Genomic DNA, 56340 nt, shown 5'->3' with positions numbered 1-56340 from the left:
CGCCGATAACCGCGCCAAGCATCGGGGCGAGCCAGAACAGCCACAACTGCGACAGCGCGGCCGTCTCGGCAAAGAACGCGACGCCCGTCGAGCGGGCCGGGTTCAGCGAGGTGTTGGTGATCGGGATCGAGACGAGGATGATCACCGTCAGGCTGAGGCCGATGACGACAGGCGCAATGTCCGTCGGCGCGCAGCGATGGGTGGAGCCGAGGATGATGAAGAGGAAAAGCGCCATCAGCACCACTTCGGCGACGAAACCCGCCGCCAGCGAGTAGCCGCCGGGCGAGAGATCGCCATAGCCGTTCGAGGCGAAACCGCCCGGCTGGAAACTCGCCTTGCCGGACGCGACGAGATAGAGCACGGCCGCCGCCGCAGTCGCCCCCGCGACCTGCGCCAGGATATAGGGCAGGATGTGGCGGGCCGGAAACTTGCCGGCGACCGCCAGGCCGACGGAAACGGCCGGGTTCATGTGCCCGCCGGAAACGCCGCCGATCGCATAGATCATCGCCATCAGCGCAAGGCCCGCGGCAAGCGAAACGCCGAGCAGGCCGATGCCGACCTCCGGAACGGCGGCGGCCAGCACGCCGCTGCCGCAGCCGCAAAAGATCAGCCAGAACGTGCCGATGAACTCGGCGGAAAGTTTTTTGAACAAGAAATGCCCCCATCCACCCCGCACATGCAGGGCGCGTCGCGCACTGGATGCGCGATCTCACACAGTTTTTGAGACACTCGCCTGATGGGGGAGAGGGAGTGGCGGGACGTTCGAAAAACGCCCGCGAACTCCCCAGCAAGTGTACGACGTATCAGGCCGTTGCGCGGCCGAGGAATTCCTTTACCTCATAGCCCGGCATGAACCTGCCGAGGCGCTTGATTTCCCATTGCAGCAGGATACCGGAATGCTCCTGCACGCGGCTGCGAACGGTCTCGCCGAGATATTCCAGCTCGTAGCCCGTCGCCTGCCCGGTGTTGATCATGAAGTTGCAATGCATTGGCGACATTTGCGCGCCGCCGATGATCATGCCGCGGCAGCCGGCCTCGTCGATCAGCTTCCAGGCGGAATGGCCTTCCGGGTTCTTGAAGGTCGAGCCGCCGGTCTTTTCGCGGATCGGCTGCACCGTCTCGCGGTGCTGGCGCACGGCATCCATCTTGGCGCGGATCTCGGTCTTGTCGCCCACCTCGCCCTGGAAGACGGCGTGCGTGAAGATCAGGTCGGGGGAGGCTGCGGAATGGCGGTAGGTATAGCCCATGTCCGCATTGCTCAGCACATGCTGGTTGCCCTTGCGGTCGACGGCGTGCACCTCGACGACGACATCCTTCGTCTCGCCGCCATTGGCGCCCGCGTTCATGCGCAGCGCGCCGCCGATGGCACCGGGAATGCCGTAGTAGAACTCGAAGCCGGCAAGGCCGTGGTCGAGCGCCATGGCGGCCAGGTTCTTGTCCGGGCAGATGCAGCCCGCCTTGATGCGGTTCTCGCCGGCAAGCTCGACATCGCCGAAACCCTTGGCCGAAAGCCGGATGACGATGCCCGGAATGCCGCCGTCGCGCACGAGCAGGTTCGAGCCGACGCCGATGACGGTGAGCGGAACCTCTTCCGGCACGATCTTCAGGAAGGTGACGAGATCATCGACATCATGCGGATGGAACATCAGCTCGGCGAGCCCGCCGGCGCGGAACCAGGTCACGCGGTCCATCGGTGCATCCGGCGTCAGGCGGCCGCGGACTTGCCCGATCCCCTCGCCCAGCGACGCCAGTAGTTTTGCACCATCCACCTGCTTCATGCCACCTGTCCCGAAATGTCTGCCAGTTCCTTCGGCAGCGCCTGCGCCCAATATGTAATGCTGCCAGCCCCCAAGAGAACCACAAAGTCGCCCGGCTTTGCAATGGTGGCGACGATCGGCGCCAATGCTTCCGGTGATTGCAGGAAGCGCGCATCGCGGTGGCCGCCGGATTTGATGCGCGAAACCAGCTCTTCAGCCGTCACGCCCTCGATCGGATCCTCGCCCGCCGCATAGACCGGCGCGATCATCACGGTGTCCGCATCGTTGAAGCAGCCGGCGAATTCCTCGAACAGGCTCGCCACGCGGCTGTAGCGATGCGGCTGGTGGATCGCGATGATGCGGCCGGCACAGGCCTCGCGCGCGGCGCGCAGCACGGCCTTGATCTCGACCGGATGGTGGCCGTAATCGTCATAGACGCTGACGCCGTTCCAGTTGCCGGTCAGCGTGAAGCGACGCTTGACGCCGCCGAAACTTGCCAGGCCCTTGGCGATCGCCTCCGGCGACATGCCGAGGCGCTGCGCCACGGCAATCGCGGCCGTGGCGTTGGAAACGTTGTGGCGGCCCGGCATCGGCAGACGCAGGTCCTTCAGCGAAATCACCTGGCCGGTGCGGCGGCGGCGGATCTCCACGTCGAAGACCGAGGTCGCTCCGTCCATGCGGATATTGCCGAAGCGCACGTCGGCCTGCGGGTTTTCGCCATAGGTGATGACCTTGCGATCCTCGATGCGGCTGACCATCGCCTGCACTTCCGGATGATCGAGGCACATGACGCCGAAACCGTAGAACGGCACGTTTTCCACGAACTGGCGGAAGGCCGCGCGCACGGCATCGAAATTGCCGTAATGGTCGAGATGTTCCGGGTCGATATTGGTGACGACGGCGATATCGGCGGGCAGCTTCAGGAAGGTGCCGTCCGATTCGTCGGCCTCCACCACCATCCACTCGCCCTCGCCCATGCGGGCGTTGGTGCCATAGGCATTGATGATGCCGCCATTGATGACCGTCGGGTCGAGGCCACCGGCTTCGAGCAGCGTCGCGACCATCGAGGTCGTCGTCGTCTTGCCATGCGTGCCGCCGATGGCAATGGCATTGCGGAAGCGCATCAGTTCGGCGAGCATTTCGGCGCGGCGCACGACCGGCAGCAGCTTTTCGCGCGCCGCGACGAGTTCCGGATTGTTCTTGCGGATGGCGGTCGAGACAACGACCACTTCGGCCTCACCGAGGTTTTCCGGCTTGTGGCCGACGAAGACCTCGATGCCCTTTTCGCGTAGGCGCTGCACGTTGGCGCTCTCCGCCTGGTCGGAGCCCTGGACCTTGTGGCCGAGATTGTGCAGCACCTCAGCAATGCCGCTCATGCCGATGCCGCCAATGCCGATGAAATGAACGAGCCCTATGCTCTGCGGCATCTTCATGGCCGTTCTCCCTTGAATTGTGCGATCGTCCTGCCGCCCGCAATAGCCTCAACCATCGATGCGAGCAAGCGCGCGGCGTCCGGTTTTCCGGCCTTTCTGGCGCTCTCGGCCATGGCCGTCATACGGGCCGGGTCATGCATCGCCTTGGTAACGATGCTGGCAAGCCGCTCCGTCGAAAGCTCCGCCTGGGCAATGACCTTCGCCCCACCACCCGCGGCCAGAGCCGCCGCATTCGCCGCCTGGTCATGATCCAATGCATAGGGATAGGGCACGAGCACGGCCGGACGGCCGATGACCGAGACTTCCGAAACCGTCGAGGCGCCCGAGCGGCTGATGATCAGATGCGCCCGCCCGATGCGCGCCGCCATGTCGTTGAAGAAGGGCGAGACATCCGCCGGAATGCCGAGCTCGGCATAGGTGCGCACCACCTCGTCGCGGTCTTCCGTCCGCGCCTGCTGGGTGATTCTCAGCCGTGCACGGTCGGCCGGTTCCATCGCGGCAATCGCCGAGGGGATGGCCTTGGAGAAGAACTGCGCACCCTGACTGCCGCCGAAAACGACGAGGCGGAATTCGCCGTCCGTCGAGGCTTCATAGGGAATGGCCGCAGCCTCAAGCACGGCGGGACGAACCGGGTTGCCCGTCGTCACCGTCTTGTCGGCATATTGACCGCCGGTCTCCGGCAGGAATCCGCCGGCAATCGCCTTCACGCGGTTGGCGAGCGCCTTGTTGGCGCGGCCCATCACGGCGTTCTGCTCATGGATCATCGAGGGGATGCCCATGCCCGTCGCGGCGAGAAGCGGCGGCACGGTCGGGTAGCCGCCGAAACCGACGACCACCTTCGGCCTCAGCCGCGCCATCAGTTTTCGCGCGGCGCGCATGCCCTTCCACAGCGTGAAGAGCGAGCGGGCAACGCTGATCGGGTTCTTCGAGCCGATTGTGGCGGAGGGCACGACATGGATCGCATCTGCCGGGAACTTCCCCGCAAAACGCTCCGCGCGGCTATCGGTCACGAGATGCACCGACCAGCCACCGGACTTCAGCTCATGCGCCAGCGCCTCTGCGGGAAAGAGATGACCGCCGGTGCCACCCGCGGCGAGAAGAACGATGCCTTTGTCCATGCAAAACCCTTATTCGGCCGGCGCCACGATGCCACCGCGGAAGAGGCTGCGCTCGGAGGCGCGCTTTTCCGGGCGGTGGCGGGTTAGCGCCAGGATGAAGCCGGCCGTCACGCAGATCGCGATCATCGACGAGCCGCCATAGGAAATCAGCGGCAGCGTCATGCCCTTGGCCGGCAGCAGTTCGAGGTTCACGCCGATATTGATCATCGACTGCGTGCCCATCTGCAAGACGAGGCCGGCGACGGCAAACCGCGTGAAATCATTGCGCTCCTTGAAGGCATGGTTGAGGCCGCGCATCACCACGAAGGCGAAGATCAGCACGATGACCATGCAGAAGAGGATGCCGAACTCTTCGGCCGCAACGGAGAAGATGAAGTCGGTGTGGCTGTCCGGGATGATGCGCTTGACGGTGCCCTCGCCCGGCCCCTGGCCGAACCAGTCGCCGCGGATGATGGCTTCGCGCGCCGTATCCATCTGGAACGTGTCGCCCTCGCCGGTCATGAACTTGTCGATACGGCCCGCGACGTGCGGCAGGAACGTATAGGCCGTCAGAAGGCCGCCGACGGCCGCACCGCCGAGCACGATGATCCACAGCCACGGCATGCCGGCCATGAAGAACATGCCGCCCCAGACGGCGGCGGTCAGGATGGTCTGGCCAAGGTCGGGCTGCGCGACGAGCAGGGCCGCGACGATGCCGAAGAGGATGATCGCGAAGAGGTTGCCGGGGATTTCCGGCTGGCGGGCATGTTCGGCGAACAGCCAGGCGCAGATGACGACGAAGGCCGGCTTCATGAACTCCGACGGCTGGATGGAGAAGCTGCCGATGGAAATCCAGCGCCGCGAGCCCTTGACCTCGACGCCGAAGAACAGCGCGAGCACCATGGCCGCGAGCGAAATGACGAGGAGGATCATCGCCGCACGGCGCACCTGGCGCGGCGACATGAAGGAGATGCCGAACATCACGGCGATGGCCGGCAGCAGGAACACCGCATGGCGCTTGACGAAGTGGAAGCTGTCGAGCCCGAGACGCTCGGCGACCGGCGGGCTTGCCGCAAAGGACAGCATGAAGCCGAGGCCCATCAAAAGGATGAAGGCCGCGAGGAAGAACCGGTCTATCGTCCAGAACCAGTCCGCCAATGCACCACGTTCGGCACGACTAACCATGTCTCTTTCCTCTGTTGCAAAACAATTCCAAACGCCGCCGCCGCACACGTTTACGGGAATTGCTTCCGTTCAAACTTCAATAAGCATGGACACGCCGGGCAGCGCCGCGACATGTTTCACGAAGGCATCGCCTCTGACTTCAAAGTTCTTGTACTGGTCGAAGCTTGCGCAAGCCGGGGATAGAAGAACCGCAACCGGCCCGCTCCCATCCCGCCCGGCATCCGCCGCCGCGTCCTGCACGGCCCGCTCCAGCGTGCCGGATATTTCGAAAGGCACCGCCTCGCCGAGCGTCGCCGCAAAGGCAGGCGCCGCCTCGCCGATCAGATAGGCTTTGGCGATCTTCGGGAAGAAGTCGCCGAGCGTGGAAATGCCGCCTTCTTTCGCAACGCCACCGGCAATCCAGTAGATGCGCTCGAAGCTCGACAGTGCCGGGGCCGCGGCATCGGCGTTGGTGGCCTTGGAATCGTTGACGAACAGCGTGTCGCCCTTGCGACCGACCGGCTGCATGCGGTGCTTCAGCCCCGGGAACGAGGCAAGGCCGGCGCGAATCTCATCCTCGCTGACACCGACGGCAAGGCAGGCGCCGACGGCGGCCGCAGCATTCTGGGCATTGTGCGCGCCGCGCAACGTCTGGATCGGTGAGAGGTCGGCGACTTCATGCGTCGCGCCACCCCGGGCAAGGACCAGACGAGCGCCCTCGGCATAGATGCCATCAGCAAGCACGCTGCGCTTGGAGATGCGCACGACCTTGGTGCCGGCCCGCTCGATGCGGTCGGCGATGCGTTCACAATAGCTGTCGTCGACGCCGACGATCGCGGTCCCGCTGCCGGCGACCAGGCGCTCCTTGACGTCGGCATAGTGCTCGATCGAGCCGTGGCGATCGAGATGGTCGGGCGTCACGTTGAGCAGGATGCCGGCCGACGGGTTCAGCGTCGGCGCGAGGTCGATCTGGTAGGACGAGCACTCGAGCACGTAGAAGCGGACGGCCTTCGGCGGATCGAGCGTCAGCACGGCCGTGCCGATATTGCCGCCGAGCTGCGTATCGCGGCCGCTCGATTTCAGGATATGGGCGATCAGGGCCGTGGTCGTCGACTTGCCGTTCGTCCCGGTGATGGCGATGAAGGGGCAATCCGGCGCATGCGCCCGGCGTTCGCGCGCGAAAAGCTCGATGTCGCCGATCACTTCCACGCCGGCGGTGCGCGCGAGATCGGCGCTCCAGTGGGGCTTCGGATGGGTCAGCGGCACGCCGGGTGACAGCACCAGCGCGGCGATGGTCGTCCAGTCGAGGCTGCGCAGGTCCCCGGTCTTCACGCCAGCGGCGGCAGCGTTCTCGACGCTCGCCGCGCTGTCGTCCCAGGCGGTCACATCCGCGCCGCCGGCGGCGAGCGCCAGCGCCGTCGCAAGGCCGGAGCCGCCGAGCCCGAAGAGCGCGACCGCCTTGCCCTTGAAGGTGGTGACGGGGATCATCGAAGCCTCACCGCAGCTTGAGCGTGGAGAGGCCGACCAGGCCGAGCACCACGGCAATGATCCAGAAGCGCACGACGACCTGGCTTTCCGTCCAGCCCTTCTTTTCGAAATGGTGGTGGATCGGCGCCATGAGGAAAACGCGTTTTCCCGTGAGCTTGAACGAGGCGACCTGGATGATGACCGACAACGTTTCCATGACGAAGAGGCCGCCGATGATCGCCATGACGATCTCGTGCTTGGTGGCGACCGCCACCGTGCCGATGAGGCCCCCGAGCGCCAGCGACCCTGTATCGCCCATGAAGATGGCGGCGGGCGGCGCGTTGAACCACAGGAAGCCGAGGCCCGCGCCGATGACAGCGCCGAGCACGACGGCAAGTTCACCCGTGCCGGGCACGAAATGGATCTGCAGGTAGTTCGCGAACACCGCGTTGCCGGCGAGATAGGCGATGACGCCGAAGGAGGCGGCCGAGATCATTACTGGAACCGTTGCGAGGCCATCGAGGCCGTCCGTCAGGTTCACCGCATTGCCGGCCGCGACGATGACGAAGCCGCCGAACAGCACGAAGAAGATGCCAAGATTGACCATGAAGTCCTTGGCGAAGGGGAAGGCAATCGAGGAGCCGAAGGTCGAGCCAGCGGGGCCCGTCGCAAGCGAGGCGCGCATCATGAAATAGGTTGCCGCGCCCGCAATGATGAATTCCAGCGCAAGGCGCGCCTTGCCGGAAAAGCCCTTGTCGGTCTGCTTGGTGACCTTCAGGTAGTCGTCGTAAAAGCCGATGGCGCCGAAGCCAAGCGTCACGAGCAGCGTGGCGACCACATAGACGTTGGAGAGATCCGCCCAGAGCAGCGCGCTGCCGACGATACCCGCGAGGATCATCAGGCCGCCCATGGTGGGGGTGCCGGCCTTCTTGAAGTGGGTCTGCGGCCCGTCGGCGCGGATCGGCTGGCCCTTGCCCTGGCGAATGCGCAGGGAGGCGATGATCATCGGTCCGAACAGGAAGACGATGGTGGCCGAGGTGAACAGCGCAGCGCCCGTCCGGAAGGTAATGTAGCGGAACAGGTTGAACACCTGAACGGTGTCAGCCAGCTCGACGAGCCAAAGCAGCATTGTCACCCTTTCCCCAAAAGGTTCCCCGAAACGCCCGCGGCGTGACGGGCCGACAGACAGAGAAGTAAATTACATAAAGAACGAGGTTCGACGGACGTTTGCCCGGCCGAACCTCCTCAACTCTCGCGTCCCCTCTCGGAGAACGCCGGATATTTGTCAAGCAGGGCCGCCACGATGCGGCTGAATCCCGTGCCCTTCGACGATTTGACGACCAGCACGTCGCCCGCCCGCACTGCGCCAAGCGCGAAGGAGGCGAGGTCGTCGGCGGTGTCGCGATATTCCCTCTGCACGCCCTCCGGCAGCGCATCCCTCAGCGCCGCCATGTCGGGGCCGGCAAGCCAGACATCGCCGATGCCGGCTTCGACCAGCGGTTCGGCAAGGCCGGCATGGACGGAGGGCGAGTGCTCGCCCATCTCCAGCATGTCGCCGAGCACGGCGATGCGCCGGCCACCCTCATGCGGCTCCGCGTCACGCAAGAGCGCGATTGCGGCACGCATCGAGGCCGGGTTCGCATTGTAGCTTTCGTCGATCAGCGTGAACCAGCCGCCATCCCTGGCAAGCTGGTAACGGCGCCCGCGGCCCTTTTCGGCCTGCATGGTGGCAAGGCCCGCCATCGCCTTCTCGATATCGCCGCCGGTCAGGTGCACCGCGCCGAGCACGGCCACGGCATTTTCCGCGATGTGCCGGCCGGGTGCGCCCATCGGCACTTCCAGCGTCTGCCCGCCGATCGCCGCGCGAAGCAGGCCGCCCTCGGCGCTCGGCATGAAATCGAGCAGGCGGAACTCCGCCTTCGGATCGGCGCCGAAACTGTGGATATGCGAGACGCCGGCTGCCTTCGCCGCCTTTTCGAGGAAAGCAAACTGCTCGTTGTCGCGGTTGAGGATGGCATGGCCGCCCGGCACGACGCCTTCGAAGATCTCGGCCTTGGCGGCAGCGATCTCTTCGAGGTCGCGGAAATTGCCGAGATGGGCCGGCGCGATCGTCGTGATCATCGCCACATGCGGGCGTACCATGGCGACCAGAGGGCGGATCTCATTGGCATGGTTCATGCCGATTTCGAAAATGCCGAAATCCGTGGTTTCCGGCATGCGGGCGAGCGTCAGCGGCACGCCCCAGTGATTGTTGAAGGAGGCGACGGAGGCATGCACGCTGCCGGACGGCGACAGCGCCTGGCGCAGCATCTCCTTGCTGGTCGTCTTGCCGACGGAGCCGGTGACCGCGATGATGCGGGCCGCCGTGCGGTCCCGCGCGGCACAACCCAGATCGACCAGCGCCTGGAGCACGTCCGGCACCACGATCATCGGCGTCACGAGCCGGCCGAGCGCCGGCAACTTGCCCTCGCTGACGACGAGCAATGCCGCGCCATTGGCGACGGCGAAACTTGCAAAATCATGGCCATCGACGCGGTCGCCCTTGATGGCGAAGAAGGCTTCGCCGGCGCCGATCGCGCGGCTGTCGATGGAAATGCCGGTCACGCCCTGCGGCAGGTTGCCGATGGGACGGCCATGCATGGCCGCGACGAGATCAGCGCTGGTCCAGAGCCATTTCACCGGTCGAGCTCCTCCAAGGCCTTGCGCAATTCGGCATGGTCGGAGAACGGCAGCGTCACAGTGCCGACGGTCTGCCCCTCCTCATGCCCCTTGCCCGCGACAATCAGCGTATCGCCCGACTGCAACATCCGCACGGCACTGCGGATCGCCTCAGCCCGGTCGCCGATCTCGGTGGCGCCCTTGGCGGCGTCCATGATCTCGGCGCGGATGGTGGCCGGCACTTCGGAGCGCGGATTGTCGTCGGTGACGATGACCACGTCGGCAAGCCGCGTGGCGATCTCGCCCATGATCGGCCGCTTGCCCTTGTCCCGGTCGCCGCCGCAGCCGAAGACCACGATGACGCGGCCGGTCGTGAAGGGGCGAACGGAGGTCAGCACATTTTCCAGCGCATCCGGCTTGTGGGCGTAGTCGACATAGGCGAGCGCGCCATTCTTCGCATGGCCGACCAGTTCGAGGCGGCCGGAGGCGCCGATGAGCTTTTCGAGTGCGGCCATCGCGACGGGCGCGGGTACGCCGGTCGACATGGCGAGGCCCGCCGCGACCAGCGCATTCGCCACCTGGAAATCGCCGGCGAGCGGAATGTGCACTTCATAGATAGCGTCGCCGACATGCACTTCGGCGGTCTGCTTGTGGCGGAAATGCTCGACGCGCTTCAGCGCCAGATAGTCGCCCTTGCGGCCGACGGTGCGCACGTCGAGCCCGGCCTTGCGCGCCGCATCGGTCGCGACACCCGACCACTCGTCGTCGGCATAGATGATAGCGGGAAAACCCTTCGGCAGCAGCGTATCGAACAGCCGCATCTTGGAGGCCATATAGTGCTCGACCGTCGGGTGGTAATCCATGTGGTCGCGGCCAAGATTGGTGAAGGCGGCGGCGGCGAGCTTCACGCCGTCGAGCCGCGCCTGGTCGAGGCCGTGGCTGGAGGCTTCCATGGCGGCATGGGTGACGCCTGTATCGGCAAGTTCGGCGAGCAGTTCATGCAGCGACACCGGATCGGGCGTCGTCAGCGAACCGTAATCGTTGCGGCCGGGCGCGACGACGCCGGTCGTGCCGATCATTGCGGCCGCGTGGCCAGCATGCGCCCAGATCTGGCGGGTGAACGAGGCGACGGAGGTCTTTCCCGCCGTGCCGGTGACGGCGACCATGGTCTCCGGCTGGCGGCCATGGAAACGGGCGGCGGCGAGCGCCAGGAAACGGCGCGGCTCGGCAACGGAAATGACCGGAACGGCGGCTTCGACGGCGGCACCAGTGGACACCACGACGGCTGCGGCACCCCGGGAAACCGCATCGGCAACGAAGGCGCTGCCATCGGCCTTGGTGCCCGAAAGAGCGACGAAGAGGTCGCCCGGCTTCACCTTCCGGCTGTCGCTGGTTATGCCGCTGATGTCTATCGCGGCGGCGGCGCCCAGGTCGTTGGTTTCGGGTCCGGCGAGGTCACTGATCTTCATTGTCTGCTCTGTTGCTTTCCATGGGCCGCCGTTTCGCTTCCGAATCGGCGTCCCGTCTTCTCCATTCAATAAGACACAAGCAAGGCAGACCCGTCCTCACCAAATTTCGGCTTTACACCGAGAAGGGCTGCCGAGCGGCGGATGATCTCGCCGACCATCGGGGCGGCGTTGAGGCCGGCGGTGCGGCCCCCGCCCTCGCCCGTCTGCGGCGCGTCGATGAAGGTCAGGACCACGTATTTCGGGTCGTCGATCGGGAAGGCAGAAAGGAAGGCGTTGAAGTTCTGCGTGTTGGAATACCGCCCGCCGACGACCTTGTTGGCTGTGCCCGTCTTGCCGCCGACATTGAAGCCCGGAACCAGCGCGCGGCGGCCGGAACCGTCGTTTGCGTTGAGCTTGAAGAGGTAGCGCATCTGCTCGCCGGTTTCCGGCTTGACGACCACCTTGGCCACCTCGTTCGCCTCTTCCGCCGTGCGCGGCAGGAAGGTCGGGTTGATGAGCAGGCCGCCGTTCATCAGCGCCGCCGCCGCCACCGCCGTCTGCAGCGGCGTCGTCGAGACGCCGTGGCCGAAGGAGATGGTAATCGAGTTGATCTTCTTCCATTCGCGCGGCTGCGACGGCGTCTTCACCTCCGGCAGTTCCGTGTCGAGCTTGGTGAGCAGGCCCATGCGGGTCAAAAATTCCTTGTGACCGGCGATACCGACGACGTCGGCCATCTTGGCCGTGCCGATGTTCGAGGAATACTGGAAGATTTCCGGCACGGTCAAAACACGGTGCTTGCCGTGGAAGTCCTTGATGGTGAAGCCGCCGATGCGGATTGGCGCGCGCGCGTCAAAACTGTCGGTGAGCTTCACCTTGCCCGAATCGAGCGCCATCGCGGTCGTAAAGCTCTTGAAGGTCGAGCCCATCTCGAACGTGCCGTTCGACATGCGGTTCATCCAACCGTCCTTGGCGCCGGCGGCCGGGTTGTTCGGGTCGTAATCCGGCACGGAGGCCATGGCGAGGATCTCGCCGGTATGCACGTCCATCACGACGGCGCCGGCGGCCAGCGCCTTGTACTTCTCCATGCCCGTCGCGACGACCTCGCGCACGATGGCCTGGACGCGCAGGTCGATCGAAAGGCGCACCGGCTCCAGCTTGGCATCGCTCGTCATGCCGATGGCGGCAAGGTCGGCGAGGCCCTGGCTGTCGATATAGCGCTCCATGCCGGCAATGCCGCGGTTGTCGATATTGACGTGGCCGACGATGTGCGAGGCGGTGACGCCGCCCGGATAGAAGCGGCGCTTTTCCGGCCGGAAACCGACGCCGGGAATGCCGAGCGCGAGAATGCGGCTCTGCTGCTTGGGGGTCAGCTGGCGCTTCAGCCACTGGAAGCGGGATTTCGAGGTGAGCTTGCGGTAGATGCCGCGTCGGTCGAGTTCCGGCAGCACGGTGGCGAGCATTTCGACCGCCTCGTCCGCATCGACGATCTTGTGCGGTTCGGCATAGAGCGAGACGGTGCGGATGTCGGTGGCGAGGATTTCGCCGTTGCGGTCGACGATGTCGGGGCGCGAGGCCATCAGGTGGTCGGCCGGGCCGATCGAGGACACGGTCTCCGGCGAGGCCATGCCATATTGCACCAGGCGCCCGCCGATCACGGCATAGACCATGCCGAAGCAGCAGATGATGACGGCGACGCGGCTGCGGGCCTGCGAGCCCGTGCGCTTGCGCGTGCCCTCGAAGGCCTGGCCGCCATTGCCGCCGGTCCTGTTGTTGTTGTTGCCGCCGGCGTTGAAGTGCGCCTTGCTCTTGACGTCCATGATGCGGGAGAGAAACGACATCAGTTGGCCACCGATCCGGTTTGGATTGCGTCCGTGGTCTTCTTCTTGGTCTTCTTGCTGTCCTGGGCGACCTTTTCGTCCTTCTCCGGCTCCAGCGCCGGCAACTCGGCCGTCGCCATGGGCAGTTCGCTCGGCTGCGCAAGCTGGGTCGATTCGGTCGGCACGAGCTTCAGGTCGGTCTCGTAGGCTTTCACCAGACGGTTGAGGCGGTTCGGCTGGGTCAGCAGCGCCCAGTCGGCCTTCAGCAGGTCGATCGTGTCTTCTTCCAGCTTGATCTCGGCATCGAGCTTGCGCACCTGCTCGAGCTTGTTCTCGGCCTGGTGCTTGATCGAGTAGGTGACGGTGGCTGCTGCGGTCATGACGGCGATCATCACGACATCAAGGGTACGGAACATCACTCAGCTTCCCATCTTCTCAAGGCTGGCAAGGTTGGGCAGGTTGAAAATGGACAGATCATCCGTCCCGGCAGGAGCGCTGGTGCGCTCGCCTGCCCTAAGCTTCGCGGATCTTGCGCGCGGATTGACCGCACTCTCCTCGTCGCTGGCCGCCACCATAGGGCGCCCGACTGGTGCGAAGGTTGCGGCTTTGTCGTGAACTTCGGGCAAATGCCGGGATCCGGCAGCCTTTCCGACGCGATCCTGGAAGAATTTCTTGACGATCCGGTCTTCCAGCGAGTGGAAGCTGACGACGACGAGCCGTCCGCCCGGCTTCAGGGCACGCTCGGCGGCAAACAGCGCCTCGGCGAGTTCGCCGAGCTCGTCGTTGACGAAGACGCGCAGCGCCTGGAAGACGCGCGTCGCCGGATGGATCTTGTCCTTGGCCTTGCGCGGCGTCGTCAGCTCGATGAGGTTCGCAAGCTGGCGCGTCGTGGTGAAGGGTTCCTTCTCGCGCGCCTTCTCGATGGCACGCGCGATGCGGCCGGACTGCTTTTCCTCGCCGAGGAAACCGAAGATGCGGATGAGGTCGGAGACTTTTGCACGGTTGACGACATCGGCCGCCGAAACGCCCGAGGCGGACATGCGCATGTCGAGCGGGCCATTCTTCTGGAAGGAGAAGCCGCGCTCGGCCTCGTCGATCTGCATGGAGGAGACGCCGATATCGAGCACGACGCCGTCGAGACCGCCCGCGGGCGCATGATCGGCAAGTTCGGAAAAGCGGGAATGGATGAGGGAAAGCCTGCCACCCGAAGCTTCGACCAGCGGCTGGCCGCCGGCAATCGCATTCGGATCACGGTCGAGGCCGATGACATTCGCCCCTTCGGCCAGGATGGCGGAAGTGTAGCCGCCCGCCCCGAAGGTGCCGTCGAGAATGACCTGGCCGGGTTTGGGCGCGAGCGCCGCGATGACCTCGGAGAGAAGAACCGGAATGTGACGGACCGGTCCGTCATCGGCTTCAGTAAAACCTCCGCCAAGATCCGCCGTCATTCCGATTCTCCGTCTTACCCCGAGCCCAGACCTCGCAACCTGAACTCTTCCCGGGCGGCCGCCTGCGTCTCTTCGAATGCTTGCGGTGCCCAGAGCTGAAAATGATCCGCCCGACCGACAAAGGTCACGTCCGTGGTGATGCCCGTATAGTCCCGGATGAAATCCGTGACCGGCAGGCGCCCCTCCGAATCGAGCTTCATGAAGACGCCGCCCCCGTGAATGAGGAGCGACATCCGATTGGCTTTCGGCGAAAAAACATCCTCGCTGGCGATCTGGCGCTCCAAACGATCGAGCAAATCCAGCCCACCGACGCTGATGGCCGGAAAGGTGAAATCCTGAAAGCAGTACAGCTCCCGGATGTCGCGCTGCGACAGAACGGAACGGAATGCCGAGGGGACGGAAACCCTCCCCTTTGCATCGATCCTGTTTGTCGCATTCGACAGGAATCGGTTCATGACACGCTACAGCCGCTTCCCCTACCGGAACGCTGTGCATCCGCCCCGGCATAACCAACACAACACCACGCGCATGGACCAGCCCAGATGCAACGCATTCGCGTCGCACCGTCCCCAGCCGGTTAGCCTCAAAGCTTTGCGATGGTCGGACGCTCATGCGTCCTCGTGCAGTGTGATTTTGGGATACCATGGGACCATATGGGCGTCAATGGGAAGGAACCTCTTTCCCGGTCATCGGACCGTCAAACGTTTATAAGGCGTTAAGTTTAACAAATGGTTAGAAAACGCCGCCCAAGGCCTTGTATTTACACATTCTGAAACACCGGTCGCGTGCGTTTCAACGCGCAGCAAGGCATGCGCGAACCCCAAGGATTTCAGCGCATTAGCACGTCATAAAAAATCATCGTCCGGAGGAGGTTTTTTGCCAGTTGGCCTGTAAGCCGGGTTCTGTATGGCTCCGGTCGAAACCGGAACGTGGCAGCCATTCATCTGGGACCGGACTTGCGCCCGGCCTCTTGCAACCCACCCGGATGACCGGCCCGGAAACGGGCTGAAACGCTTGCGCGTTTCGCGTCATCCCTATTCGGTTTTGCTCCCGGTGGGGTTTGCCTTGCCAGCCCTGTCGCCAGGACCGCGGTGGGCTCTTACCCCACCCTTTCACCCTTACCTTCCGAGGAAGGCGGTTTGCTTTCTGTGGCACTTTCCCTGGGGTCGCCCCCGCCGGACGTTATCCGGCACCGTGTTTCCGTGGAGCCCGGACTTTCCTCACCCTGCGGCCTTTCGGCACTTGCAAGGCGCGGCTGCCCGGCCAACTGGCAGGCGCTGACTAGCCCATGCGGAACGGAAAGACCAGAGAGAAACGGAGCTTAGCGGAAATGAACGGCGAAATCCGTCTTGTAGTCCGGCTCGTCCATCCGGCCGCGAATCACCAGGTCCGCGCCGATGCGGCCGATCTCGTCGGAACTTTTCGCCGCCGCCCCGTTGCCGCCCGTCAGAAGCGCCACGCGCTCGCCCCCGACGAAGCCGGCATAGGGATAGCCGTGCACGGTGTAGGTCGTGACGCAGGGAACGGAAATCAGCCGCACCGGATCGAGATCCGGAATGGAACGGGCCAGCAGCCGCTTGAGATGGGCGGCCGATTCGGGGCCACCCTCGCCGCGGAACCAGTCGCGGATCGCCTGCTCCTCCTCGATCTCTATGTCCGTCGGATCGCCACCGATCTTCAGGTAGGACTGGCCGTCCGGATAGACGATCGGCGGCAGGAAGTAGAAATGCTCCGAGGGGATGGTGCTCTCGTCGATCCAGGACGGCATGTCCTTGTAAGCCGCCGCCTGCTCCGGCGAAAGCTGCGCCAGCACGACCGTGCGCGCCTTGATCGTCAGCGCCGGCACCTTCGGCAACAGCCCCGGCGCCCGCGAAAAACCGCCGGTCGCCACAAGCACGCGCCCGCCCGTCACGACCTCGCCCGACTTCAGCGTGACCGTCGCCCAGTCACCGGCATCGGTCACCGAGACCACATCGTCGAGGATGGAAAAGCCGCCCGCCTTCTCGAAGCAGACGATCTGCGCGGCGACGAGCTTGCGCGGATCGATGTAACCGGCCCCCTTCGCCTCGAAGACGCCCGCCGAGGTTTCCGGCAGGTCGAACCAGGGAAAACGCGACCGCAACTCCGCGCGGTCGAGCACGGGTGCGTCGAGCCCATGCCGCTTTGCCACCACCTCGACCGAATTGACGAAATCGCCGCCAGCCGGACCGCTGATCAGACAGCCGGTCTCGCCGTAGAAGGCGATGCCGCTCTCGGCCTCGATCTCGCGGTAGCGCGCGATGGAGCGGTTGGCGAGCAGCGCCCAGTCGGGGTCCTGGTCAATGGTGCGGGTGATGCGGCCGCTGTCGTAATGGCTGGAGAAGACGCCGTCATGGTTTTGCCAGTCGGTGGGTTCGCCCCGGCCGACGAGCGCCACGGAAGCGCCCGTTCCCGACAGGTGCCGCGCTGCGGCAGCCCCCATCATGCCCCTGCCGACGACGACGAAATCGAAATGCCGATCCATGCTGCACCCTCACCTGAATGCTGACGGCATAGCATGCTCGCGGGCCGATTCCAGCCCGCGAAACCTTGCTTGTCGACATTAGTCGATGATGCTCTGGACCTTGCCGCAATAGCGCTTGGAGACCGGGTTCATGCGCTTGGCGCCATGGCCGGCATTGTATTTCAGGATCGTGCCGCAGGTCGTGCCGCCGCCAAGCTCATGGGCCATGGCGAGGTACTTCATGCCGAACTTGATGTTGGTTTCCGGATCGTAGAGACCCTTGGCGCCGCCGCTGTAGCCCATGGCGCGTGCTGTTGCCGGCTTGATCTGCATGAGGCCGATTTCGCCGGCACTGCCGCGCGCCCGCGGGTTGAAATTGCTCTCGACGCGAACGACGGCATGGGCGAGATCCACCGGCACGCCATAGGTCTTCGCATAGGTCTGGATCAGGCTGGAATAGCTTGCCGACTTGAGGTCCGCCGTCAGCGGGTTTTCCGCCTTGGGGTAACCGGTCGTGCTGTTGAAGGTCTTCAGCTTGCCGACGACCACGCCGTCCTTGTCGATGACCGTCGTGCGATTGGAACGCTTGCTCGCCACTTTGCGGGATTTCGTCTTGCTGGCTACCTTTTGCGATTTCGACTTGCTGGAAACCTTCTGGGGCTTCGCCTTGCTGCCCGCATCTTCCTTGGCGGAGGGCTGGAAGAGATATTGTTTTTTCGTCGGCCCGTGGGTGGCCTCGGCATGCGCCATTCCAGCGGAAAAAACGGACACACAAAAGCAGGCCGCGCTAAGGGCAGCAAGAAGTCTTCTCATCTAGTTTTCGTCTCCAAAAGGCGCAAAGGCAGAGCCCTGGCCGGCGGCATCTCAAGCCGCACAGACCGCGCAAACGTCTCGATCCTCGTTGATAGCGATCAGGCCCTGACCGCATGTTGCGCTGCACTGAACGCAGCCGGAAAAGACATGGCCAATCGGGTCAGGATGTGGCGAAGCGGTAAACTTCTGTTACAGTCTGTAATATTCGAATATTCGGAAAGGCTGTCAGGCGGCCAGCCGCGGCAGCGCGGAAAGCAGCCTGTGCAGCGTGTCGATGGTCGAAAAATCAGCGATGCCATCGACCCGTTCCGGCCGGAAATGGCGCTGGAAAGCGGCCACGTCCCCTTCGGTTTTTTCCGAGTAAAAACCATTGATTTCAGTGCCATAGCCGTAGAGCGACAGCATCGTCTGCAAGGCTTCGACGGGTTGACCCGAATCGCCGCGCTGGAAGAAGCGCCCGCCGGCGATCGGCGATGGCGTCACCCAGTGCCCGACACCCGCGGCATGGAGGCGCATCCAGGGGAATTTTTCACCCGGATCGACCTTGCGAATGGGGGCCACATCGCTGTGCGCCAGCACCCGCTCGGGGGCGATTTCCCACCTTCTGCCACAATCGAGACACAGTTCGACGACCGCGTTCAGCTGTTTTTCGGGGAAATCCGGCAGCCCGCCGGGATGGCCGGCATTGGCGATCTCGATGCCGATGGAGGCCGAATTGATGTCGGCCTCGCCCTTCCAGATGCTCTTTCCCGCATGCCAGGCGCGGTCCGCCTCGCGCACGAGCTGCTCGACGCGTCCGTCCTCATGCACGAAGTAATGACAGGAGACCTGGCTTTCCGGCGCACGAAGCCATTTCAGCGCGCCGTCTGCCGTTGCCATGCCGGTATAATGCAGGAGGATGATGTCCGGGGAGCGCCCGCCCGCCCGTTCGCCAAAGTTCGGCGACGGCGCGGCGGTCGCACCGGAATAGTCACATGTGAATGCGCTCATGCAGCGCAGCGTTCCTTCTCGATCGCCTCATAGGCAGCGTTGAGCGCGGCCATGCGGTCGTTCGCGATCTGATGGAACTCGGCCGGCACGCCACGCGCCACCAGCCTATCAGGATGGTTCTCCGAGGCAAGCACCCGGTAGCGCTTGCGGATCTCGGCAAAATCGTCGCTCGGCTTGACGCCCAGCACTTTATAAGGGTCGCGCCCGCTGACATGGACGTGGCGCGCGGTGATCTGCTCGAAGCGCTCGTCCGCCATGCCGAAGATTTCGGCGACGCGGCCGAGGAAGGCCATCTCGTTCTCGTGGATCAGACCGTCAGCCTTGGCGATATGGAACAGGCCGTCGACGATGTCTTCCAGGATCGGGCAATTCTTCTCGCAGGAGACGCAGAGCGCCTTCATCTTCTCCGCATAGGCCTCGTAGCCGGCGACATCCTGGCGTGCGAGATTATAGAGCCGGGCGACATTTGCCGCCTGGTTGTCCGGATATTTGAAGATGTCCTTGAAGGCATCCACCTCGGCCGTCGTGACGATGCCGTCGGCCTTCGCCATCTTGGCGGAAAGCGCGATCATCGCGATGGAGAAGGCAACCTGCTTGCGCGTTTCCGGATCCCCCTCGAAGAGGGTACGCACGGCTTCCACCACGCCGGACAGCACGTTGCTGGCGGCATCCGAGACCATGCCGACGAGGCGATCCCATACGGCACTGATGAAGCAACTGGGCGAATTCTGGAACATAAGGTGATCTTGATCAGACAATTGCAGGGAAAGCAAGGCACGGAACCCGCATTTCTTGTCCGGATGACGAAATTTTGATGGCCCTCATGAAGTGGAGGCATCGGAAATCCGGCGCTGCGGGATTTTCGCCTGTGGAGCACGAAAGACAATCCGTCATGGAGTGCGGATAAGTTCACCGCGCCGTTTCCCTTGAGGGGGATTCTGCGCTAGACAACGCCCACCCATCCAGACGTGCTGAAGCCGAGGAGGAATTATGGCCAAGCAGAAAGTCGCAATGCTGACCGCCGGCGGGCTCGCGCCCTGCCTGTCGTCCGCCGTCGGAGGCCTCATCGAGCGTTACAGCGACGTCGCACCGGAGATCGAGCTGGTCGCCTATCGCTCGGGCTACCAGGGCGTGCTGCTTGGCGACCGCATCGAAATCACCAAGGACATGCGCGAAAAGGCGCCGCTCCTGCACCGCTACGGCGGCTCGCCGATCGGCAACAGCCGCGTCAAGCTGACCAACGCCGCCGACTGCGTGAAGCGCGGCCTCGTCAAGGAAGGCGAGAATCCGTTGCGCGTGGCCGCCGAGCGCCTCGCCAAGGACGGCATCACCATACTGCACACGATCGGCGGCGACGACACCAACACGACGGCCGCCGACCTTGCCGCCTATCTCGGCGCCAACGGCTACAACCTCACCGTCGTCGGCCTGCCGAAGACGGTCGACAACGACGTCGTGCCGATCCGGCAGTCGCTCGGCGCCTGGACGGCGGCCGAAGTCGGTGCCGGCTTCTTCGACCATGTCAGCAACGAACAAAGTGCGGCCCCGAAGACGCTCGTCGTGCATGAAGTGATGGGCCGTCATTGCGGCTGGCTCACCGCCGCCACAGCCCGCGCCTATATCCAGAAGACCGGCGCCAACGAATATGTCGACGGCTTCATGATGAACAAGCAGCTGAAGAACATCGACGGCCTCTACCTGCCGGAGCTGGACTTCAACCTGGAGGCTGAGGCCGAACGCCTGAAGGCCACCATGGACCGCGCCGGCTTCGTCACGCTCTTCGTCTCGGAAGGCGCCTGCCTCGACGCCATCGTCGCCGAGCGGGAAGCCGCCGGCGAAACCGTCAAGCGCGACGCCTTCGGCCATGTGAAGATCGACACGATCAATGTCGGCAACTGGTTCTCCAAGCAGTTCGCGGCCCTTCTCGGCGCCGAACGCTCGATGGTGCAGAAGTCCGGCTACTACGCGCGCTCGGCACCGGCCAACCGCGACGACCTGCGCCTGATCCAAAGCATGACCGACCTCGCCGTCGAAAGCGCGCTGAACAAGGTCTCCGGCGTCACCGGCCATGACGAAGGCCAGGGCGGCAAGCTGCGCACCATCGAATTCCCGCGCATCAAGGGCGGCAAGCACTTCGACACCTCGGCCAAGTGGTTCGGCGAGGTGATGGATGTCGTCGGCCAGAAGTGGAAGCCGGCGGACTGATGATTGTTCTTGACGCCAAAATAGCGTGATGGCTTGCTCCCCGGATCGATACCGATCCGGGGAGTTTTTTATGTCCTTCGAACATTGGCTGGCCTTCGCCGCAGCCTCCGCCGTCATGCTGGCCATTCCAGGCCCGACGATCCTCCTCGTGATCTCCTATGCGCTCGGCCATGGCCGCCGCACCGCAGGCGCCACCGTCGCGGGCGTGGCACTCGGCGATTTCACCGCCATGACCGCCTCCATGCTCGGCCTCGGCGCGCTGCTTGCGACCTCCGCCGCCGTCTTCACCGTGTTGAAATGGGTGGGCGCCGCCTATCTCATCTGGCTCGGCATCAAGCTGTGGCGGGCACCCGTCTCCAGCGGTGCCGAAGGCGAGGCGCCGGCAGAGGAAAAGCCGTTCCGCATCTTCGCCCATGCCTATGTGGTGACGGCGCTGAACCCCAAGAGCATCATCTTCTTCGTCGCCTTCCTGCCGCAGTTCCTCGACCTTACCCAGCCGGTGCTGCCGCAGATGGTGATCTTCGAAATCACCTTCCTCGTGCTCGCCACGCTGAACGCCTTTTCCTACGCCCTGCTCGCCGCCGCTGCGCGCAAGACCATCCGCAAACCTTCGGTCCAGAAGGTCGTCAACCGCACCGGCGGCACGCTCTTGATCGGCGCCGGATTGCTCACCGCCGGCCTCAAGCGGGCGACCACCTGAGACGTCGGTAAGCCTACGGGTTGCCGCTTCGCGCCTGATCGGCTATGGACGGGGACGGCCACGGCCGATTGATTTGCAAAACGTGCGGGCGTTCCAGCGCCCGTGCATCCCGGCAAACCGAGAGCGACGACCATGGCTGATACTTCCGTTTCCCGTCCGGCACGCATTGCCACGCTTGCCTGCGCAGGCCTTCTTGTTACGCTTGCCGGCTGCGCCAGCGTCGCCGACGACGCGACTTCGGCGAAAACCGTGTCGCCCACGTCGACCACGGAAATTGCCGCTGCGGACGGTTCGACGACCGAAGTCGCCTATGCCGCCCTGCCCGCCGCCAAGCCCGGCACGGAGAACACAGCGGAAGCCCTGCCGACGCCGATCATGGTTGCCGTTGCGACCGATGCCGAAGGCGGCGCCGTTCCGGTCTCGGCCCTTACGGAATCGAAATCCATGACGGGTGCAGCCGCCGCGACGGCCGCTCTTGCCGGCAACACGGCGACCGATGTTCAGCCCATGGACACGGTCATCGGCGTTTCAGTGATGGAGCCGGGCTTCGACAGCGGCGAGCCGGAAGGCCTCGAACAGCTTGTCGCGAGCCGCAAGATCGTGCCGATGGCCAAGCCGGCGCTCATCAGCAACGCGGTGCTGACCACTGAGACACGCCTCGTCGTGCCGCAGGGCGACCAGCCGTTCAAGAAGTCCGGCACGCCGATCGACGCGATCATCAGCAAATATGCGGCACTCTATGGCATACCGGAATCGCTGTTGCATCGCGTCGTCAAGCGCGAGAGCACCTACAATCCCAAGGCCTATAATCGCGGCCATTACGGCCTGATGCAGATCAAATATGCGACGGCCAAGAGCATGGGCTTCGACGGCCCGGCCGAAGGCCTGTTCGACGCCGAGACGAACATCAAATATGCCGGCAAGTACCTGCGCGGCGCCTGGATGGTCGCGGACGACAAGAACGACGGCGCGGTGCGCCTCTACGCGGCCGGTTATTATTACCACGCCAAGCGCAAGGGCCTGCTCGACGAGACCGGCCTGAGATAAGCCGCTACCGCGCGGCCTTCAGCCAGAACGACATCGGCTTTTCCGTCTCGTTCTCCTCACCGATATCCTGCCAGGCAAGCATCGTGCGCAAGTCGGCGCGGTGCTCGTAACCACGCTTGGCCCAGAATGCATCGAGCGGCACATAGTCCGTCGGGCGCAGCGGATGGTCCTGCGGCCGTTCGACGGCGCAGAAGGTGCACCAGTCGAAGCGGCCGAGGCGGCGCGCATAGGCTTCGCGCTCCTCGAAGAAGCGCACGCCGAGCCCCCTGCCCCGATAGGTCGAGAGCAGCACCGATTCGCCGAAATAGAAGACCTTTTGCGGAGCGATGCCGGCGGCGATGAACGGCGCTTGAAAAACGTCGGACGCATCCGGCATCGGCACGCCGGTCGAGGCGCCGACGATGCGCTCGCCGTCAAGCGCCAGCACGAAGAGGCTTTCGGGCGACCTCGCATAGGTCGCGAGATAGGAGGCCTCGTAGTCCTCGCTGCCTTCGTAGAGGTAAGGAAAAGCGCGGAAGACTTGTGTGCGCAGCCGCGCGAGGTCCGCGATATGCGGCGTCACGGCTTCTCCCTGGACGATCTTGATCTGCATGATCCGTGAATGTTCCCAAAGGCTTGAACAATGCTATAAGGCGATCTGGTTCCGCCTGACGCCATTGATATGAGGGATGACATGCCAGCAAAAGAGACGATCCGCGCCTATTACGATGCTTTCAACAGGCAGGATATGGAGGCCTTCCTCGATCTCTTGCACGACGACGTCGTCCACGACATCAACCAGGGCGGCCGGCAGGTCGGCAAGCAGGCATTTCGCGACTTCATGGCGCATATGAACCGCAGCTACCGCGAGACGCTGACCGACATCGTCATCATGTCGAGCGAGGACGGCAAACGCGGTGCGGCGGAATTCGTCGTCAACGGCCAGTATCTCGCCACCGACGAGGGCCTGCCGGAGGCGAACGGCCAGACCTATGTGCTGCCCGCCGGCGCCTTCTTCGAGATCCGCGACGGCAAGGTCGCGCGCATCTCCAACACCTACAACCTCAACGACTGGATCGCTCAGGTCGGCGCCTGAGCGGTTTTCGCATCCAGCACATCGAGGATGCGCTTGATCAGGACCTGGGGCCGGTAGCCGCGCTTTGACGGCGTCAGCCCCAGCCGGATCACCGCGAGCTTGCGCGACGGGATGATCGCGGCCGACTGCCCGTCATGGCCGAGTATCCAGAACGTCTCGTCCGGCAGGCCGTAATCCGTGTCGCTCTCCCGGCCCGGCCCCATGGTCCAGGTCTGCATCTGGCTATAGGCGCCGCCCGAGGCCTTGGTCGGCGTCGCCATGGCGCCGACGAACCCTGCGGGCAGCAGCCGGCTCCCCTTCCAGACGCCGTCGTTCAACAGAAACAGCGAGAACCGCGCCCAGTCGCGCGCCGTCGCGTACATATAGGATGAGCCGACGAAGATGCCGGTCTCGTCCGGCTCCATCACCGCGCTTGCCATGCCGAGCGGCGCAAACAGCGCCTTTGCCGGGAAGGACAGCGCCTGACTGCGCCCGCCAAGCGCGCCCATCCACAGCCGTGAGAGCAGCATCGCGGTGCCGCTCGAATAGTTGAACGTGTCGCCCGGATTGGCCTCCAGCGGCAGCGAGAGCACGAAGCGCGTCATGTCCGGCTCGAGGAAGAGCATACGCGTGACATCGGCGACATCGCCGTAGCTTTCGTTGAAGGCGAGCCCGCTTTCCATGGCGAGAAGCTGGGCGAGCGTGATCTGCGAGCGCGCATCCTCCCGCCATTCCGGAAACAGGCCCTTCATCTCCGGCGAAAGCGCCCCGGCCTGCATCAGCCGCCCGACAAGCGCCGCATTAACCGACTTGGTCATCGACCAGCCAAGCAGCGGCGTCTTGGCGTCAAAACCGTCACCATAGGCCTCCGCGACGATGCGCCCGTCATGCACCACCACGGTCGCGCGCATGCCCGGCCCGGTGAGGCCGGCATCGGCAAGCAGCGCCGACAGGTCTGAGTCCAGCGTCACCGCCTCGCCGTCGGGCCAGGCCACGGCCAGGTCCGCCGCCGGCAGTTTCGGCAGCGCGATATCGGAAACGGCCTGGTGTGCGGCACGGAAATCGCCATCCGGCACGCTGGAGCAGCCGAAGCCCTCATGCCAGGCGGCATAACCCGGCGCGAAGAGGCCGAGCAGATGGGTCGTCACGGTCTTGCCGGCGAGATCGACGTCCTGCCGCATCAGCTTCAACAGCGGATGACCGGGCGCCTGCACGTCCTCGGCAAGCACTTGCGCCGGGTCGCGGCCGGAAACGAAGACGCTGGAGCAGACGATTTTTGCGGCATAACCGGAGCCGACGCTGAGCAGCGCGGGCGGCGATACGATGAGCCAGCTCGCCCCCACCAGGACGACGAGGGCAAGGAGGGAAAGCACCCAAGCGGCCAGCCTGTAGAATCGTCTCATAACGGCCTCTCCTTCCAGTCGCGAGACAAGCAGGATTCCACTGTCATGAAAAGGCTTTTCGCGCTTGTGACAACGTCAGGCCGAACGACGATTTTCCGTGTGTAGAAGGAAGCGCATCACATCTTGTGCGGCCACCGGCCCGGAAATCAGGAAACCCTGGGCCTCGGAAGCGCCGCGCTGGCGGATGAAATCGAGCTGGCCTTCCGATTCGATGCCCTCCACCGTGGTCGTCACCTGGAAGGTCTGGCCGAGCTTCAGGATGATATCGACCAGGTCGGCGTCCCGCTTGCTCTCCATCATCGCGCGCGCAAAGGAGCGGTCGATCTTCAACTGGTCGATCGGGAAGGCGCGCAGGTTGTTGATCGAGGAAAAGCCGATGCCGAAATCGTCGAGCGCGACGCGAACGCCATGGTCGCGCAGCTCACAGAGGCTCTCGCGGATCACCGTCTCGTCGACCGAGAAGACCGATTCCGTCACCTCGATCGTCAGCCGCCCCGGCGCAAGCCCGGCCTCGGCCAGGCACGTCTTCACATAATCGACGAAGGCGCGGTCCTTGAACTGGTCGCCGACGACATTGACGGCGACGCCGGCCGGTGCGGGCCATTTCGCCGCCTCCCGGCAGGCCTCGCGCACCACCCAGTTGCCGAGCGGCAGGATGAGGCCGGTCTTTTCCGCCGCCGGAATGAACAGGTCCGGCATGATCCGCCCCTTTTCGGGATGCCGCCAGCGCAGCAACGCCTCGAAGGAGCGCACGACGCGGCTCTCGACACCGACGATCGGCTGGTATTCGAGAAAGAATTCGTCCGCACCCATGGCGCGGGCGAGATCATGCTCGATGGCCGCGCGTGCCAGGACGGCGGCGGCGAGTGCCGCATCGAAGAAGCGGAAGCCACTGCCCGGCATGTCCTTCGCCTCGTAGAGCGCGACATCGGCACGCTTCAGAAGCTCCGACATCGAGGCGTCACCCGCCTCCATATAGGTCACGCCGATGCTGCAGCCGCTGGAAACCCGGTGGCGCTTCAGCTCGAACGGGTCCTGGAACAGATCGCAGATCGTGCGGCAGACATTCTCGATCTTGCCCTCGGAGGGCCGCCCGGCAATCGTCACGACGAATTCGTCGCCGCCAAGCCGGTAGACGCGCGCCGTTGCCGAAAGCGCGCGCTGGAGGCGCACGGCAATGGCCGCGAGCAGTGCATCGCCCACATCATGGCCGAGGCTGTCATTGACGAACTTGAAACGGTCGAGGTCGAGCAGCAGCAGCGCCGGGCGGTCGTCCTCGTCGCTGCCCTCCACGACCGCCTGGATATCGCGCTCCAGGCAAAAGCGGTTGGCAAGCCCGGTCAGCCGGTCGTGATAGGCATCGTGCGTCAGCCGCTGCTCCGTCTTGCGGCGCTGGCAGAGTTCGGCGATGAGCGCAGCCTTCGACCGGCCGATCTGGTAGAAGCCGACGCCGAAGAAGACGGGCATCAGCGCCAGCGCGGTGGCGGTCGGGGCGGAAAAGCCGAAGAGGCTCGCCTGCGCCTGGTCGCGCAGGACCTGGTCGGCGGCAATGCAGAGGGTTGGCAGAAAGGCTCCGAAAACCGACCCCGTCAGCGCATAGCGCTGCTCGATTCTCGGCAACAAGGTTTTCAACATCATGTAACCCTAAACCGTTGTTATCATGACAACAGGGGTGCGTCCGGCCGGGCATCGGCCTGTCGATGTTTCTAGAGGACAAAGAATGACAGAGTGTTAAGGGAGCGTTGGCATTCGCCCCCAAGATTCAACGGGATTCCGTCTCCAGGGAACCATGGCCGGTTTCAGACGTTCGGGCCTTGTTGTCATTCGTGCGTGGGGCTTCGCGCGACTATCGAGTGGGAAGGACCATCAGATGAAATCCATGATCTTCGGTGCCGCCGGCATCCTCGTTTCCGCCGGAGCGCTTCCGGTCTTCGCGGCCGACATGGCCGTTGCCGAACCGCCGATCGAAACACCGATCGTCGAGACGGCCGGCATCTACGATTGGGGCGGCTTCTATGTCGGTGTGAACGGCGGCTACGGCTGGACGAATGCCGATTCGGGCGGCCCGGCGCCTGCCATCGACCAGGACCTCGGCGGCTTTGCGCTCGGCGCCTTTGCCGGTTACAACTTCTTCAACAATGGTTGGGTCTACGGTGTCGAAGCCGACGTCAAACACGACTTCAACAACGAGCGCTTCTCCTCCGGCGGCACGCGCTACGAGGCGGAGACGAACTGGGGCGGATCGGTCCGCGCCCGTCTCGGCTACGCCTTCGACCGCACGCTGATCTACGGCACCGGCGGCTGGGCCTTTACCCGCGCCGAGCTCCGGGACCGCGATGCCGGCGTGACGGAGAAGGACACGGCGCATGGCTGGACCGTCGGCGCCGGCGTCGAGCAGGCCTTCACCGACACGGTGGCGGGCCGCGTGGAGTATCGCTACACCGACTACGGCAATTCCGACATCTTCGATGCGGCAGGCCGCCGGGGCGACCTCGATTCGCACTCGATCATGCTCGGCGTCAGCATGAAGTTCTGACATTGATCCGGGCGGCGGTATCAGCCGCCGCCCCGGTTTAACGTCCCGCTAACCGTAATTTTACGAAAATACGCGATAGGTCATGGGACCTGCTCGCGCGCTCCCCTTTACGGCCCGCCCCATTCGAGGCAGGATTGGTAAACGCGCGAAACACGGGACCTCCATGCGTCGGCTCATTCTGGCTCTCCTGCCCCTCGCCTTCCTCGCCACGTCCTGTTCCACCACCGACTACGATCTCGTGGCGACCGCCTCCGTGCCGCCGCGCTTCGAGGACAAGGACCCGCAGGATTTTGGCGCGCGCACGCCGCATCGCCACCAAGTGCACGGCATCGACGTTTCGAAGTGGAACGGCGATATCGACTGGCACGCCGTCAAGAAAGGCGGCGTTTCTTTCGCCTTCCTGAAGGCGACCGAAGGCACGGACCGTCTGGACAGCCGGTTTAACGAATATTGGAGCGGTGCCCGCGCCGCAGGCGTCGCGCATGCGCCCTATCACTTCTATTATTTCTGCTCGACGGCGGATGCGCAGGCCGACTGGTTCATCGCCAATGTGCCCAAGCAGGCCGTGCAGCTGCCGCCGGTGCTGGATGCCGAATGGAACCCCGCCTCGCCGACCTGCAAGACCCGCCCGCCGGCCGACGAGGTGCGCGTGGCGCTCAAGCGCTTCATGGACCGCCTCGAAGCGCATTACGGCAAGCGGCCGATCATCTATACGACCGTCGACTTCCACCGCGAAAATCTCGTCGGCCATTTCGAGAATTATCCCTTCTGGCTGCGCGCGGTGGCCGAGCATCCGGAAAACATCTATTCGTCGCGCAAGTGGGCGTTCTGGCAATACACCTCGACGGGCGTGGTTCCGGGCATTTCCGGCGACACGGACATCAACGTCTTCGCGGGTTCCGCCAAGAACTGGAACACCTGGGTGGCGACGGTTTCCCGCTGATTCCAGCACAATTGCGTGACAAAAAGCGGCAGCACGCCGAGGTTGCCTTTTTCTTCTTGCTTCCGTCACATTCATCTGAGACAGCCGGGCCAATCTGAGATAGCAGGGCAACGGACCCAAGGAGCATTCAAGATGCGGCAAAACCTGAAGACGATACTCGCGGCAAGCCTCACAGCCCTTCTTCTCGCCGGCGGCGCTCATGCCCAGACGGCCGCAGGCACGGCAGCAGAGCCCGCCGCGGCCTGTGGCGGCGATATCAGCGCCTTCCTTCAGGGCGTGAAGGCCGAGGCGCTGACGCGCGGCGTTTCCGCCGAGATCGCCGACCGCGCGCTTGCCGGTGCCGCGATCGACCCGAAAGTGCTGTCGCGTGACCGCGCCCAGGGCGTTTTCCGCCAGACCTTCCTCGAATTTTCCAAGCGCACGGTCAGCCAGTCGCGCCTCGATATCGGCCGCAAGAAGCTGACGGACCTCTCCTCCATCTTCGCCCGCTCCGAGCAGGAATTCGGCGTGCCCGGCGCCGTCATCGCCGCCTTCTGGGCGATGGAAACCGACTTCGGCGCCGTGCAGGGCGATTTCAACACCCGCAATGCCCTGGTGACGCTGTCGCATGACTGCCGCCGTCCGGAACTCTTCCGTCCGCAGCTTCTCGCAGCCGTCGAGATGGTCGGCCATGGCGACCTCGACCCGAACGGCACGACGGGCGCCTGGGCCGGCGAAATCGGCCAAGTGCAGATGCTGCCGAAGGACATCATCGAATTCGGCGTGGACGGCGACGGCGACGGCCATATCGACGTCAAGAAGAGCTCGCCGGACGCCATCCTGACGGCCGCGAAATTCATCCAGCATCTCGGCTTCGTGAAGGGCCAGCCCTGGATCCAGGAAGTCTCCGTGCCGGACGTGCTGCCCTTCGAAAAGACCGGCCTGCAGCCCGGCATGAAGGCCGCCGACTGGTTCGCGCTCGGCGTGACGCCGCGCGACGGTGATACGTCCTTCGGCAATCTCGAAGCCTCGCTGGTGATCCCGCAGGGCCGCAAAGGCCCGGCCTTCATCACCTATCCGAACTTCAACATCTATCTCGAATGGAACCAGTCCTTCATCTACACGACGTCGGCTGCCTATTTCGCGACCCGTCTTGCCGGCGCCCCGCCCTATGAGCGCGGCACGCCGGAAGAAGGCCTTTCCGAAGACGGCATGAAGCAGCTCCAGACCAAGCTCCAAGGCCTTGGCCACGACGTCGGCAAGGTCGACGGCATCCTCGGCTCCGGCACGCGCGCCGCGATCCAGAAGGAACAGCTCCGCCTCGGCCTGCCGGCCGACGGCTGGGCGACGCAGGCCCTGCTCTCCGCCCTCTGACGAAATCGGGTGGCCGCGCGCCATCCGGTATTATACGACAGGACGAGACCAAGAACGCAGCCCGGTCATGCCGGGCTGTTTCTGTTTTGACGACATGCCCTGGGAGGGGATGATGGAACAGCGCGCCGCCCCGGCAGCAACGGGCATGAGCATCCAGACCTGGGGCCTGCTGGCCCTCCTCGGCATGATCTGGGGCGGCTCCTTCTTCTTCGCCCGCGTGGCCGTCGCCTATATACCGCCGGCGACCCTGGTGCTGCTGCGCGTCGGCATCGCCGCCCTCGCCCTCCATATCTATATTGCCGGCCGTTTCGGCATCTACCCGACGCTGCGCGCCCGCTGGCGCGAATTCCTCCTGCTCGGCCTCATCAACAACGCCGTGCCGCATATGCTGATCTTCCTCGGCCAGACGCAGATCGGCGCCGGCCTTGCCGCCATCCTGAACGCCACGACGCCGATCTTCACCGTGCTCATCGCCAACAAGATGACGGAGGACGAAAAGCTCTCCTCCCAGAAGATCGCCGGCTGCCTCATCGGCCTCGTCGGCACCGCGGTGCTGATCGGCCCGCGCGCGCTCGCCCCCTTCACGGGGGACAGCGGCCCGCCGCTCTGGGCCGTTCTCCTGCCCGTGCTCGCCGCCGTCTCCTACGGGCTGGCTGCGACCTATGGCAAACGCTTCCGCGGCGTCGCCCCGCCGGTCACGGCCGCCGGCCAGCTCACCGCCTCGACGCTGCTGATGCTGCCGGTCTCCTTCGCGCTGGACACGCCCTGGCAGCTTTCCCTGCCGCCGCTGACCGCCATCCTCGCCGTGCTGGCGCTGGCGCTCATCTCGACCGCCTACGGCTACATCCTGTTCTTCCGAATCATGGCGGCGGCCGGCGCGACCAATACGTCGCTCGTCACCCTGCTCGTGCCGCCGAGCGCCATCCTCGCCGGCATGCTCTTCCTCGGTGAGGAACTGACGCCGCTCGGCATGCTCGGAATGGCCCTGGTGCTGTTCGGTTTGGTCGTGCTCGACGGGCGCGTTTTCGCCCGTTTCCGGCGCGCCTGAAAAAGCCGGGAACAAAGCGCGCTGCCGGCCGTTTCATGGCAATCCGCCGGATCGTCGGCCCGACTTGCGCCACAATGGTAAATGCACAATGTCGGCATTCGTCATCTGGTAGGGATTGTGAATTTTTTGTGGCACCCACATTAAGGGAGGAAATTCAGCAGGTTAGCGCTGTGAATAACCGACCGCCATTGGCCGTATGTTGCAGCGCAGCAACAAAACACCTTTCCAACACGCTTTTTTCGGTCGTAATATCAAGCCGCAAACGCAAGGAGGTAAGCCATGGGACTCACACATTCCTTGAATGTTCTGATGATCAGTGCAGCGTTCCTCTTCATCGCAACGATGATCTTCATCTGAAGCGAACCAAGCGCAGTCCGGGAGGTCAGGGACGAAAAATAACAAAAGACCCTGCCGAAACGAATTCATGAAAGATGCATGGCCCCGGAGACGGCGCCATGCATTTTCATTTCAGGCAGCGTTTTGAAGGCTCAGGCCGCGGCGCCGGCGGCGGGTCGGCGGTCGATCTTGGCGAAACCGACGCGGTCGCAGACGGCCGAGACCAGCGTGGCGCGGTTCATCGTGTAGAAGTGGAACTCGCCGATGCCGCGGGCGATGAGATCCTCGATCTGCCTGGCCGCAAGGTCGATCGCCACGGGAGCACGCTCCTGCGGCCGGTCGTCGACCGGCGCCAGCCGATCGGCAAGCCAGCCCGGCACCGAGGCGCCGCACATGCCGGCAAATTTCTGGACCTGGGACAGGTTGTGCACCGGCAGGATGCCCGGCACGACGGGGATCGTGATTCCCGCCTTGCGCACGCGCTCCAGGTAACGCTCGAAATCGTCGTTTTCGAAGAAGAACTGGGTGAGCGCGCGCGTCGCACCGCCATCCACCTTGCGCTTCAGCATGTCGATGTCGGCGGCGACATCCGGGCTCTGCGGGTGTTTTTCCGGATAGGCGGACACCGAAATATCGAAATCGGCAAGGCCTCGCAGGCCGGCGGCGAGTTCCGCCGCATTGGCGTAGCCGCCCGGATGCGGGTGATAGGCCGTGCCCACGCCGCCCGGCGGATCGCCGCGCAGGGCCACGAAGTGCCGGACCCCGACCGCCTGGAAATCGGCGACCACGGCATGCACCTCCTCCTTCGTCGCGCCGACGCAGGTGAGATGCGAGGCGGCCGGCAGGCCCATCTTCAGGAGCTGGCGCACGGTCGACAGCGTCGGCACCTTGGTGGAGCCGCCGGCGCCGTATGTCACCGACATGAAACCCGGATCATAGGCCGAAAGCTCGGCGGCCGTTTCCCAGAGCTGGCCTTCGGCCTCCGCCGATTTCGGCGGGAAGAACTCGAAAGACAGGCGGATGTCCTTGCGGGCTGGGCTTAGGGTCGCCGGTTTCATGTCAACTTCTCCTGCGGATCGCGATAGGGTCGGCCGCCCGCACGCGCTGGTCGCGGGCAAGCCAGATGGTAACGGTCAGCGCATCGTTAGCCGAATGCGCGGGGTTGAGGTCGACGACCTGCTCGACGGCAAGCCCCGCCTTCTCCAGCCATTCGGACATCGTCTGGTGCGAAAAGCCGAGGCGGATATGGGCGTGTTCGTCGCGCAGGTGTTCCAGCGCGTGGGGCGCGAGGTCGATGATGGCGAGGCGCCCGCCGGGAGCCAGCATGCGCGCCGCCTCGCCGATCGCCGCTTCCGGCTCTTCGAGGAAGTGCAGCACCTGGTGGATCGTCACGACGTCGAACTCGTCACGCTCCAAGGGCAGGTTGAAAATGTCGCCGTGGCGGATCGACGCCTTGGTGATGCCGGCGCGGTCGAGATTGGCGCGCGCGACCGCCAGCATGTCGCGGCTGGCATCGACTCCGACGCCACGCCGGTAAAGCCCCTCGAAGAGCTGGAGGATGCGCCCCGTGCCGGTGCCGAGGTCGAGGAAGGCATCGACGGGCTCGGTGCCGATCAGCTCGGCGAGCTTCGCCTCGACTTCCGCCTCGCTGACATGCAGGCGGCGCACCGCGTCCCACTCCGCCGCGTTGCGGCTGAAATAGGCCTGCGCCTTGTCGGAGCGGATCTTCTTGAGCGCCCGAAGCCGCTCGTCGTCGCGGGCGAAAACCGCATCCGACGGATCGCTGGCTTCGAGGAGCTGGCGGGCGAGCGCCACGGCGGGGCCACCCTGGCTCAGCCGGAAGAACGCCCAGGCGCCCTCCTGGTAGCGATCGATGAGGGCCGCTTCCGCAAGCAGCTTCAGGTGGCGCGAGATGCGCGGCTGGGACTGGCCGAGGATGTCGGTGAGATCCGTCACGGTGAGATCGCCATGCGCGAGCAGCGCGATGAGGCGAAGGCGCGTCGGTTCGCCCGCCGCCTTCAGGATCTCCACGATGTCGTCCAGTCCGAGTTTCTGCATGTCGCCCATGACCAATCCAATCAAGACATAAAGATATGTTTATGTGATTAACCCGCGTCGCGCAAGGGCAAATCCGTGTCGCCGATCTTCCCACCAACGGCCCCAAAGAAAAACCCCGGCAAGCCGGGGTTTCTCAAAGCCTGTGATGGCGCGTCGGCTCAGCGCGTCAAGCGCTTGTAGGCCTGGCTGCCGGGGTTGAGGGCATCGGGGCCGAGACGGCGGACCTTGTCCTCTTCGTAGTCCTCGAAGTTGCCTTCGAACCATTCGACATGGCCGTCGCCTTCGAACGCCAGGATGTGCGTCGCGAGGCGGTCGAGGAACATGCGATCGTGGCTGATGATGATCGCGCAACCGGCAAAGCTCTCAAGCGCGCTTTCGAGCGCACCGAGCGTTTCCGTGTCGAGGTCGTTGGTTGGTTCGTCGAGCAGCAGCACGTTGCCGCCGGCCTTCAGCATCTTGGCAAGGTGCACGCGGTTGCGCTGGCCGCCCGAAAGATTGCCGACCTTCTGTTGCTGGTCGCCGCCTTTGAAGTTGAAGGCACCGCAATAGGCGCGCGAATTCATCTCGAACTTGCCGAGCTTGACGACTTCGGCGCCGCCCGAGATTTCCTCCCAGACCGTCTTGTTGCCGTCGAGCGCGTCGCGGCTCTGGTCGACATAGCCGAGGTGCACGGTATCGCCGATACGAATCGAGCCGCTATCGGGCGTTTCCTGGCCGGTGATCATCTTGAACAGCGTCGACTTGCCGGCGCCGTTCGGGCCGATAATGCCGACGATGCCGCCCGGCGGCAGCTTGATCGACAGGTCGTTGATCAGCGTGCGGTCGTCGAAGCCCTTGGTGATGCCTTCCAACTCGATGACCACGTTGCCGAGACGCTCGGAGACCGGGATGATGATCTGGGCGTCGCCGGGCCGGATGTTTTCCGCCGCATCGACCAGCTGTTCGTAGGCCTTGATACGGGCCTTGGACTTCGCCTGACGCGCCTTCGGGCTGGAGGCGATCCACTCCTGTTCGCGCGACAGCGCCTTCTGGCGGCCGGCTTCTTCGCGGCTTTCCTGCTTCATGCGCTTGGCCTTGGCCTGGAGATAGGCGGAATAATTGCCTTCGTAGGGAATGCCGCGGCCGCGGTCGAGTTCGAGGATCCAGCCCGTCACATTGTCGAGGAAGTAACGATCGTGGGTGATCATCATCACGGCGCCCGGATAGTCGCGCAGGTGCTTTTCCAGCCAAGCGATGGTTTCGGCGTCGAGATGGTTGGTCGGTTCGTCGAGCAGCAGCAGGTCCGGCTGCGACAGCAGCAGGCGGCAGAGCGCGATACGGCGGCGCTCACCACCCGACAGCAGCGTGACGTCGGAATCCTTCGGCGGGCAGCGCAGCGCTTCCATCGCCATCTCGACCTGCTGTTCCAGGTCCCAGAGGTTCTGGCTGTCGATGATGTCCTGGAGCTTGGCGCCCTCGTCCGCCGTCTCGTCGGAATAGTTCATCATCAGCTCGTTGTAGCGGTCGATGATGGCGGTCTTGTCGGCGACGCCGACCATGACGTTCTCGAAGGCGGTCTTGGTCGGGTCGAGATGCGGTTCCTGCTCCAGGTAGCCGACGGTCGCGCCATCGGCGAGCCAGGCTTCACCGGTATATTCCTTGTCCTGGCCGGCGATGATGCGCAGCACCGTCGATTTACCGGCGCCGTTCGGGCCGAGGATACCGATCTTGGCATCCGGGTAGAAGGACAGGTTGACGTTTTCGAGGATCTTCTTGGCGCCGTAGGACTTGTTGAGCCCCGACATGTGGTAAATGAATTGACGTGCCATGCAAACGTGCTCCGGGTCGGACGAATTTGCCCGCTATGTAGGCGAATTCTCTGCCCGCGGCAATGTAAGAAAGCCGCGTTATCGGTACTTGCGCGCATGGACCGCCCGTTCGCTCCCAGCGATCAGCCCGCCTGCGCAACCCCCGTGATACCCTCGATGCAGCGCGACTTGGTCGGCGACGCGCCGCCGATCAGCGCCGCCAGCTTGCCGTCGTCCCCGGCAATGCCGATGGTGAGGCCGATCACCACGGTCTTGTCGCCCGACTTCCGGCAGCTGAGGCGCACCCGCTCGCCGGCACCGGCGCCAAAAGCCTTGTCGAAGGCCGCGCGGACGTCGGCGAGCTTGATGATCCCGCCCGTCTTTTCCGTGAAGAGCGTGCGCACCGGCGAGGCATTGAGCTGGTCGAGCAGGTCCAGCGACCGGCTGTAATAGGCCTCTGCGGAGCCTGCGACGCAACTGCCGCTTCTCAGCCATTGCTGGCGGTCGAGACCGAGGCGCGCGGCGGGCATGGCGGCGAGCAGGCGCTGCTTGGTGCCGGAAGCGAGCACGATATCCGGCAGCTCCGTCCACTTGCCCTTGCGCGCGCGCTGCTTCAGATCGGCCTCGATGCCGCAATAGCTCTTGCGCACCTGGAAGAGGCTCACCAGCGAGAATTGCCGGGCGGCGGGCGACGTGGCGGAGAAATCCGCGCAGCCGCGGCTTTTCGGCCGCGCCGCGCAATAGCCGGGCTGCCAGCTGATCGAAAGAACCTCGCGCACCGGCTCCCCGGCCGGCACCGATTGGGCGATCGCGAGACCGGGGCCTGCGAAGAACGATAGACATAGGACGAGAAAGGACAATGCGGCTTTGAAAGTCAGTGCAGCTTGCGTCTTCATGACCGGCCCCTGATGAGAACAAAACAAGATCATATGCAACCAAAAATCCAGAAATTGCAACCCTGAATCGGAAAAATCCCGAAATGCGCGAGGATTTCCAAAAATACACGCCGCATCCCATTGTCTTTGCATGGCAAATCGCGTTGACCTTGCGCAAACGGGAGGAATGGCGGTGTTTTCTGAAGCCGGGACGCTGAAAAGCCCCAGTGGGGCGACGCTGGCGCTGCGCCACGAGCCCGCCCGCGGCGAGGCGAGCGGCATCCTGCTTTTGAGCCACGGCCTTGCCGAACACAGCGTGCGTTACGCGGATTTTGCCGCGTGCATGGCCTCCGAAGGCTTTCATGTCTACGCCCATGATCATCGCGGCCATGGCTTCACCACGGCACCCGATGCGCCGCGCGGGCAGTTCGCGCCACGGAACGGCATTGCCCGCGTGATCGAGGACATGCGGGCGGTGCGCGATTACGCGGCCGCGCGCCATCCGGGCCTGCCGATCGTGCTGTTCGGCCATTCGATGGGCGGCCTGCTGGCGCTCGCCTTCGCGCAAAACCATGCCGCGGATATCGACGCGCTCGCCGTCTGGAATTCCAACTTCGAACCCGGCCTTGCGGGCCGCGTGGCGCAGATCGTGCTGGCGGCGGAGCGCATGCTGAAGGGATCGGACGTGCCGAGCGGCATCCTACCGCGCCTCACCTTCGGCGCCTGGGGCAGATCGATCGCCGGACGGCGGACGGAATTCGACTGGCTGTCCCACGATGCGGCTGAGGTGGACGCCTATGTCGCCGATCCGCTCTGCGGCTTCGACGTCAATGTCTCGATGTGGATCGACATCTTTGCCGTCACCTTTGCCGGCGCCTCCGCGGACGGCCTCGCGCGCCTGCCAAAAAGCTTGCCGATCCACCTGGCGGGCGGCGACGAGGACCCGGCAACCGATTGCGGCCGGGCGACGCTCGCCTTTGCCGAACGACTGAAGAAATCGCGGCTTGAGGACGTCACGACGATCGTCTATCGCGGCCTGCGTCACGAAACACTGAAGGAGAGCCGGACTCTGCGCGAGCCCGCCATCGACGCCTTCGCCTGCTGGTGCCAGCGGGTGGTCGCCGAGCGGCGCCGCGCACCGGAACACGCATGACCACAACAGCCATCACGCCGCTGCGCAACGAGGTCAGCCTTGGGCTCGTCCTCATGGTGCTCTCGGTGCTCATCTCGCCGATCATCGATATTTTCGCAAAACTCGCCGTCACCTCCGTGCCGGCGACCGAGATCACCTTCGTGCGCCTGCTCTTCCAGATGACGGTGCTGGGACCGATCTGTCTGATGCGCGGCACGCTGTTCGACGTGACCTGGAGGAAGACCGGGCTGCATGCCGCACGAGGCCTCCTGATGGCCATCACCATGATCACCTTCGTCACGCCGCTCGCTGTCATGGAAGTGGCGGATGCGATTGCGATCTTCTTCGTCGAGCCGATCATCCTGACCATCCTCGGCTCGATCGTGCTGAAGGAGACCATCGGCTGGCGACGCTATACGGCCTGCGGCGTCGGCTTCTTCGGCTCGCTGCTGGTCATCCAGCCGAGCCTGCAGGAGGTCGGCCCGATCGCGCTGCTGCCGGTCGTCTCGGCCTTTTCGCTGGCGCTGTTCTTCCTGCTGACGCGGCTCGTCTCGCAGAAGGAAGATCCCTGGTCGATGCAGTTCTATGCGGGGCTCTGGGGCGGGCTGTTCTCCGGCCTGCTCCTCGTCTTCGGCAGCGCCACCGGCATCGCCTTCCTGACGCCCGTGATGCCGGACATGGCGAACACGCTCTATATTGCCGCGGCCGCCGTCGCGGCCACCATTGCCGGCGTGCTCGGCGTCTATGCCTATCGCGCGGCCCCCGCCTCCACGCTGGCGCCGCTGCAATATCTGGAGATCGTCTCGGCCACCATTCTCGGCTGGTGGGTGTTCGGCGACCTGCCGGATGCGGTGAAATGGCTCGGCATCGCCATCATCATCGCCTCGGGCCTCTATGTCATCTGGCGCGAACGCAAGCTCAACAAGACGGCGACGATCCCGCCGGTTTCAACACCCATCTGACGCGGCCGCGCGCGAAAAACATCATGTCAGTCTCAGCCGTCATGATGTCCCGCCGGCCCGCGGCTATCGTGCCTGCCGCCTTTTTGTTATCCAGAGCAAAACGGGCGAAAAGCCCGGCGGTCGGCCGTATCGCGGCCGTCGAAGAGGGAGTGCACGATGGAGAAGTCGAACCTGCCGCTTTCCGGCATCCGGGTCATCGAGCTGGCGCGGGTTCTTGCCGGCCCCTGGGCCGGGCAGATGCTGGCCGATCTCGGCGCTGACGTCATCAAGATCGAAAATCCGGAGGGCGGCGACGACACGCGCGCCTGGGGCCCGCCCTTCGTAACGGGCAAGGACGGCGAAAACCTGTCGGCCGCCTATTACCACTCCACCAACCGCGGCAAACGCTCGATCTCAGTCGATCTAAGGACCGAGGAAGGCCGGGACACCGTGCACCGCCTGATCGCGACCGCCGACGTGGTGATCGAGAATTTCAAGGTCGGCGGCCTCGTGAAATACGGGCTCGACTACCGGAGCCTCGCCGAGAAACACCCGAAACTCGTCTATTGCTCGATCACCGGCTTCGGCCAGGATGGTCCCTATGCCGCTCGTGCCGGCTACGATTATATCGTGCAGGGCATGTCCGGCTTCATGTCGGTGACGGGTGCGCCGGATGGCGAGCCGATGAAGGCGGGCGTGGCGATCGCCGATATCTTCACCGGCATCTATGCCGTCACCGCCATTCAGGCGGCGCTCATCCATGTCATGAAGACCGGCCATGGCCAGCATGTCGACATGGCGCTGCTCGACGTGCAATCCGCCGTCATGGCGAACCAGAACATGAATTTTCTGGCCTCCGGCACGGCGCCCAGGCGGCTCGGCAATGCGCATCCCAACATCTCGCCCTACGAGGTCGTGCCGACGTCGGATGGCTACATTATTTTGGCCGTCGGCAATGACGGGCAGTTCCGCAAGCTCTGCGGGCTCCTGAAGCTCGATGGCGTGGCCGACGACGAGCGCTTCGCCACCAACCGCGCCCGCGTCGCCAACCGCGACGAGGTTCGCCGCCGCGTTACGGGCGCGACCGCCAAGGTCACCAAGGCCGAATTGCTCGATGCCTGCGAGCGCGAGGGCGTGCCGGCCGGGCCGATCAACTCCATCGCCGAAACCTTCGACGACCCGCAGGTGAAGGCGCGCGGGCTGCGCGTCGACCTGCCGGATGCCGATGGCAACCTTATTCCGGGCGTGCGCACCCCGATCGTTTTCTCCGAGACGCCGCTTGTCTACGACCGGCCGAGCCCGCGGCTTGGCGAACATACCGATGCCGTGATGGCAGAACTGCAATCCCTCGAAGCAGGAAAGAAAAGCGCATGAAGACCGGTGGCCAGTTGATCGTCGACGCCCTCGTTGCCAACGGCGTCAAGCGCGTCGCCTGCGTGCCGGGCGAAAGCTATCTCGCCGTGCTCGATGCGCTGCACGATACGGATATCGACGTGCTCGTCTGCCGCCAGGAAGGCGGCGCGGCGATGATGGCGGATTGCTGGGGCCGGCTCACCGGCCAGCCCGGCATCTGCATGGTCACCCGCGGCCCCGGCGCCACCAATGCTTCGGCCGGCCTGCATATCGCGCGGCAGGATTCGATCCCGATGATCCTGTTCATCGGCCAGGTGCAGCGCGATGCGCGCGAGCGCGAGGCCTTCCAGGAAGTGGAATACCGCCGCGCCTTCACCGAAGTCGCCAAGTGGGTGGCTGATATCGACGATGCGCGGCGCATTCCGGAATTCATCACCCGCGCCTTCGCCGTCGCCACGTCGGGACGGCCCGGCCCGGTCGTGCTGGCGCTGCCGGAGGATATGCTGACGGACGAAGTCGAGACCGTCGAGGCCAGGCCCTACATGCCCGTCGAGGCCCATCCGGGCCGCAGGCAGGTAGAGGAACTGGCGCGGCTTCTGGAGGCGGCAGAACGCCCGCTCGTCATTCTCGGCGGCACGCGCTGGTCCGAGGCCAGCGTTTCGGCCTTCACCGCCTTTGCCGAGCGCTGGTCGCTGCCGGTCGCCTGTTCGTTCCGCCGGCAGATGCTGTTCGATCACCTGCATCCGAATTATGCGGGCGATTCCGGTATCGGCATCAACCCGGCGCTGGGCAAGGAAATCCGCGAGGCGGATCTCGTCGTGTTGCTCGGCGGGCGCTATTCCGAGATGCCGTCCTCGACCTACAGCCTGATTCAGAGCCCCTACCCGCAGCAAAAGCTGGTGCATGTCTATCCCGATCCGTCCGAGCTCGGCCGCGTCTACCGCCCGGATCTCGCGATCTCGGCGGCGCCCGAGGATTTCGTCGCAGCGCTCGAGGATCTCGCGCCGAAAACCGCACCCCGCTGGACGTCGCGCACGGCCGCCATGCACCAGGCCTATCTCGCCTGGTCGACGCCGCCGCAAAGCGGCCCCGGCGACGTGCAGATGGGGCCGATCGTCGCGTGGCTGGAAGAAAACACGCCGGAAGACACGATCTTCACCAATGGCGCCGGAAATTATGCGACCTGGGTGCACCGCTTCCACCGGTTCCGCCGCTTCGCCACGCAGGCCGCTCCAACCTCCGGCTCGATGGGCTATGGCCTGCCGGCCGCCGTGGCCGCGAAGCGCCTGTTTCCCGAGCGCGAAGTCATCTGCTTTGCCGGCGACGGCTGCTTCCTCATGCACGGCCAGGAGTTCGCGACCGCCGTGCGCTACAACCTCCCGATCATCACCGTCGTCGTCAACAACGGCATCTACGGCACGATCCGCATGCATCAGGAGCGGGATTATCCCGGCCGCGTCAGCGCCACGGACCTCACCAATCCGGATTTTGCAGCGCTGGCCTTCGCCTATGGCGGGCATGGCGAGACGGTTGAGAAGACGGAAGAGTTCGCAGCCGCCTTCCTGCGGGCACGCGCCAGCGGCAAGCCGGCGATCATCGAGGTGAAGCTCGACCCCGAAGCGATAACGCCGACGCGCACGCTGTCGGATATTCGTAGCGGGAAGTAACGCTGTATGAGGGGCGTGGAACGCCCCTCACCGTCTCAGCCGCGAATGTGCTGCGTCTGCTCGTAAATCTTCGTCGAGCGCGCACCGGAGCGGCAATAGCCGAGCATCGGGCGGGGCAATTCGTCGAGCGCGTCGACCATGCCGTGCACGGCTTCGGCCGTCACACCCATCGAGCCGACCGGCACATGCGCCACTTCGATGCCGAGTTCCTTCGCGCGCGCGGCGATGGCGGAAAACTCCGGCTGGTCGGGCTGCTCATGGTCGGGGCGGTGGCAGACGATGGATTTGAACCCCAGGTTGGCGATCGCGTCGAGGTCTTCGACTTCGATCTGGCCGGAGACGGAATATTCGTCGTTGATCGCGCGGATATCCATGGGTGGTTCCTTTTCGAAAATGGGGCGCTCACCGTTTACGCCCGCGGCGCAGGAGCGTCAATCATGCGAAATCTAGCGTGCCAACGGCACGGGCGCGAAGTGCTTTTGTCTCCGCAATCGCATGGAAACAAAAAGCGTTTTCGCTTTTCGGGCAAAACCGGAAACGCTCTACCGAACCTCGAAGGCCAGCCCGTAACCGACGCTTTCACCGGGCGCGAAATCCGGCGCATCGCCGGCAGCGATCAGCTCTTCGCGGGGCGCAAGGCGATGCGACACCGGCTCGATGCCAAGCACGGCACAGCCCGGCGACTGGTTCCGCCAGACCTGGAGGTAGGGCAAGGTATCGGTGCGGAAGCGGATATGCACGCTGCGCCCGCCAAGCGCCGTGATCGGGCCGATCGCGATCTCCGCCCAGCCGTGTTTCGCCGTCTCCGCCGCCGGCACGCAGAAGATCTTCATGTCGCCCTCGTCGAAACGCCACGGCAGGCTGCCGCCGGGCAACATCGCGCCGGTCAGCCGCGTGTTCTCGTCGAAGAGGCCGGTGCCGAAATTGATGTGATACATGCCGAAGGGCGGCCAGGATGTCTCGCCACCGTTGGTGACGACATCCTCCAGCGTAATATGGCCGGTGCGACGGTCGACGCGCCAGCGGCGGGCGAGATCGGCCGCACCGCCATGCGCAAGCGCGACATCGACCCGCCCTTCGCACACCAGTTCGCCCTCGTCCTCCTCGATCAGGATGTCGCGCGCCGGGCTGGACGACAGCGAGCCGTGCAGCGGATAGCGTCGCCCGTCGGCAGCCCCTTCGATCGGCACCGGATGCCGGATATGATCCGGCCCGCAGGTGAACATGAAACCCGGCAGCGCCTTGTCGATGCGCGGATCGCCATCCGAGGGAACCGCGGCGCCCGGCGCGAGTTCCACCCCATGAAAGACCGCGCTGCCGACATCGAGCGCCGATTGCGGCGTCAGCGCGAGGCGGAACGACTGGTCGGGCGTGTCGGCGGTCAGGGCAAAGGTCATCCGGGGCTCCGGTGAAAGGGACAATGAAAGCGGGCATGCTAGGATCAAAGGCGTCGCGAGGCTATGGGGCGCACGATCTTTCCGCGGGAACCAACGCGGCCGATCACAAGTTTTTGCCATACGCGTTGACCTTACGTTCACCATCGATTCAGATTTTCCATATTAAGGTCTGAATTGAAGTGTTCCGTCCGCGCGTTATGTGCAAGCTGGCAGGTCTAGAGTCGTGAATTCTATTTTTAAAACAAGCGTTTCGCTTCTTACTGCGGCATCCGTGCTCGGATTCGCGCTGGCCCCTGCCCATGCGCAGACCTATCTCTCGAACGATACAGTGCTGGTTTCGCCGGAGGGTGACCTGCTCGACTACATTCCCGACGATGCGCGCGTGATGCGCGACAATCGCGGCCGCACGGTCTATGTCGACGGCTGGGGCAACATCATCGCCACGGCCCAATCCGCCGACCGCTATTTCGCCCGCGGCGATTCCCGCCCGCGACGCGATCGCTACCGCGCGGTGCAGGGCTATCCGGAAACCAACCCCGACTATTTTCCGCCGGCACCCGAATCCGAATTCGGCGACGAGTTGACGACGAGTTCCGTGCCGGAGATGCGCGAAGCGCTGCCGGGCGATATCGAGCGCCAGGAACTGCCGGATGCCGATTTCGGCGGCTCGCAGCCTTTGCCCGATTTCGACGGCAACGGCGACAATGCGGCCCTGCCGGAAAACGGCGTCGATCCCAATGCGGAATTCGTGCCCGGCCCGAAATTCGAGCCGGCCATCGCCATCGGCAAGATGTCCTCCGCCGAGATCACAGCGCTTCAGGTCTTTCTCGACCGCGAGGGTTTTTCGCCGGGCGTGATCGACGGCAAGAAGGGCTCCAACGTCACCAAGGCGATCGAGGCCTGGCAGAGCGTGTCGGGCGAGACGCTCGACCCGAACAATGCCGACGACATCCTGGAGCGCCTGCGCCTGTCCGGCGGCCTGGCGTTCACCACCTACGAGATATCAGCCGCCGATGCCGCCGGCCCCTATGTCGCCGCCATCCCGGAAGACTACGCCCAGAAGGCTGCGCTTCCGCACCTCTCCTTCACCTCGACGACGGAGATGCTGGCGGAAAAGTTCCACATGGACGAGGCCTATCTCAAGGAGATCAATCCGGGCGTCGACTTCACCATCCCAGGCACGATCGTCAAGGTCATCGACACCGGCGTGGCGAAGACCGGCAAGGTGGCAAAAATCCTCGCCGACAAGGGCCGCAAGCAGATTCTCGCCTATGCCGCGGACGGCACGCTGATCGCCGCCTACCCGGCCAGCATCGGTTCCGCCGACACGCCTTCGCCTTCCGGCCTGGTCACCGTCGAGCGCATCGCGCTCAATCCGGGCTACACCTACAATCCGAAGATCAACTTCCAGCAGGGCGAAAACAACAAGGTGCTGACGCTGCAGCCCGGCCCGAACGGCCCGGTCGGCACCGTGTGGATCGCGCTGTCGAAGCCGACCTACGGTATCCACGGCACGCCGGAACCCTCGAAGATCGGCAAGACGCAGAGCCACGGCTGCATCCGCATGACCAACTGGGATGCGACCGAGCTCGCCAAGATGACGAGCGCCGGCGTCACTGTCGAATTCGTCGACTGACACACTCCGCGGCATGATGCAAAGCCGGCCCCTGGGCCGGTTTTTGTTTGCGTATTGGAAAGGCGCGGTTCCGCCACGAAGCGAACCGGAAAATGCCCATTTTTACGGCGAAGCATCCGGCCGTCCTCCGGCTCCCTGACGGGCCGCATTCACGCATTCGGTGTCCCATGCTCACAAAATTCCGCCCCGCCCTCCTCTGCCTCGCGCTTGCCGCCACCCCGGCCTCCGCCGCCGATCTCATGACCTTCTGGGACAGCCCGCAAAAGGGCGGCAACAGTTTTAATGCCGGCGAGCCGGATGCCGCCTATTTCGAGGCGCTGGCGGCGACGGGTGCCTCCTGGGTGCGCCTCACCTTCAGCAAATGGAAGGGTGAAGGCCGCGACTTCCTGCTTGGCAATGCCGACCACTATCAGAGTCTTCCGCCAAAGGATCTGGAGAAACTGAAGAAGGCACTCGATGCCGCGCATGCTGCCGGGCTCAAGGTCGTGGTGACGCCGTTGAGCTTGCCCGGCGCCCGCTGGAAGCAGCAGAACGGCGGTAAATTCGACGACCGGCTGTGGTCCGATCCGGCCTTTGCCGACCAGGCCGTCAAGTTCTGGGGCGATCTCGCCGGCGCGCTGAAGGATCATCCCGCTATCGCCGCCTATAACCTGCTGAACGAGCCGGCGCCGGAAAAGACCACCGGGCTTACGGAAAACGCCGCCATGGCGGACATGCAGGCCTGGCAGCAGAAGAACGCCAGCAGCACCCGCGATCTGCCGCACCTCTATGCGCGCATGATCGAGGCGATCCGCGCCGTCGATCCGGTGACGCCGGTCATGGTGGATGGCGGCTACTATGCCAATCCGCGCGCGCTCGCCGCCTGGCCGAAGCGGCTTGCCGACGACCGCGTGCTCTACGCCTTCCACATGTACGAACCCTATGACGCGACGAGCGCGCCGAACATGAAGCGCGAAACGCCGTTCTCCTATCCCGGCATCACGACGGACTATGCCGGCGGCAAGACGACGTGGGACCGCAAAGCCGTCGCCGACCATATCGGCACGGCCTTCGATTGGGCGAAGGCGCAGGGCCTGCCGCCGACGCGCGTGGTCGCCGCCGAATTCGGCTGCATGCGGCTATGGGCCGATTGCGGCACCTATCTCGCCGACGTGATGGATGCGATGGAGGAAAAAGGCGGCCACTGGGCCTTCTATTCCTTCCGCGAGGACGAATGGGAAGGCATGGACTACGAGCTGTCGGCAAAGGTGAAGCCCGGCCAGTTCTACTGGCTGAAGGACCAGGGCAAGGCGGGCAAGCTGCCGCGCGACGGCAAGCTGATGGACCTGCTGAAGGCGCGCATGCAGAAGTAGAGCGGCGCACCACGCCGCTCTGATGCCGATGGTTCAGGCGGCGCGTGTGTAGCCGGAGCCGTGCGCCGGCTGGGCGGTGCCGCCGGTGCGGAAGGCGCTGAGCTGGGCGGCGATGGAGGCGGCCTCCTGCGTCAGCGCCTGGCTGGCAGCATTGGCCTCCTCGACCATCGCGGCATTCTGCTGGGTGATCTGGTCCATGGCGTTGACCGCCTGGTTCACCGCCTGAAGGCCCGTCGCCTGCTCCGCCGTGCTGGAGCGGATGGTGTTGAAGACCGCGCTGACATCCACGACCTGCGACACGATCTGGCGCAGCGACTGGGCGACCTCGTTGACCGAGCGCACGCCATCCTCGACCTGGCCATGCGACTTGACGATGAGGTTCTGGATGTCCTTGGCGGCATCCGCACAGCGCTGGGCAAGGGCGCGCACTTCCGAGGCGACGACCGCAAAGCCGCGCCCCGCCTCGCCCGCCCGCGCAGCCTCGATGCCGGCATTGAGCGCCAACAGGTTGGTCTGGAAGGCGATCTCATCGATCACCTCGACGATATTGGCGATGGCCGAGGAAGAGGCCTGGATCTCGCCCATGGCAACGATCGCGTGCTCCACCACCTCGCCGCCGCGCTGCGCATTGTCGCGCGCCGCCATCACGAGGGCATTCGCCTCGTTGGCGCTCTGTGCGGTCTGGCGCACCGTCGTCGTGACCTGTTCGACGGCGGCCGCCGTCTCCTCAAGGTTCGCCGCCTGCCGCTCCGTGCGCTTGGCGAGATCGTCGGAGGCGGCCGCGATCTCCTGAGCGCTGAGATGGATCGAGCCGGCACCGACGCCGATATTGCCGATGGCCTGCGCCAGCGTGGACATCGCGTGGTTGAAGTCGTCGCGCAGCGCCTCATAGGCCTGCGGCAGCGGGCCGGTGATGCGCGCCGTCAGGTCGCCGTCGGAAATCCGCTTCAGCGCCGCGCCAAAACTGTCGCCGACGATCTTGCGCTCTTCGGCCACGACCTGCGCCTGCACCGCCTGCTGCTTGGTGACGTCGGACGTGTCCATATAGACCGAGATCGAAAGGTCCATGTCGAGGAACATCGCCTTGAGCAGGCTGGAGAATTTCGCCGCAAATTCTTCCGGCGTGATCTCCTGCCGGCTGAAGAGGCCCGGCTTCGGCCAGAGCGACTTCACGGCCTCGGCGAGCAGATGTTCGACGATCAGCGCATAACCGCCGATATACCAGCGCGGCTCCAGCCCGATGCGCGCATGCACATGGCCGATGGTCTGCACCTTGGTAGCATAATCGCCGGTGAAATCGCCGGCGGCGATGTTTGCCCAATGCCCGATCTGCGCCTTCTTGGCCCGGTCGATATGGGCGTCGGAGGAAAACAGGTGGTTGACCTCCGGGCTCTTGCGCACGATCGCATAGAACTTGTCGAGCGCCGGGCCGAGCTCCTTCTCGATGAAGGGTTTGAGGCTGCGCAGCCGCTTCAGGGCCGGCTCGTCGAGGCCGAGATAATCCAGACGGCGCGCGATGTCGTGGTTCGGGCTGGCGGTCGCAGGGGTCGGCTTCATTCTTGCGGGTATCCTGACGGCTATGGAAATGGAAAAACAATGTCCATCGGGGCGGCGATGCCGGTCCCGCGACCCGTCATGGGTCCTGCTGGAGGCGCCGGGCCTCCACGGATCAAGCTTTCTGTTGCGATATCACTAGGTTAGCCGTGGTAAATTGTTCATTACCAGCGGGCGTGCAATCTTGGGAAACGGCTGCGCAATTGGTCGCAGCCGTTTTTGTCTTTCGTCAAGTCCGGGGATCAGGCCGCGCGCTGGATCGTGCGGAAGAAGCCGCGCTCGGTCGAGGTGCGCTTGCGCACCGGCATGAGGCGCAAGACTTCCTCGGCGAAGAGCCGCGCGTTCTCGCGGGCCTTGTCGAGGTTGCTCACCTTGGCCGGGTCCATCGAATAGAGCGTGCCGCCACAGTCGAAAATGTCGCGGAAGGCGGTGCGCTCGCCGATCGGCGTATCGAGCACGGTGACACCGCGGGCCGACAGCAGCGCCTTGATGGTGGTCATGGCGCGGGTCGTCACCATGGCGTTCATGCGGGTGAGCACGACCGAATGGTTGATGCGGATGCCCGCCTTCTCGTCGAGCTGCTTCAGCAGTTCAAGGATCTGCGCCGCGCCGCGCGCATCCATCGCACAGCCCTGCACCGGGATCATCACATGATCCGACAGGCCGATGGCGGTGGCGACGAGCGCGTCACGCGCACCGGCGAGGTCGATGATGAAATAATCGGTCGTGTCGCGGTTCTCGCGGATATGGCACTGGATGGAGGCCATCGAGACTTCCGAGATCACGGCAATGTTGCGCTGGCGGCCGGAAATCTCGTGCCAGTGGCTGATCCAGCGCTGCGGGTCGGCGTCGAGAATGGTGACGCGATGGCCCTGGCTTGCAAGCTCCGTTGCAAGGATGAGGGCAGCGGTGGTCTTGCCCGCGCCGCCCTTGGCATTGGCAAATGTGATGACTGGCATGTCGTACCTCAAAAAATGCTGCGAGCTTGGTCATCGCTCTCGTCAGGCGACCCCGTGCAAATGGCGCCCGCTTCCTCAAATCTTTCAAAACATGGTTAACGAAGTGGAAATTTCCGCATCGCGAAGATTAATGAGATGACGGCGCGAATTTGCGCCCGGACAGGAAAAAACCCGGAAAACCTGTGGTTTCCGGGCTTTTGTCAATAATTAACGGTAAGAATTGAGGGTGCCTACCAGGCCGCCGCCGGCTGTCCATCCTGCGGGGCGGTGCGAATCTCCGCCCTCGCCCGCGGCTTCCAGCTTTCCTCCGCGCCGACGAGCCGCAGCACGTCGCCAGCAAAGGCCTGCATGTTGGCAACGGCCTTGTCGAGATTGCTGATCCGGCCGCCCTGCATCGAATGGAGCGTGCCGCCGGTCTCGAACATGTCGCGAAACGCGCTGCGCTCGATGATGGGCGTGGAGACCACCGGGATCTTCGCCGCATCCAGCACGGATTTCACATTGCGCAGCGCCCGGGTGGTGACGAGCGGATTGACGCGCGACAGCACGACGGCCCGGTTGATCGGCTTGTGCGCATTGGCGCTGACGAGATCGATGAGTTCGAGCACATGGGCAGCACCCCGGCTATCCATGGCACAGCCCTGCACGGGCACCAGAACCAGATCGGAAAGCCCGACGGCCAGCGCCACCAGCGCATCGCGCGCGCCGGAAAGATCGATGATGACATGGTGGTGGCTGCTGCGCATGGCCCGGAGCGGGCTGGCGAGATTGGAGGCGGCGACGTTTTCCACCAGCACTAGGCCTTCGCCGAGCCGTGCGGCCCGCGCCCAGGTCGCAGCCAGTTTCAGGTCGTCACAATCGAGAAGGCAGATGCGTGCGCCACGCTCAACGAGTTCACTCGCCAGCAGCACCGCCGCTGTAGTTTTGCCCGAACCGCCCTTGGCGTTCGCTATGGATATGACCGCCATCACTTTACCGCCGCATCAGACCGTCACGCCGCGCCGGAAAAAGCGGCTCGCAAATCATGACAGTAGAATGACATTTTGATGACAACCGGTGCGCGATGCAATCCGTAATATTGAGGGAGTAGAAATCGGGGCGACGATCCTGCGACCGCCGCCCTTTTTGATTGTCAGATGCACTCGACAAAGAGGCGCTTTGCGGCGTCCAGCGTCAGTTCCACCGGGTTGCCGCCGGCCGTCGGGTCGACGATCGCCATGGCAGACATCTCGTCGATGCGGTCCGTGCCGACGCCGAGCGCCGACAGCTTGTCCGGCACGCCGAGCTCTTCGCGCAGGCGCAGCACGTAATCGAAGAAGCCGTCGAAGCCGCCGGCAATGCCGAGATAGGCGGCAGCGCTGGCGATCTTCGCTTCGATCGCCGGGCGGTTGAAGGTCAGCACCGGCGGCATCACGACGGCATTGGTCATGCCGTGGTGCGTGTTGTAGATCGCGCCGACCGGGTGCGACAGCGAGTGGATCGCGCCGAGACCCTTCTGGAAGGCGACAGCACCCATGGCGGCGGCCGACATCATGTTGGCGCGTGCTTCGATATCCGTGCCGTCCTTGTAGGCGCGCGGCAGATATTCCTTGACGAGACGCAGGCCTTCGAGCGCGATTCCCTGGCTCATCGGGTGGTAGAACGGCGAGCAATAGGCTTCCAGGCAATGGGCGAACGCGTCCATGCCGGTGCCGGCCGTGATCACCTTCGGCATGCCGACCGTCAGCTCCGGGTCGCAGATCGTCACCGAAGGCAGGAACTTCGGATGGAAGATCACCTTCTTGGTGTGCGTCTCGGAATTGGTGACGACGGAGGCGCGGCCGACTTCCGAGCCGGTGCCGGCGGTCGTCGGCACGGCGACGATCGGCGCGATGCCGTCGGAATTGGCGCGCGTCCACCAGTCGCCGATATCCTCGAAATCCCAGACCGGGCGCGTCTGGCCCGACATGAAGGCGACAGCCTTGCCGAGGTCGAGGCCCGACCCGCCGCCGAATGCGACGACGCCGTCATGGCCGCCGTCCTTGAAGGCCTTGACGCCGGCGTCGAGATTCTTGTCGTTCGGGTTCGGGTCGACATCGGCGAACATCGCGCGGCCGAGGCCGGCGGCGTCCAGGATATCGAGTGCGTTCTGCGTGATCGGCATCGTGGACAGGCCGCGATCGGTGACGAGCAGCGGCTTCTTCATGCCGACCGCCTTGCAATGATCGGCCAGTTCCTTGATACGCCCTGCCCCGAACTTGATGGCGGTCGGGTAGCTCCAGTTGGCGGTGATGGTCATGCTCTTCAAGCTTTCCTGAAGTGATAGGATTTCGGTCGGGTGAGGTTGTGGAAGCCGATGACGGAGAGCGAGCCGCCACGGCCCGTTTCCTTGACGCCGGTCCAGCAAAGCGCCGGATCGAGATAGTCGGCGCGGTTCTGGAACACGGTGCCGGTCTCGAGATCACGGGCGATGGTAGCCGCACGGTCGGAGTCCTTCGTCCAGAGCGAGACGGTAAGGCCGTACTTGCAGTCGTTCATCAGCGCGAGCGCCTCTTCGTCGCTCTTCACCTTCATGATGCCGACGGCCGGGCCGAACGTTTCTTCCGTCATGAACTCCATCGAATGGTCGACATCGACGAGAACCTGCGGGGCGACATAGGCGCCGCCGTCATCGGCCGGGAAGAGTTTCGGGTCGACCAGCGCCTTGGCGCCCTTCGAAACGGCATCGGCGATCTGCGACCGCACGGTCGCAGCAAAACGCTTGTGCGCCATCGGCCCAAGGGTCGTTTCGGGATCGAGCGGGTTGCCGAGCTTGTAGTTCGAGACCCAGGCGACCGACTTTTCCACGAAGGCGTCGTAGAGCTTCTCGTTGACGTAGACGCGCTCGATGCCGCAGCAGCACTGGCCGGAATTGTAGGTCGCGCCGTCCATCAGCGTATCGACGGCCGCATCCAGGTCCGCGTCTTCCATGACGTAGCCCGGGTCCTTGCCGCCGAGTTCCAGACCGACCGGCGTGAACGTGCCGGCAGCGGCGCGCTCGATGGAGCGGCCGCCTTCGACGGAGCCGGTGAAGTTGATGAAATCGAACGCATTGCCGGCGATCAGCGCCGAGGTCGTGTCATGGTCGAGGAAGACGTTCTGGAAGACGTCTTCCGGCACGCCGGCCTCGTTGAAGGCCCGCACGAGGCGCTCACCGACAAGCAGCGTCTGCGCGGCATGCTTGATGATGACCGTGTTACCGGCCATCAGCGCCGGCGCGATCGTGTTGATCGCGGTCATGTAGGGATAGTTCCACGGCGCAATGACGAAGACGACGCCGTGCGGCTCGCGCTCGATGCGGCGCTCGAAGCGCTCGCTGTTCTCGATGACGATTGGCGCCAGCGACGAGCCGGCGATCTCGGCGACATAGTTGGAACGCTCGTTGAAGCCCTTGAACTCGCCGCCGTAGCGGACCGGGCGGCCCATCTGCCAGGCGATTTCCGGCACGATCTCGTCGGCCATCTCGTTGACGCGGGCGACACCCTTCAGGACGAGCTGGATACGGTCTTCCAGCGGGCGCTTCGCCCAGGATTTCTGCGCCTTCTTCGCGCGGGCGACGACGTCCTGCGCCGCTGCCAGCGGCAGGGACTCACGCTCGGCGTAAACCGAGCCATCCACGGGGGATATGCATTTGATCACAGTCATGATCGACTTCCTGTTGGTTCTTTCGGAATTCTGGTTTTGACGGCGGTCGCCGCGCCTGAACGCCTGCGAGATGGTCTCCCGCAGGCGTCGAGGGGCAGACCCGCGCCGTTCTTACGCTCTCTCGAAGCCCCGCGCCACCTCCCAGTCGGTGATGCGGCGATCGTACTCTTCCTGCTCCCATTCGGCTGCGCGCACATAGTGTTCGATGACATCGTCGCCGAACGCGTCGCGCAGCATCTTGGAATCCTTCAGCGCGGCGGTTGCGCCGCGCAGGGTCTTCGGGATCTCGCGGGCATCCTTGCCGCCATAGGCGTCGCCGACGAAGGGCGCTTCGAGCTCCAGCTTCTCCTCGATACCGGCGATGCCGGCGGCAAGCAGCGCCGCCATGGCGAGATAGGGGTTGAGGTCCGAGCCGCCGACGCGGCATTCGATGCGGATGCCCTTGGTGCCCTCGCCGCAGAGGCGATAGCCGGCCGTGCGGTTGTCCTTGCTCCAGATCGCCTTGGTCGGCGCAAAAGTGCCGGCGACGAAGCGCTTGTAGGAATTGATGTAGGGCGCGAGGAAATAGGTGATTTCGCTGGCATGCGCCAAGAGGCCGGCCACATAGTTCCGCATCAGCTCCGACATGCCGTACTTGGCTTCCTTATCGAAGAACTTCGCTTCCTTGCCGTCGACGCTCCACAGCGACTGGTGGATATGCGAGGAGGAGCCTGCGGAATTGTAATTCCACTTGGCAAGGAAGGTGACGGACTTGCCGCGTTGCCAGGCGATTTCCTTGGTGGCGTTCTTGATGATCGAATGCCGGTCGGCCATCGTGACGGCTTCCGCATACCGCACATTGATCTCTTCCTGGCCGGGCGAAGCCTCGCCCTTGGAATTCTCCACCGGAATGCCGGCGCCCTGCAACCCGTTGCGCAGCGCCCGCATCACGTCTTCTTCCTTGGTGGTCTGGAAGATGTGGTAGTCCTCGTTATAGCCCGACGCGGGGCGCAGGTCGCGGTAGCCGCTCTCGCGCGCGTCGTCGAAGGTCTGGTCGAAGAGGAAGAATTCGAGCTCGCTCGCCATGAAGGGCTTCAGGCCCATGGCCTCCAGCCGCTTCACCTGCTTCTTGAGGATGGCGCGCGGCGAATGCGGCACTTCCTCATGGGTGTGGTGGTCGAGCACGTCGCAGAGAACGAGCGCCGTGCCTTCGAGCCAGGGCAGCTTGCGCAGCGTCGAAAGGTCCGGCTTCATCGTATAGTCGCCGTAGCCCGCTTCCCAACTCGTCGACTTGTAGCCGGCAACGGTCTCCATCTCGATGTCGGTGGCGAGCAGGTAGTTGCAGCTATGCGTCTCCTCGAAGGCGCTTTCCACGAAATAGACCGCGTGAAAACGCTTGCCCATGAGACGGCCCTGCATGTCGACGAGGCAGGCGAGAACGGTGTCGATGCGCCCGTCGGCAACATCCTTCTTCAGATCATTAAAGCTATAGGTCATGGTCATGGGGCGGTCCTGGGGGTTATGGCGTCGTGCCGGACCGGGCCGTCAAGGCCCGGTCCGAGGAGTTTGGCGGGATCAGCCGTTGACGTAGGGCGGTCCGGCCTTGTTGATGACGGCGTTGTAATCCTCGAAGATCTTGACGACCTTGGCGGCCACTTCGCCCTGCTCCGCGATCTCCTTCCAGAATACCTTTGCGGCATCCTCGACCGGCTTCCATTCGGCAGCCGGAATGCTGGTGAGTTTCAGCTTCGTACCCTCGGCGCGCAGCTTCGCCTCACCACCCCAGTACCACTGGTCGCGGTAGTTGTTGCCGGCCTCGATCGCCGTCATTACAAGCTTCTTCAGATGGTCCGGCAGTTCCGCCCACTTCTTCTCGTTGACGAAGAACGAGCCGATCCAGGCGCCCGAAATGTTGTTGGTCAGGAAGTGCTCGGTGACGTCGGCCCAGCCGACCGTGTAGTCTTCGGTGATGCCCGACCAGGCCATGCCGTCGAGTTCGCCCGTCTGAACGGCCACCTGCGCATCCTCGTAGGGGATCGTCACCGGCACGACGCCGAACTGGCTCAGGAACCGGCCGGCCGTTGGGAAGGTGTAGAGACGCAGGCCCTGGAGGTCGGCAAGGGTGTTGATGGGCTTCTTGGTGTTAAAGTGGCACGGATCCTGGCCCGAGGACGACAGCCAGACAACGCCGCCGACTTTCTCATAGGCCGTCCTCCAGATATCGGCGAGGCCGTACTGCTTGAACAAAACCGGCACGTCGAGGATCTGCTTGGTGGCGAGCGGGAAATAGCCGCCGAAGGTCGCGACTTCCGCGGGCGAGGCCATTGAATCGTCGTCCGAATGAACGGCGTCGATCGTGCCGGCCTGGAGCGCGCGGAACAGTTCGCCGGTCGGCACGATCTGGTCGGCGTAGAAGAGTTCGATTTCGAGCTCGCCCTTGGCGGTAGCATTGATCGCGTCGATGATCGGCTTGGTGACATGCTCGCCAAGTGCAGCACCAGCATAGGTCTGGAAGCGCCACTTGATGGCCGTCTGCGCCTTGACGACGGCAGGCGTCGCAAGCGTTACGGCACCGGCAGCACCGATCGTCGCGGCACCGGCCCTGGTAAGAAACTGCCTTCTGTTGGTCATATCTATATCCCTCTGGTTATCGTTTGGTTTTCTGCCGGGAACGGCCGTTTGCCCCGGTCTGTCAATGGTCTTTTCTTCTGTCCGGCCTCATTGCTCCGTGGAAACCGGCGGCTGTGGCCGCCGGGCATAATTGGTCATTTTGCGTAGAAATTCTCCGGCAGCCACGTCGCGATCTCCGGGAAGCAGCCGATGATGATCAGGCTTGCGACCATGATCCCGACGAAAGGCCAGATCGATTTGTAGATGTCGGACATGCCGATGCCGGGCGGCGCCATGGCACGCATCATGAACAGGTTGTAGCCGAAGGGTGGCGTGATGTAGGCGATCTGGCAGGTAATCGTGTAGAGCACGCCGTACCAGACGAGATCGAAGCCGAGTTTCTGGACGAGCGGAATGTAGAGCGGCGCCACGATGACGAGCATCGCCGTGTCGTCGAGGAACATCCCCATGATCAGGAACGACAGTTGCATCAGCACCAGCACCTGCCACGGCTCAAGGCCGAGGTCGCCGAGGAAGAAACGCTCGATCGACTTAACCGCGCCGAGGCCGTCGAAAACGGCACCGAAGCAGAGCGAGGCGATCAGAATCCACATGAACATGCAGGTGATGCCAAGCGTCTTCTGCAGCACGTCGTTCCACAGCCGGCCGGTGAGCCGGCCGCGCCACCAGGCGACCAGCGCCGAGGAAATCGCGCCGATGGCGGAGCTTTCCACCAGGCTGGTAATACCGCTCAGGAACAGCGACATCATCAGCGCGAAGATGCCGAGCGGCAGAATACCCGCTGTGAGCAGCTTCAGCTTTTCGCCCAGAGGCACGTTGCGTTCTTCCATCGGCAGCGCCGGTCCGAGCGACGGATTGATCCGGCAGCGCACATAGACGTAGATCGCCATCAGCGTCGCCATCAGAAGGCCCGGAAGCAGGCCAGCGAGCCAGAGTTGGCCGACCGGCACGCGGGCGATCATGCCGTAAAGCACGAGCACGATGCTCGGCGGGATGAGGATGCCGAGCGTCGAGCCGCCCTGCACGACGCCCGTCGTCATCACTTTGTCGTAACCGCGGCGCAACAGCTCCGGCAGTGCGATCGTAGCACCGATCGCCATGCCGGCAACCGAAAGCCCGTTCATGGCGGATATGATCACCATCAGGCCGATCGTGCCGAGCGCCAGCCCGCCGTTGATCGGCCCCATCCAGACGTGGAATGCCTTGTAGAGGTCTTCGGCGATGCCCGATTCCGACAGCATGTAGCCCATGAACACGAACATCGGCACCGTCAGCATCGGATACCATTTGACGAGCTTCATGGCCGACGCGAAGCCCATTTCCGAACCGCCCTCGCCCCACAGCAGATAGGCGGCGACAACGCCGACGAAACCGATGACGGCAAAGACCCGCTGCCCCGTGAGCAGCAGCACCATCATGGCCGCAAACATCGTGATTGCGATGAATTCATAACTCATGCGATGGGCCTTCCCCGCAATTCAGCGATATCCTTGAACAGCGAGGAAAATGCCTGAGCAAGCATCATCACGACGCCGAAGGTCATGACGATCTTGATCGGCGCCATATAAGGCGCCCATGCGCTAAAACTCTTTTCCTTAAACTGGATGGCATAGGTGGTGCTGGCGATACCGCCGTAAAGCATGAAACCGAGGAAGATGATCAGCGCGATGACGGTGATCGTGTCGAACGCGGCCCGCTTGCGCACCGACCAGTCGCTGTAGAAAAGGTCCATGCGCACATGGTCGCTGGTCTGCATGGCAAAGGCACCGCCGAGCATATAGTAGGCGGCCATGGTGAACTGCGCGGATTCCAGCGTCCAGTTCGCCGGCAGGTAGAATGCCTTCGAGACGGATGAATAGAGTAGGATCGCGAACATCGCAAAAATCAAATACATGGCAAGAATGCCGACGCGCCGGTTGAACGTGTCGACGACGCGCACATAGCGCTTGATGAAATCAGGCATGACCCCTGCCTTTGCTGGCAGTGACGGCATTTTCAGCCCGGCCGGCCCTCCGATACGACAACATAAGCATCCGCTTGGCCTCTCCAGTTCGTGTTCATTTCCGTCTCCACGGACGCTTGTTCCCCGGGTCGGTTCTTATTGTATTTTGGGCAGGCTCTTGAGGAGCAGTCCCGTCAGATAGTCGGCCACGACCCCTT

50 protein-coding genes and 1 other RNA gene (2 of these 51 only partly in view) are annotated in these 56340 nt (G+C 64.2%); 14 read left to right on the top strand and 37 right to left on the bottom strand.

Annotated features, from left to right (window positions below; all coding sequences use genetic code 11):
• The 18 genes from aqpZ to AC1Q6Z_RS05115 all read right to left on the bottom strand — a co-directional run.
• A protein-coding gene (gene aqpZ / locus AC1Q6Z_RS05200) for an aquaporin Z (RefSeq protein ID WP_492646954.1) crosses the window boundary here: on the bottom strand, window positions 1-652 show its 5' portion. The gene continues 35 nt to the left of window position 1, outside the view; 652 of the gene's 687 nt are visible here — the first part of the coding sequence; the start codon lies at window positions 650-652; its stop codon lies beyond the left edge, outside the window.
• 151 nt (window positions 653-803) lie between these two features.
• Window positions 804-1778: a UDP-N-acetylmuramate dehydrogenase gene (gene murB, locus AC1Q6Z_RS05195; protein WP_492646953.1), complete on the bottom strand. Its 975-nt coding sequence runs from the start codon at window positions 1776-1778 to the stop codon at window positions 804-806.
• On the bottom strand, window positions 1775-3190 hold the full coding sequence (murC, locus tag AC1Q6Z_RS05190) for a UDP-N-acetylmuramate--L-alanine ligase (protein ID WP_492646952.1): 1416 nt from the start codon (window positions 3188-3190) through the stop codon (window positions 1775-1777). The genes murB and murC overlap by 4 nt, the downstream gene beginning before the upstream one ends.
• Complete coding sequence (gene murG / locus AC1Q6Z_RS05185; RefSeq protein WP_492646951.1) at window positions 3187-4308, bottom strand: undecaprenyldiphospho-muramoylpentapeptide beta-N-acetylglucosaminyltransferase; 1122 nt, start codon at window positions 4306-4308, stop codon at window positions 3187-3189. The genes murC and murG overlap by 4 nt, the downstream gene beginning before the upstream one ends.
• 9 nt (window positions 4309-4317) lie before the next feature.
• On the bottom strand, window positions 4318-5472 hold the full coding sequence (ftsW, locus tag AC1Q6Z_RS05180) for a putative lipid II flippase FtsW (protein WP_256117154.1): 1155 nt from the start codon (window positions 5470-5472) through the stop codon (window positions 4318-4320).
• Between the two features lie 69 nt (window positions 5473-5541).
• The gene (gene murD / locus AC1Q6Z_RS05175) at window positions 5542-6939 is read right to left on the bottom strand and encodes a UDP-N-acetylmuramoyl-L-alanine--D-glutamate ligase (RefSeq protein WP_492646950.1); all 1398 of its coding nucleotides are present in this window, start codon (window positions 6937-6939) and stop codon (window positions 5542-5544) included.
• A gap of 7 nt (window positions 6940-6946) precedes the next feature.
• On the bottom strand, window positions 6947-8047 hold the full coding sequence (mraY, locus tag AC1Q6Z_RS05170; protein ID WP_256117159.1) for a phospho-N-acetylmuramoyl-pentapeptide-transferase: 1101 nt from the start codon (window positions 8045-8047) through the stop codon (window positions 6947-6949).
• 116 nt (window positions 8048-8163) lie between these two features.
• Window positions 8164-9597: a UDP-N-acetylmuramoylalanyl-D-glutamyl-2,6-diaminopimelate--D-alanyl-D-alanine ligase gene (locus AC1Q6Z_RS05165; protein WP_492646949.1), complete on the bottom strand. Its 1434-nt coding sequence runs from the start codon at window positions 9595-9597 to the stop codon at window positions 8164-8166.
• Window positions 9594-11045 (bottom strand): UDP-N-acetylmuramoyl-L-alanyl-D-glutamate--2,6-diaminopimelate ligase, encoded by a 1452-nt coding sequence (locus tag AC1Q6Z_RS05160; RefSeq protein WP_492646948.1) that lies wholly within the window; start codon window positions 11043-11045, stop codon window positions 9594-9596. Before AC1Q6Z_RS05160 ends, AC1Q6Z_RS05165 begins: the two co-directional genes overlap by 4 nt.
• Before the next feature lie 65 nt (window positions 11046-11110).
• Window positions 11111-12862: a peptidoglycan D,D-transpeptidase FtsI family protein gene (locus AC1Q6Z_RS05155; protein ID WP_492646947.1), complete on the bottom strand. Its 1752-nt coding sequence runs from the start codon at window positions 12860-12862 to the stop codon at window positions 11111-11113.
• Window positions 12862-13257: a cell division protein FtsL gene (gene ftsL / locus AC1Q6Z_RS05150; RefSeq protein ID WP_492646946.1), complete on the bottom strand. Its 396-nt coding sequence runs from the start codon at window positions 13255-13257 to the stop codon at window positions 12862-12864. The genes AC1Q6Z_RS05155 and ftsL overlap by 1 nt, the downstream gene beginning before the upstream one ends.
• A 3-nt stretch (window positions 13258-13260) precedes the next feature.
• Window positions 13261-14286 carry a 16S rRNA (cytosine(1402)-N(4))-methyltransferase RsmH gene (gene rsmH, locus AC1Q6Z_RS05145; RefSeq protein WP_492646945.1) on the bottom strand — a complete coding sequence of 342 codons (1026 nt, stop codon included), beginning with the start codon at window positions 14284-14286 and terminating at the stop codon, window positions 13261-13263.
• Between the two features lie 14 nt (window positions 14287-14300).
• Window positions 14301-14741, bottom strand: a complete 441-nt coding sequence (gene mraZ, locus AC1Q6Z_RS05140) for a division/cell wall cluster transcriptional repressor MraZ (protein ID WP_256117167.1) — start codon at window positions 14739-14741, stop codon at window positions 14301-14303.
• Window positions 14742-15161: 420 nt separating this feature from the next.
• An RNA gene (gene rnpB, locus AC1Q6Z_RS05135) (RNase P RNA component class A) lies at window positions 15162-15557 on the bottom strand.
• 50 nt (window positions 15558-15607) lie between these two features.
• Window positions 15608-16789: an NAD(P)/FAD-dependent oxidoreductase gene (locus AC1Q6Z_RS05130; RefSeq protein ID WP_492646944.1), complete on the bottom strand. Its 1182-nt coding sequence runs from the start codon at window positions 16787-16789 to the stop codon at window positions 15608-15610.
• Between the two features lie 78 nt (window positions 16790-16867).
• Window positions 16868-17365 (bottom strand): lytic transglycosylase domain-containing protein, encoded by a 498-nt coding sequence (locus AC1Q6Z_RS05125; RefSeq protein WP_492647245.1) that lies wholly within the window; start codon window positions 17363-17365, stop codon window positions 16868-16870.
• A 441-nt stretch (window positions 17366-17806) separates the two neighbouring features.
• Window positions 17807-18571 carry an N-acetylmuramoyl-L-alanine amidase gene (locus AC1Q6Z_RS05120; protein WP_492646943.1) on the bottom strand — a complete coding sequence of 255 codons (765 nt, stop codon included), beginning with the start codon at window positions 18569-18571 and terminating at the stop codon, window positions 17807-17809.
• The gene (locus tag AC1Q6Z_RS05115) at window positions 18568-19308 is read right to left on the bottom strand and encodes a molecular chaperone DjiA (protein WP_256117171.1); all 741 of its coding nucleotides are present in this window, start codon (window positions 19306-19308) and stop codon (window positions 18568-18570) included. Before AC1Q6Z_RS05115 ends, AC1Q6Z_RS05120 begins: the two co-directional genes overlap by 4 nt.
• A gap of 253 nt (window positions 19309-19561) precedes the next feature.
• On the opposite strand from AC1Q6Z_RS05115, the gene AC1Q6Z_RS05110 reads away from it, so the two are divergent.
• The 3 genes from AC1Q6Z_RS05110 to AC1Q6Z_RS05100 all read left to right on the top strand — a co-directional run bounded on the left by AC1Q6Z_RS05110 (window position 19562) and on the right by AC1Q6Z_RS05100 (window position 22523).
• Window positions 19562-20776, top strand: coding sequence for a pyrophosphate--fructose-6-phosphate 1-phosphotransferase (locus tag AC1Q6Z_RS05110; RefSeq protein WP_492646942.1), 1215 nt, complete (start codon window positions 19562-19564; stop codon window positions 20774-20776).
• 70 nt (window positions 20777-20846) lie between these two features.
• Window positions 20847-21476 carry a LysE family translocator gene (locus AC1Q6Z_RS05105; protein ID WP_435267947.1) on the top strand — a complete coding sequence of 210 codons (630 nt, stop codon included), beginning with the start codon at window positions 20847-20849 and terminating at the stop codon, window positions 21474-21476.
• A 132-nt stretch (window positions 21477-21608) separates the two neighbouring features.
• A complete protein-coding gene (locus tag AC1Q6Z_RS05100; RefSeq protein WP_492646941.1) occupies window positions 21609-22523 on the top strand; it encodes a transglycosylase SLT domain-containing protein in 915 nt (304 codons plus the stop codon).
• 4 nt (window positions 22524-22527) lie between these two features.
• On the opposite strand, the gene AC1Q6Z_RS05095 is transcribed toward AC1Q6Z_RS05100, so the two are convergent.
• Window positions 22528-23115 carry a GNAT family N-acetyltransferase gene (locus AC1Q6Z_RS05095; protein WP_492646940.1) on the bottom strand — a complete coding sequence of 196 codons (588 nt, stop codon included), beginning with the start codon at window positions 23113-23115 and terminating at the stop codon, window positions 22528-22530.
• An 81-nt stretch (window positions 23116-23196) separates the two neighbouring features.
• Between AC1Q6Z_RS05095 and AC1Q6Z_RS05090 the strand changes: the two genes are divergently transcribed.
• Complete coding sequence (locus AC1Q6Z_RS05090; protein ID WP_435267944.1) at window positions 23197-23598, top strand: ketosteroid isomerase-related protein; 402 nt, start codon at window positions 23197-23199, stop codon at window positions 23596-23598.
• Here AC1Q6Z_RS05090 and AC1Q6Z_RS05085 read toward each other — a convergent pair.
• A complete protein-coding gene (locus AC1Q6Z_RS05085; protein WP_492646939.1) occupies window positions 23583-24980 on the bottom strand; it encodes a serine hydrolase domain-containing protein in 1398 nt (465 codons plus the stop codon). The genes AC1Q6Z_RS05090 and AC1Q6Z_RS05085 overlap by 16 nt on opposite strands.
• Window positions 24981-25055: 75 nt before the next feature.
• A complete protein-coding gene (locus tag AC1Q6Z_RS05080) occupies window positions 25056-26600 on the bottom strand; it encodes a putative bifunctional diguanylate cyclase/phosphodiesterase (protein WP_492646938.1) in 1545 nt (514 codons plus the stop codon).
• A gap of 250 nt (window positions 26601-26850) precedes the next feature.
• Here AC1Q6Z_RS05080 and AC1Q6Z_RS05075 point away from each other — a divergent pair, with 250 nt between their 5' ends.
• The 4 genes from AC1Q6Z_RS05075 (at window position 26851) to AC1Q6Z_RS05060 (ending at window position 30860) form a co-directional block, all read left to right on the top strand.
• Complete coding sequence (locus AC1Q6Z_RS05075; RefSeq protein WP_256117182.1) at window positions 26851-27516, top strand: outer membrane protein; 666 nt, start codon at window positions 26851-26853, stop codon at window positions 27514-27516.
• 163 nt (window positions 27517-27679) lie between these two features.
• Window positions 27680-28459 (top strand): glycoside hydrolase family 25 protein, encoded by a 780-nt coding sequence (locus tag AC1Q6Z_RS05070; RefSeq protein WP_256117183.1) that lies wholly within the window; start codon window positions 27680-27682, stop codon window positions 28457-28459.
• Window positions 28460-28591: 132 nt separating this feature from the next.
• Window positions 28592-29812, top strand: a complete 1221-nt coding sequence (locus tag AC1Q6Z_RS05065; protein ID WP_492646937.1) for a lytic murein transglycosylase — start codon at window positions 28592-28594, stop codon at window positions 29810-29812.
• Window positions 29813-29924: 112 nt separating this feature from the next.
• Window positions 29925-30860 (top strand): DMT family transporter, encoded by a 936-nt coding sequence (locus tag AC1Q6Z_RS05060; RefSeq protein WP_439616350.1) that lies wholly within the window; start codon window positions 29925-29927, stop codon window positions 30858-30860.
• 488 nt (window positions 30861-31348) lie between these two features.
• Here AC1Q6Z_RS05060 and metF read toward each other — a convergent pair whose 3' ends face one another.
• The 4 genes from metF to AC1Q6Z_RS05040 all read right to left on the bottom strand — a co-directional run bounded on the left by metF (window position 31349) and on the right by AC1Q6Z_RS05040 (window position 35937).
• Window positions 31349-32254: a methylenetetrahydrofolate reductase [NAD(P)H] gene (gene metF, locus AC1Q6Z_RS05055; RefSeq protein WP_492646936.1), complete on the bottom strand. Its 906-nt coding sequence runs from the start codon at window positions 32252-32254 to the stop codon at window positions 31349-31351.
• A 1-nt stretch (window position 32255) separates the two neighbouring features.
• Window positions 32256-33263: an ArsR/SmtB family transcription factor gene (locus AC1Q6Z_RS05050; protein WP_492646935.1), complete on the bottom strand. Its 1008-nt coding sequence runs from the start codon at window positions 33261-33263 to the stop codon at window positions 32256-32258.
• 149 nt (window positions 33264-33412) lie between these two features.
• Window positions 33413-35062: an energy-dependent translational throttle protein EttA gene (ettA, locus tag AC1Q6Z_RS05045; protein ID WP_439616353.1), complete on the bottom strand. Its 1650-nt coding sequence runs from the start codon at window positions 35060-35062 to the stop codon at window positions 33413-33415.
• Window positions 35063-35184: 122 nt separating this feature from the next.
• Window positions 35185-35937 carry a ribonuclease T2 family protein gene (locus AC1Q6Z_RS05040; protein ID WP_492646934.1) on the bottom strand — a complete coding sequence of 251 codons (753 nt, stop codon included), beginning with the start codon at window positions 35935-35937 and terminating at the stop codon, window positions 35185-35187.
• A 172-nt stretch (window positions 35938-36109) separates the two neighbouring features.
• Here AC1Q6Z_RS05040 and AC1Q6Z_RS05035 point away from each other — a divergent pair, with 172 nt between their 5' ends.
• The 4 genes from AC1Q6Z_RS05035 (at window position 36110) to AC1Q6Z_RS05020 (ending at window position 41009) form a co-directional block, all read left to right on the top strand.
• Window positions 36110-37069: an alpha/beta fold hydrolase gene (locus tag AC1Q6Z_RS05035; RefSeq protein WP_492646933.1), complete on the top strand. Its 960-nt coding sequence runs from the start codon at window positions 36110-36112 to the stop codon at window positions 37067-37069.
• The gene (locus AC1Q6Z_RS05030) at window positions 37066-38010 is read left to right on the top strand and encodes a DMT family transporter (protein WP_492646932.1); all 945 of its coding nucleotides are present in this window, start codon (window positions 37066-37068) and stop codon (window positions 38008-38010) included. The genes AC1Q6Z_RS05035 and AC1Q6Z_RS05030 overlap by 4 nt, the downstream gene beginning before the upstream one ends.
• A gap of 156 nt (window positions 38011-38166) precedes the next feature.
• Entirely contained in the window at window positions 38167-39363 is a 1197-nt protein-coding gene (caiB, locus tag AC1Q6Z_RS05025; RefSeq protein ID WP_256117199.1) for a succinate--glutarate CoA-transferase, read from the top strand.
• Entirely contained in the window at window positions 39360-41009 is a 1650-nt protein-coding gene (locus tag AC1Q6Z_RS05020; RefSeq protein WP_492646931.1) for a thiamine pyrophosphate-binding protein, read from the top strand. Before caiB ends, AC1Q6Z_RS05020 begins: the two co-directional genes overlap by 4 nt.
• A gap of 35 nt (window positions 41010-41044) precedes the next feature.
• Here AC1Q6Z_RS05020 and AC1Q6Z_RS05015 read toward each other — a convergent pair whose 3' ends face one another.
• Together AC1Q6Z_RS05015 and AC1Q6Z_RS05010 are read right to left on the bottom strand one after the other, a co-directional pair.
• Window positions 41045-41383 carry a protein tyrosine phosphatase family protein gene (locus AC1Q6Z_RS05015; RefSeq protein WP_256117202.1) on the bottom strand — a complete coding sequence of 113 codons (339 nt, stop codon included), beginning with the start codon at window positions 41381-41383 and terminating at the stop codon, window positions 41045-41047.
• A gap of 168 nt (window positions 41384-41551) precedes the next feature.
• On the bottom strand, window positions 41552-42406 hold the full coding sequence (locus AC1Q6Z_RS05010; protein WP_492646930.1) for a DUF4432 family protein: 855 nt from the start codon (window positions 42404-42406) through the stop codon (window positions 41552-41554).
• 271 nt (window positions 42407-42677) lie between these two features.
• Here AC1Q6Z_RS05010 and AC1Q6Z_RS05005 point away from each other — a divergent pair, with 271 nt between their 5' ends.
• Together AC1Q6Z_RS05005 and AC1Q6Z_RS05000 are read left to right on the top strand one after the other, a co-directional pair.
• Window positions 42678-44042: a L,D-transpeptidase family protein gene (locus tag AC1Q6Z_RS05005; protein ID WP_439616360.1), complete on the top strand. Its 1365-nt coding sequence runs from the start codon at window positions 42678-42680 to the stop codon at window positions 44040-44042.
• 167 nt (window positions 44043-44209) lie between these two features.
• Complete coding sequence (locus tag AC1Q6Z_RS05000; protein WP_492646929.1) at window positions 44210-45394, top strand: glycoside hydrolase family 5 protein; 1185 nt, start codon at window positions 44210-44212, stop codon at window positions 45392-45394.
• A gap of 33 nt (window positions 45395-45427) precedes the next feature.
• On the opposite strand, the gene AC1Q6Z_RS04995 is transcribed toward AC1Q6Z_RS05000, so the two are convergent.
• From AC1Q6Z_RS04995 to AC1Q6Z_RS04950, 10 genes are all read right to left on the bottom strand, one after another.
• The gene (locus AC1Q6Z_RS04995) at window positions 45428-46951 is read right to left on the bottom strand and encodes a methyl-accepting chemotaxis protein (RefSeq protein WP_492646928.1); all 1524 of its coding nucleotides are present in this window, start codon (window positions 46949-46951) and stop codon (window positions 45428-45430) included.
• Between the two features lie 239 nt (window positions 46952-47190).
• Window positions 47191-47907: an AAA family ATPase gene (locus tag AC1Q6Z_RS04990; RefSeq protein WP_492646927.1), complete on the bottom strand. Its 717-nt coding sequence runs from the start codon at window positions 47905-47907 to the stop codon at window positions 47191-47193.
• 230 nt (window positions 47908-48137) lie between these two features.
• Window positions 48138-48875, bottom strand: a complete 738-nt coding sequence (locus tag AC1Q6Z_RS04985; protein WP_492646926.1) for an AAA family ATPase — start codon at window positions 48873-48875, stop codon at window positions 48138-48140.
• A gap of 164 nt (window positions 48876-49039) precedes the next feature.
• Entirely contained in the window at window positions 49040-50185 is a 1146-nt protein-coding gene (locus tag AC1Q6Z_RS04980; protein WP_435267927.1) for an iron-containing alcohol dehydrogenase, read from the bottom strand.
• Window positions 50186-50190: 5 nt separating this feature from the next.
• Entirely contained in the window at window positions 50191-51570 is a 1380-nt protein-coding gene (locus tag AC1Q6Z_RS04975; RefSeq protein WP_492646925.1) for an aldehyde dehydrogenase family protein, read from the bottom strand.
• A gap of 111 nt (window positions 51571-51681) precedes the next feature.
• The gene (locus tag AC1Q6Z_RS04970) at window positions 51682-53046 is read right to left on the bottom strand and encodes a glutamine synthetase family protein (RefSeq protein WP_256117774.1); all 1365 of its coding nucleotides are present in this window, start codon (window positions 53044-53046) and stop codon (window positions 51682-51684) included.
• Window positions 53047-53124: 78 nt separating this feature from the next.
• Window positions 53125-54180, bottom strand: a complete 1056-nt coding sequence (locus AC1Q6Z_RS04965; protein ID WP_435267925.1) for a TRAP transporter substrate-binding protein — start codon at window positions 54178-54180, stop codon at window positions 53125-53127.
• A 134-nt stretch (window positions 54181-54314) separates the two neighbouring features.
• Window positions 54315-55637, bottom strand: coding sequence for a TRAP transporter large permease (locus AC1Q6Z_RS04960; protein WP_435267924.1), 1323 nt, complete (start codon window positions 55635-55637; stop codon window positions 54315-54317).
• Window positions 55634-56143 (bottom strand): TRAP transporter small permease subunit, encoded by a 510-nt coding sequence (locus AC1Q6Z_RS04955; RefSeq protein WP_492646924.1) that lies wholly within the window; start codon window positions 56141-56143, stop codon window positions 55634-55636. The genes AC1Q6Z_RS04960 and AC1Q6Z_RS04955 overlap by 4 nt, the downstream gene beginning before the upstream one ends.
• A 135-nt stretch (window positions 56144-56278) precedes the next feature.
• Window positions 56279-56340 carry the 3' portion of an N-formylglutamate amidohydrolase gene (locus AC1Q6Z_RS04950; protein ID WP_492647244.1) on the bottom strand. The gene runs 703 nt beyond the window's last position, so the window shows 62 of its 765 coding nt (coding positions 704-765); its start codon lies beyond the right edge, outside the window; it ends in the stop codon at window positions 56279-56281.

Source organism: Shinella sp. GW835-FHT14H05, assembly GCF_058793575.1.
This window is presented reverse-complemented; position numbering and strand designations above follow the sequence as displayed.

What these genes read in the sequence shown, in the direction of transcription:
- murB (WP_492646953.1), bottom strand. Translation starts at nt 1,778, where the DNA reads ATGAAGCAGGTGGATGGTGCAAAACTACTGGCGTCGCTGGGCGAGGGG.
- murC (WP_492646952.1), bottom strand. Translation starts at nt 3,190, where the DNA reads ATGAAGATGCCGCAGAGCATAGGGCTCGTTCATTTCATCGGCATTGGC.
- murG (WP_492646951.1), bottom strand. Translation starts at nt 4,308, where the DNA reads ATGGACAAAGGCATCGTTCTTCTCGCCGCGGGTGGCACCGGCGGTCAT.
- ftsW (WP_256117154.1), bottom strand. Translation starts at nt 5,472, where the DNA reads ATGGTTAGTCGTGCCGAACGTGGTGCATTGGCGGACTGGTTCTGGACG.
- murD (WP_492646950.1), bottom strand. Translation starts at nt 6,939, where the DNA reads ATGATCCCCGTCACCACCTTCAAGGGCAAGGCGGTCGCGCTCTTCGGG.
- mraY (WP_256117159.1), bottom strand. Translation starts at nt 8,047, where the DNA reads ATGCTGCTTTGGCTCGTCGAGCTGGCTGACACCGTTCAGGTGTTCAAC.
- AC1Q6Z_RS05160 (WP_492646948.1), bottom strand. Translation starts at nt 11,045, where the DNA reads ATGAAGATCAGTGACCTCGCCGGACCCGAAACCAACGACCTGGGCGCC.
- AC1Q6Z_RS05155 (WP_492646947.1), bottom strand. Translation starts at nt 12,862, where the DNA reads ATGTCGTTTCTCTCCCGCATCATGGACGTCAAGAGCAAGGCGCACTTC.
- ftsL (WP_492646946.1), bottom strand. Translation starts at nt 13,257, where the DNA reads ATGTTCCGTACCCTTGATGTCGTGATGATCGCCGTCATGACCGCAGCA.
- rsmH (WP_492646945.1), bottom strand. Translation starts at nt 14,286, where the DNA reads ATGACGGCGGATCTTGGCGGAGGTTTTACTGAAGCCGATGACGGACCG.
- mraZ (WP_256117167.1), bottom strand. Translation starts at nt 14,741, where the DNA reads ATGAACCGATTCCTGTCGAATGCGACAAACAGGATCGATGCAAAGGGG.
- AC1Q6Z_RS05130 (WP_492646944.1), bottom strand. Translation starts at nt 16,789, where the DNA reads ATGGATCGGCATTTCGATTTCGTCGTCGTCGGCAGGGGCATGATGGGG.
- AC1Q6Z_RS05120 (WP_492646943.1), bottom strand. Translation starts at nt 18,571, where the DNA reads ATGAGCGCATTCACATGTGACTATTCCGGTGCGACCGCCGCGCCGTCG.
- AC1Q6Z_RS05115 (WP_256117171.1), bottom strand. Translation starts at nt 19,308, where the DNA reads ATGTTCCAGAATTCGCCCAGTTGCTTCATCAGTGCCGTATGGGATCGC.
- AC1Q6Z_RS05110 (WP_492646942.1), top strand. Translation starts at nt 19,562, where the DNA reads ATGGCCAAGCAGAAAGTCGCAATGCTGACCGCCGGCGGGCTCGCGCCC.
- AC1Q6Z_RS05105 (WP_435267947.1), top strand. Translation starts at nt 20,847, where the DNA reads ATGTCCTTCGAACATTGGCTGGCCTTCGCCGCAGCCTCCGCCGTCATG.
- AC1Q6Z_RS05100 (WP_492646941.1), top strand. Translation starts at nt 21,609, where the DNA reads ATGGCTGATACTTCCGTTTCCCGTCCGGCACGCATTGCCACGCTTGCC.
- AC1Q6Z_RS05095 (WP_492646940.1), bottom strand. Translation starts at nt 23,115, where the DNA reads ATGCAGATCAAGATCGTCCAGGGAGAAGCCGTGACGCCGCATATCGCG.
- AC1Q6Z_RS05090 (WP_435267944.1), top strand. Translation starts at nt 23,197, where the DNA reads ATGCCAGCAAAAGAGACGATCCGCGCCTATTACGATGCTTTCAACAGG.
- AC1Q6Z_RS05085 (WP_492646939.1), bottom strand. Translation starts at nt 24,980, where the DNA reads ATGAGACGATTCTACAGGCTGGCCGCTTGGGTGCTTTCCCTCCTTGCC.
- AC1Q6Z_RS05075 (WP_256117182.1), top strand. Translation starts at nt 26,851, where the DNA reads ATGAAATCCATGATCTTCGGTGCCGCCGGCATCCTCGTTTCCGCCGGA.
- AC1Q6Z_RS05070 (WP_256117183.1), top strand. Translation starts at nt 27,680, where the DNA reads ATGCGTCGGCTCATTCTGGCTCTCCTGCCCCTCGCCTTCCTCGCCACG.
- AC1Q6Z_RS05065 (WP_492646937.1), top strand. Translation starts at nt 28,592, where the DNA reads ATGCGGCAAAACCTGAAGACGATACTCGCGGCAAGCCTCACAGCCCTT.
- AC1Q6Z_RS05060 (WP_439616350.1), top strand. Translation starts at nt 29,925, where the DNA reads ATGGAACAGCGCGCCGCCCCGGCAGCAACGGGCATGAGCATCCAGACC.
- metF (WP_492646936.1), bottom strand. Translation starts at nt 32,254, where the DNA reads ATGAAACCGGCGACCCTAAGCCCAGCCCGCAAGGACATCCGCCTGTCT.
- AC1Q6Z_RS05050 (WP_492646935.1), bottom strand. Translation starts at nt 33,263, where the DNA reads ATGGGCGACATGCAGAAACTCGGACTGGACGACATCGTGGAGATCCTG.
- ettA (WP_439616353.1), bottom strand. Translation starts at nt 35,062, where the DNA reads ATGGCACGTCAATTCATTTACCACATGTCGGGGCTCAACAAGTCCTAC.
- AC1Q6Z_RS05040 (WP_492646934.1), bottom strand. Translation starts at nt 35,937, where the DNA reads ATGAAGACGCAAGCTGCACTGACTTTCAAAGCCGCATTGTCCTTTCTC.
- AC1Q6Z_RS05030 (WP_492646932.1), top strand. Translation starts at nt 37,066, where the DNA reads ATGACCACAACAGCCATCACGCCGCTGCGCAACGAGGTCAGCCTTGGG.
- caiB (WP_256117199.1), top strand. Translation starts at nt 38,167, where the DNA reads ATGGAGAAGTCGAACCTGCCGCTTTCCGGCATCCGGGTCATCGAGCTG.
- AC1Q6Z_RS05020 (WP_492646931.1), top strand. Translation starts at nt 39,360, where the DNA reads ATGAAGACCGGTGGCCAGTTGATCGTCGACGCCCTCGTTGCCAACGGC.
- AC1Q6Z_RS05015 (WP_256117202.1), bottom strand. Translation starts at nt 41,383, where the DNA reads ATGGATATCCGCGCGATCAACGACGAATATTCCGTCTCCGGCCAGATC.
- AC1Q6Z_RS05010 (WP_492646930.1), bottom strand. Translation starts at nt 42,406, where the DNA reads ATGACCTTTGCCCTGACCGCCGACACGCCCGACCAGTCGTTCCGCCTC.
- AC1Q6Z_RS05000 (WP_492646929.1), top strand. Translation starts at nt 44,210, where the DNA reads ATGCTCACAAAATTCCGCCCCGCCCTCCTCTGCCTCGCGCTTGCCGCC.
- AC1Q6Z_RS04995 (WP_492646928.1), bottom strand. Translation starts at nt 46,951, where the DNA reads ATGAAGCCGACCCCTGCGACCGCCAGCCCGAACCACGACATCGCGCGC.
- AC1Q6Z_RS04990 (WP_492646927.1), bottom strand. Translation starts at nt 47,907, where the DNA reads ATGCCAGTCATCACATTTGCCAATGCCAAGGGCGGCGCGGGCAAGACC.
- AC1Q6Z_RS04985 (WP_492646926.1), bottom strand. Translation starts at nt 48,875, where the DNA reads ATGGCGGTCATATCCATAGCGAACGCCAAGGGCGGTTCGGGCAAAACT.
- AC1Q6Z_RS04980 (WP_435267927.1), bottom strand. Translation starts at nt 50,185, where the DNA reads ATGACCATCACCGCCAACTGGAGCTACCCGACCGCCATCAAGTTCGGG.
- AC1Q6Z_RS04975 (WP_492646925.1), bottom strand. Translation starts at nt 51,570, where the DNA reads ATGACTGTGATCAAATGCATATCCCCCGTGGATGGCTCGGTTTACGCC.
- AC1Q6Z_RS04970 (WP_256117774.1), bottom strand. Translation starts at nt 53,046, where the DNA reads ATGACCTATAGCTTTAATGATCTGAAGAAGGATGTTGCCGACGGGCGC.
- AC1Q6Z_RS04965 (WP_435267925.1), bottom strand. Translation starts at nt 54,180, where the DNA reads ATGACCAACAGAAGGCAGTTTCTTACCAGGGCCGGTGCCGCGACGATC.
- AC1Q6Z_RS04960 (WP_435267924.1), bottom strand. Translation starts at nt 55,637, where the DNA reads ATGAGTTATGAATTCATCGCAATCACGATGTTTGCGGCCATGATGGTG.
- AC1Q6Z_RS04955 (WP_492646924.1), bottom strand. Translation starts at nt 56,143, where the DNA reads ATGCCTGATTTCATCAAGCGCTATGTGCGCGTCGTCGACACGTTCAAC.